Here is a 56,986-nt window from a genome sequence, read left to right as displayed (position 1 = left end):
TAGGTCTGTAGTTTAATGGTAGAACAAGGATCTCCAAAGTCCTTGGTGGGAGTTCGATTCTCTCCAGACCTGGAGTTTTTTCCTCGAGTTCTAAGAGGATTGGGAAGGATTTATTAGTGAAGTTTGGCGCATTTATACAAGAGTGTAGAGAAGAACTTAAAAAAGTTCAATGGCCGAATAGACAAGAGGTGATGCAGTCCACCATCGTCGTTCTAGTCACGGTGTTATTTTTCTCTGCTTTCCTATTCTTTTCGGATACTGCGTTTGTGAAGCTTCTTACCGGATTCTGGAATCTGTAAGAACCTAGGATTAAGTGTGATTAAGATGGCTGATTTGAAATGGTATGCGTTACAGACTTATTCCGGTCACGAGAATAAGGTCCAGAAGAATCTGGAAAAGCTGATCCAACAGCGTAAGCTGGAAGAGAAGATTTCTCAAGTGCGCATTCCTACCATGGAAGTCGCCGAGATGAAGAACGGCAAAAAGAAGGTTACTAAGAAAAAACTTATGCCGGGCTATGTTCTTGTTGAGATGGATATGGACGAGGACCTTCGTTTTATGATCCAAAGTCTTCCTTCCGTTTCCACTTTTGTGGGATCGAAAGACGGAGGACCTGAGCCTCTTTCCGTAGACGAGGTGAAAAATCTTTTCGCGGAAACGGGAGAGTTCCAATCAGAGGAGCCGGTGACTCCTCGATTGTTGTTTAAAGTGGGAGATAGCCTGAAGATTATCGACGGGCCTTTCGCTAATTTTACCGGAGTCGTAGATGAGATCTTCCCGGACAAAGGAAGACTCAGAGTGAAGGTGGAGATTTTCGGTCGCTCTACCCCTGTGGAATTAGATTATCTACAGGTCAAAACCGAACCCTGACCGGTGGGAGAACCGGGAGAAACAAATAAGGTGTTTCGCCAATGGCAGCAAAAAAAGTAGTAAAGCAGATTAAGCTCCAGGTTGAAGCCGGTAAGGCCAACCCTGCTCCTCCAGTCGGACCGGCTCTCGGTCAGGCAGGATTGAACATCATGGAGTTCTGCAAGCAGTTCAACGAGAGATCTAAAAACCAAATGGGTTATAAGCTCCCCGTTGTAATTACGGTATTCTCCGACAGGAGTTTTACATTCATTACCAAGTCCCCTCCGGCAGCTCTTCTTGTGAAAAAAGCGATCGGATTAGAGACCGGTTCCGCAACTCCTCATACCGTTAAGGTAGGGAAGATCACTCGTAAGCAATTGGAAGAAATTGCTAAAACCAAAATGGAAGACTTAAACGCGAACGATCTGGACGCAGCTGTTCAAATTATCGCCGGAACTTGTCGTTCCATGGGCGTTACGGTAGAGGGTTAATTCATGAAACGCGGAAAAAAATATCGCGCGGCTAAAGAGAAAGTCGACGCAACAAAAGTTTATCCGATCGAGAAAGCTGTAGAATTAGCGAAAGCCTCTTCTTACACTAAGTTCGACGGAACGATAGAAATTGCTACGAAAGTAAATTATAAATCTCTTCAAAACGTGAGAGGAACTATTTCTCTTCCTCACGGAACCGGTAAACTGGTTCGAGTTCTCGTTTTCTGTAAAGGAGACAAACAAAACGACGCGAAAAACGCAGGTGCGGAATTCGTGGGCGATATGGACTTGATCGAAAAAGTGGCCGGTGGTTGGACCGACTTCGACGCTTGCGTTGCTACTCCTGATATGATGAAGGAAGTAGGTAAACTAGGACCGATCTTAGGACGTAAAGGTTTAATGCCTAAACCTAAGGCAGGAACGGTTACAAACGACGTTGCGAAAGCGGTTGGCGAGCTAAAGTCAGGACGTATCGAATATCGTCCGGACAAAGGTGGAGTCGTTCACTTAGGAGTTGGCAAGGTCAGCTTTGATCAAAGTAAACTTGTAGAAAACATTCGCACAGTAGTTCAAACTCTTCTCCGGGATAAACCTTCGGATGCAAAGGGTGATTATCTGAAAACTTTCTCCGTATCCCCAACCATGGGTGCCGGTGTGAAAGTAGACGTTAAGGAACTGGTCAACACATCCATTTAAGGATGTAGTAGACGGGAGTAGGAACAATGCCCAGCCAGGAAAAAATTGAAGCAGTAGCCGAATTAAAAGGCAGATTAGAAAAACGTAGCGACTTTATCCTAGCCAGCTACAGCGGACTCACAGTAGAAGAGATCACAAATCTTCGCGCGAAACTTCGTAAAGAAGGTTCCGAGATGAAAGTGATCAAGAATAATCTCTTTCTGCTCGCACTGAAAGAATCCGAGAAGCATAAGGATAAGAACATCGCCTTTGGATCCGAATACCAAGGACCTCTAGCGGCGATATTTGCGGATGCAAATCTTCCGAGCGCAGCCAAAATTCTAAAAGAGTACGCAAAGACGAATAAAAATCTTATTCTGAAAGCGGGATATCTAGACGGATCCGTTCTGAATGCAGAAGATGTGGAAGCAATCGCAGGTCTTCCGTCAAGAGAACAACTCTTGGCTCAGATCGCAGGCGGTATCAACGGTCCGGCAAGAAGTATCGCTTCTGGTCTGAACCAAATTATCGCAGGACTTGCAAGAGCTATCCAAGCAGTCGCAGAGAAGAACAATCAGTAAGAACAAATTTTAGTAAGTAGTTTAAAGGACCAAACGGAATCAAAGGAGCACAAAATGTCTACCACTGAAGCGTTATTAGAGCAACTCGGCAAACTTACCCTTGTGGAAGCAGCCGATCTAGTTAAAAAAATGGAGGAGAAGTTCGGAATTTCCGCAGCGGCTCCAGTAGCAGTAGCTGCAGCGGCACCAGCAGGTGGCGGAGCAGCAGCAGGAGCAGATGAGCCTGCTTCTTTCAACGTTGTATTGAAAGGTTTCGGCGATAAAAAAATCGAAGTTATCAAGGTTGTTCGCGAGATTACCGGTCTGGGCTTGAAAGAAGCAAAAGACTTGGTAGAAGCTGGCGGAAAGTCTGTTAAAGACGGCGTTGCAAAAGCGGAAGCTGACGACATTAAAAAGAAATTAGAAGCTGTCGGAGCTCAAATCGAACTTAAGGCTGTCTAATCAGGAAGCCGAGGCTTTGTCTCCTCGATATCTGATTACAATCCTTTCACTCAGGCAAGGAGGCCAGCGGACGTCCTTGCCTTATTGTATTTTTTCGCGCAGTTATAATTTTCCATCACCCCAGGGAGCACACGAATGTACGGTCAAGTAGAGAGAAAACGGGTAAACTTCGGTAAGATCACCAATTTGGATTACCTTCCTAACTTGATTCAGATTCAGAAGAAGTCCTTCGATTGGTTTCTTCAATCGGAAGTTAAGGACCCCACAAAAAGAAAAAACCAGGGATTAGAAGCGGTTTTTAGAGAAACCTTCCCTATCGAAAGTCCGAACAACGACATGGTGATGGAATACAGTCACTATGTATTAGGAGAGGCTAAAAAATCTCCTCAAGAATGTAAGGACACAGATGCCACTTTCGCTCTTCCCTTAAAAGCGGTTATTCGACTCATAATCAAAGAAACCGGAGAGATCCGCGAGCAGGTCGTTTACATGGGCGATCTTCCGGTAATGACCGAACAGGGGACTTTTATCATTAATGGAGCTGAACGTGTTGTAGTTTCTCAGCTTCACCGTTCTCCAGGTATCTTCTTCTCTTATGATGAAGAAAGAGATACATATTCGGCCAGAGTGATCCCGTATCGCGGATCCTGGTTGGAATTCGAAATGGACAATAAGGGAATCTTAGTCGCAAAGATCGACCGTAAGAAAAAATTCCCTGCAACTCTTCTTGTTAAGTCTTTAGGACACGGGACCAACGAAGAGATATTACGTTTATTTTATAAATCCTCCAAAGCGAAAATAGGAGGAGCTTCCACGAAGGAACTCAAACGTCTGATCGGACGCAGGGTAATCGCGGATGTAATCAACATGGAAACCGGAGAGGTAATGCTCGATGCCGGTTCCAAGATCAATGAGGACAATATCTCCATCTTGAAAGAGATGAAGGTAAAAGAAGTGGATCTGGTGGAATATCCTAAAGACAAGGATAATCCGGTTCTAGTCAATTGTTTGGAAAAGGACGGAGTCAACGATTACGAAGACGCAGTTCTGAAATTCCATAGCATTATGAGACAAGGTGAACCTTCCACGATCGAGAACGCGGAAGCGGAATTAAACCGTCTATTCTTCTCTCCTAAAACTTTCGATCTGGGCGATGTAGGTCGTTACAAGATCAATAGCAAATTCGAATTCAATAACCCGAAAGAATTTTCAAGTGCGGTAGAAAGAGTTCTTAGACCCGCGGATATTATCGAGACTGTACGTTACCTTCTCAACTTGATCTCCGAAACCGAGAACTATTATCCGGACGATATCGACCACTTAGGAAACCGCCGTATCCGTTCCGTTGGTGAGCTGATCGCAAACCAATTGAAAGTCGGTTTTACTCGTGTGGAAAGAGTGATCAAAGAAAGAATGACTGTTCAGGAAGTTGGAACTCAAACACCTCAACTTCTGATCTCCATTAAACCGATCACTGCGGTTATCAATGAGTTCTTCGGATCCAGCCAATTGTCCCAGTTTATGGACCAGACAAACCCTCTGGCAGAGCTCACTCACAAACGTCGTTTGAACGCTTTAGGACCTGGAGGTCTTTCCAGAGATAGAGCCGGATTCGAGGTGCGTGACGTTCACTATAGCCACTATGGCCGTATGTGTCCGATCGAAACTCCTGAAGGTCCAAACATCGGACTCATTCTCTCCATGTCTTCTTATGCGAGAGTGAACGATTACGGATTCTTGGAAACTCCTTACAGAGTGGTAAAAAACAGCAAAGTATCCAATAACATAGAATACTTAACCGCGGATAAGGAAGAATATCATTCTATCGCGGTTTCTTCTTCACCTGTGGATGAGAAGGGAGAGTTTAAGAATAAACTGATCTCTACTCGTCACAGATCGGATTACCCTTTCCGCAACCCGAACGAGATCCAGTACATGGACTTAGCTCCAATGCAGGTGGTATCCGTTTCTACTGCGCTCATCCCGTTCTTAGAGCATGATGACGCGAACCGTGCGCTTATGGGTTCTAACATGCAACGTCAGGCGGTACCTCTTCTTAGACAAGAGGCTCCTTTCGTGGGAACCGGAATGGAAACCCGTGCGGCTTACGATTCTCGTATTTGTATCATCTCCAGACACGACGGTGTGGTAACATACGTTGACGCGGAGAAGGTGGTAATCGAGCGCAAGGGCGGAAAAGAATCCGACACTTACGATCTTACCAAATTTAAGAAGACCAACCAAGGAACTTGTTTCAACCAAACACCGGTCGTTGGAGTGGTTCACTCGGAGATCGACGGTAAAGTTACGAAAGTCAGCAAAGAAAAAATCGAAGTGACTGCGGATAACGGCAACGTTCGCGAATACAATCTTATTTCCGGAAACAAACAATACCAACCGATTGTTTCCAACGGCGAAGAAGTCCGCAGAGGAACTACTATCGCAGGACAGATCGTGTCCGGTGAAAGAATGGATGAGAACGGAAACATTCTACAAAAGGGAACCGTTCTTGCTGACGGTCCTGCTGTGGACAATGGAACTCTCGCACTAGGGCGTAACGTTCTTGTGGCGTTCATGCCTTGGGAAGGTTACAACTTCGAGGATGCGATCCTTATCTCCGAAAAAGTCGTAAAAGACGATATTTTCTCTTCTATCCACATCGAAGAGTTCGAGATCCAAGCAAGAGAGACCAAGCTTGGACAAGAGCAGATCACAAGAGATATTCCGAATCTTTCGGACAAAGCATTCCGCGATCTGGATGAAACCGGTGTGATCCGTATCGGTGCAGAAGTAAAACCGGGAGATATCCTGGTCGGGATGGTGACTCCGAAGGGAGAGACTGATCTTACTCCTGAATACAAACTTCTTCACTCTATTTTCGGAGAGAAGGCAAAAGAAGTAAGAGATTCTTCTCTTCGTATGCCGAACGGTTTCGAAGGAACTGTGATCGATATCAAACGTTTCTCACGCGAGAAGGGAGATGAACTTCCTGCCGGTGTAGAAGAAATGGTGAAAGTTTTCGTAGCTCGTAAACGTAAACTTCTGGTCGGAGATAAAATGGCAGGACGCCACGGTAACAAGGGTGTCGTTGCACGTATCATGGCGGAAGAAGACATGCCTTATATGGAAGACGGTACTCCGATGGATATCGTTCTGAACCCGTTAGGTGTTCCTTCTCGTATGAACTTGGGACAGATTTTCGAAACTCAGCTCGGACTTGCTGCAAGCAAACTGGGAATCAATTTCGAAACTCCTGTGTTCGACGGAGCAACGGAAGCGGACGTAGAGAAGTATTGCAAAGAAGCAAATCTTCCTCTCAGCTCTAAATTCAAATTATACGACGGACGTACCGGTTTACCTTTTATGAATGAGGTATTCTGCGGTTACATCTACATGTTGAAACTCGCTCACTTGGTGGACGACAAGATCCACGCTCGTTCTACCGGACCTTACTCCTTGGTTACTCAACAACCACTCGGAGGAAAGGCTCAATTCGGTGGTCAGCGTTTGGGAGAGATGGAGGTCTGGGCTCTCGAAGCTTACGGCGCTTCTCATACTCTTCAGGAACTTCTCACTATCAAATCCGACGATATGCTCGGAAGAGCGAGAATCTACGAAGCGATCGTTAAAGGGATCCACTCCATTAAACCTGGAATTCCGGAATCCTTCAACGTGTTGGTGCAGGAACTCAGGGGTCTTGCATTGGATATCGTCATCACAGACTCGGAAGGTAACAGTGTTGATATCTCCGACTACGAAGACGAATATTCCAAGAGCAAGAAGAAGATTAAGTTCGAAACGATCGAGAACGCCTAAGGGAAGAAAGGTAGCATGAGATCCAATAACGATTTTGAATCAATAACAATCAGATTAGCGTCTCCGGAAAGGATCAAAGAATGGTCTTACGGAGAAGTCAAAAAACCTGAGACAATCAACTACCGTACTTTAAAGCCCGAGAGAGACGGTCTTTTCTGTGAGAAAATTTTCGGAACCACAAAGGACTGGGAATGTTACTGCGGAAAATTCAAGTCCATCCGTTACAAGGGCGTGGTTTGCGACAAATGTGGTGTTGAGGTAACTCACTCCAAAGTTCGTCGCGAGCGTATGGGTCATATCGAGCTTGCTGCTCCTGTTTCTCATATCTGGTACTATCGTTCCGTTCCTTCCAGAATGGGACTTCTCTTGGACATGACCATCAATCAGCTCAAGAGCGTTCTTTATTTCGAAAAATATGTGATCATCGATCCGGCTGATACCGGAAGAAATCGCGGCGAATTAATCGATGAGGAAGAATATCACGCATACCTAGACGAATACGGCGACAAGTTCGTTGCAGGTATCGGCGCGGACGCGATCAAAGAACTTCTTTCTCGTATCGACGTTGACGCGGAAGCTCGTATCATCCGCCAAAAGATCCAAGAAAAAGAAAAGATCTCCGATAAAAGAATTCTAAAACGTTTGGAAGTATTAGAAGCTTTCCGCGATTCAGGAAACCGTCCTGAGTGGATGGTTCTGGATGTGGTTCCGGTCATTCCTCCTGAACTTCGTCCAATGGTTCAGTTAGAAGGTGGACGTTTTGCTACCTCCGACTTGAACGATTTATATCGTCGTGTTATCAACAGAAACAACCGTCTAAAACGCCTTCTCGCGTTAAAAGCTCCTGAGATCATCGTTCGTAACGAAAAACGTATGCTCCAAGAAGCGGTTGACGCGTTATTCGATAATAGCCGCCGCAAACGTACCGTAAAAGGTAAGGGGAACAGACCTCTTAAATCCATTTCCGATATGTTAAAAGGAAAGCAGGGACGTTTCCGCCAAAACCTACTGGGTAAGCGTGTGGATTATTCCGGTCGTTCCGTTATCGTAGTCGGTCCTGAGTTGAAATACCACGAGATGGGTCTTCCTAAGAAGATGGCTCTCGAGCTATTTAAACCTTTCATCATGAAACGTTTGGTGGATCTGGACCTGGCTCCTAACATCAAATCCGCTAAGAAAAAAGTAGAAGCGGAAGAAAAAGAAGTTTTCGACGTTCTGGAAACCGTAGTGAAAGAGCACCCGGTTATGTTGAACCGTGCTCCTACTCTTCACCGTTTAGGGATCCAAGCATTCCTTCCTGTGTTGGTTGAAGGAAAAGCGATCAAACTTCACCCTCTTGTATGTCACGCGTTCAACGCTGACTTCGACGGGGACCAGATGGCGATCCACGTTCCGCTGACTCCAAAGGCGCAGTTGGAAGTATGGATGCTCATGCTTTCTCCTCACAATATCCTGAACCCTGCAAACGGACACCCGATCTGCGGACCTACTCAGGATATCGTACTCGGAATTTATTATCTAACTTCCGAACTTCCAACCGAAGCGGGAGTTCCTCTTAAATCGTTCGCGAACCTGGATGAGGTTACTTACGCGATCGACCGAGGAGTGATAGAATATAGAACTAAAATTTCCGTTCTTCACCAAGGAAAGATCCTGGAGACAACTGCAGGTCGTTTGATCTTCAATACCGTCCTTCCGGAAGGATATCCTTATGTGAACCGTGCTCTCTCCGATAAAGAGACGAACAGGATCATTGCGGAAGTTTACGAGAAATACGGACCGGCTCAAACCGTTCTGATGCTGGACGATATTAAAAAATTAGGATATCGTTATGCTACTATCTTCAGTCCGACTATTTCTATCGAAGACATCCGAGTATCTCCGGGTAAAGTTACTTTAGTTGGCGACGCTAACAAAGAAGTAGAAAGAGCCGACGGAGAATATCGTAAAGGTATTATCACTAACGAAGAACGTAAGAAAAAAGTGATCGAGATCTGGACTAAAACCAACGATCTCATCACGGACTCCATGTTCAAAGAACTAGAGAAGGATAAAGGCGGCTACAATCCTGTCTTCATCATGGCGGCTTCCGGCGCTCGTGGATCTAAACAACAGATCCGTCAGTTGGCAGGTATGCGTGGTCTGATGGCGAAACCTTCCGGAGAGATCATCGAATTGGCGATCCGTTCCAACTTCCGCGAGGGATTGAGCGTTCTTGAATTTTTCATCTCCACTCACGGCGCTCGTAAAGGTCTTGCGGATACGGCGTTAAAAACCGCTGACGCAGGTTACCTGACTCGTCGTTTAGTGGATATTTCACAAGACGTGATCGTAGCGGAAGAAGATTGCGGAACCGAAGAGTGTATTACTCTCGGAACCGTCAAAGAAGGAGAGAACGTTATCGTTTCTCTGAGCGACCGTGTATTCGGACGTTACACTTCCGAGGATATCGTCGACCCAGTTACCGAAAGTGTGGTTTATCCGAAAGGATCTTTGATCACAAGAGAAGTTGGGCAAAAATTGGAGAACCTTGGTTACGAAAAAATCAAAGTTCGTTCTCCACTTACCTGCGAAGCTCGTTGGGGAATTTGTATTAAATGTTACGGAATGGATATGGCTCGTCTGACTCCTGCGGAGATCGGAGAAGCGGTCGGAACCATCGCGGCTCAGTCCATCGGACAACCTGGAACTCAGCTTACAATGAGAACATTCCACATCGGTGGTGCCGCTTCCGCAAAAGTACAAGAGAAAGAACACAAAGTGGGTTACCGCGCGGTAGTTAACGCGATTAACGGTAGAACATTACAAACTCCTGATAGAGGTTTGATCTTCTCTCGTCGTGGTTCCATCGTAGTACAAAGATTGATCCAACAGTTCAATTCCTCCGACCTAACCAACTTAAGGGTTGAGAACGGACAAAAAGTGGATAAAGGAGAGTTGGTTGCAACTCTTGCGTCCGGAGAGAATGTCACTTCCGATGCTCCGGGAACGGTAAAAATTGCGGACGGTCTCTTCCGAATTCTGGGAGAGGAAGCGGTTGTTCCTGTAAAAACTTCCACCACTCTGAACGTAAAAGTCGGACAGATCACAGAAGCGAATCAGGCATTAGGAGAATTCGACCCGTTCAACGAGATCGGCGTTACCGAGATTGAAGGAATCGCCTCTTGGGTGGATCTGGAAGTCGGTAAGAACGTTCGTAGGGACGAGGACGTTAAAACATCTAACGTTATTTACAAAGTAATCGAGCAACGTAGGGAAAAATTGATCCCAAGGATCGTGGTAACTTCCGGCGGAAGCAAGGAAGAATATCTGGTTCCTGTGGATGCGATCATCTCCATTCAAAACGGAGACAAGGTGAAAGCAGGAGATATTCTCTTCAAGATCCCAACTGTTGCCGAAAAAACCCGGGATATTACCGGTGGTCTTCCTAGGGTAGACGAACTTTTCGAAGCTCGTCGTCCTAAAGACGCCACAACTCTTGCTGAAATAGACGGAAAGATCGAAGACAACGGAGAGATCGTAAAAGAAAAACGAGTTCTCTATATCGTTCCGGATAACGAAGAGTTGGATAAAGTAAAAGTAACCATTCCGATCGGAAAACAATTACGTGTTCGTCACGGGGACTTCGTAAAACGAGGAGACCAGTTAGACGATGGAAACTTGGATCCACACGATATCTTGAGAGTAAAAGGTGTAACCGCACTCCAAGTGTATCTGGTCCAAGAGGTCCAAGAGGTTTACAGATTACAAGGGGTGCATATCAACGATAAGCACATCGAAGTGGTCGTTCGCCAGATGATGCGTAAGGTTTTAATCACCGATTCCGGAGACACATCTTTCGTAAACCAACAACAAGTGGATCGTTTCGCTTTCTTGGAAGAAAACAAGAGAGTGATCGCTGAAGGGGGATCTCCTGCTCAGTGTGTTCCGATTCTTTTAGGTTTAACGAAAGCATCTTTGAATACTGAGTCGTTCTTCTCGGCTGCTTCCTTCCAGGAAACAACTAAGGTGTTAACTGACGCAGCAATCAAAGGAAAGACCGATAACTTGATGGGACTTAAAGAGAACGTTATTATCGGTCACATGATCCCAGCCGGAACCGGAATGAGAAAATATCGCGATGTCGCGGTGTTCAAAGAAACTTACGGGGATCTAGATCGTCCTCTGGAAGTGGAAGAGGAAGAAATTCCGATGGCCATTCCGGAAGACAACGAGAATTAAAGGAAAGCTTTACAATAGAGCAGGGTCGGTAGAACTGGTAAAATAGGTCACCGGCCTGCTAAAAAGAAGAAACTCATGCCTACAATTAGCCAACTTATACGTCACGGCAGGAAAAAACAGATTAACAAGTCTAAATCTCCTGCATTAAAAAGTAGCCCCCAACGCCGGGGAGTTTGCACGAAGGTGACTACCTTCACTCCGAAAAAACCGAACTCGGCTTTAAGAAAAGTCGCAAGGGTTCGTTTAACAACCGGTATTGAAGTGACCGCTTATATTCCCGGTGAGGGACATAACCTGCAAGAGCACAACGTTGTTCTGATCCGCGGGGGAAGGGTAAAAGACCTTCCAGGGGTTCGTTATCATATTATCCGTGGTACCTTGGATACTCTTGGTATCGATAAACGTCGTAAGGGTCGTTCTAAATATGGAACGAAAAAACCTAAGGCGTAAGGGAGTTATTAGGAATGTCTAGAAGAAGAGGAAAAGTAGAACCACGCAAGATCCAGCCGGATTCGGTTTATGGAGATGCAAACATCGCGAAGTTTATCAACTGCCTGATGTTGGACGGAAAAAAATCCGTAGCAGAATCTTTATTTTATGATGCTCTGGATCTGGTCCAAAAAAAGACCGGAAACGATCCTTACGTTACTTTTAAAGAAGCATTAGAAAACGTTAAACCGCAAGTGGAAGTAAAATCCCGTCGTGTGGGTGGTGTGACTTACCAAGTTCCTATCGAAGTTCGTCCTGAAAGACGTTTAGCTCTTGGGATCAGATGGTTGATCCGTTATTCCAGAGAAAGAAACGAAAAAGGTATGGCCAACAAGCTTGCTGCAGAATTTATCGAGGCTCAAAAAGGCACCGGAGCAGCAATCAAGAAGAAGGAAGATATCCGAAAAATGGCAGATGCGAACAAAGCATTCAGCCACTATCGCTGGTAAAAATCTTTTATTCACAAACGTCCGCGGTTGCATGAGACCGCGAACAGGTTTTATGAAGGGACTCCGAAAGAGTCCCTTTTTTATTTTTGTCTTTTTCGACCGATTTTTAGCGGAGTAGATTTTTATTTTTTTTGGGCGGGATAGCCATTAACCGTAACACATTTCCAACTGAACAGCAGGACACTGTAATCAGTATGATACATTTCTACATCGCTAAGCCCTTGTGTTCCTTTAGGGGATAGTAGTAACGCTTCTTTAAATGCATCTTGTAATGTTCCCTTGCCAAAGACGAAGATTGGAAAAAAAGGTCCATAATATGTACAACTTTTCCCTTCCACCCGCTCTTCCTTTAGGTTTTTGTAATCCTTGAAACCTTCGGCTGCAATAAAAGTCCCGGAAGATTCCCACGGGATTGAAATACATCCATAATAACTTAAGAGTATAAATATTAAGATTAGGATTCTTTGCTTCATTCTTTTTCGCCTATTACGGAAACACAACTTACAAGTTGGCCCTCTGTAGATTCGTGAAAGATTCCCGCTCGAAAATTTTTCAGCCCTTTCAGTTTCGCGTCCTGTAGAACTTGACCGATCTCTGAATACATATTATCCGGACCGATTATAGTCGCACAACGCCCCTTGAATTTTAAAGCTCCATTTGCTGGATCTATTTTTGTGGGGCTCATTTCTACGTAGGAGAGCTTTCCGTATCGGACAGTTGAACAACCTAAGATCAAAAGGCTGAGAAGTACATTTAATCCAATTAGAAGGTATTTGTTTTTCATTATTTTACTCAGATTTTTTTGGAAGAAACATTAATGAGCTATTCCCCATAAGTTAATGATAATTCTAATTTTCTGCCACACAGCGAACTTTTATTCCAGAGGAAGTAGACTTTGCCGTAAAGGGAACTTCATCGATTGAAGAGGTTGTAAGGGCATTTGAGGGAATATTAGGAAACGTTGTGGAGGTCCAAAGGATTTGTTTTTCGACCGTTCCAGGAAATAAGGAATCAGGCAGACCATAAGTATGTATGCTGGACATAAGGAAATAGATCTCTTTGACAGAGGGTACACGCCAATTCGTTTTTCCGGCAAAGTCCAATGTTTCACAAGAATCCAATGCTTGCTGCCAAGTCATATTGTTTGGGGTTCCGGTACAAACTAAATCATCTGATTCGCCCTGGGCGCATTTTTTAATGATAAGTCCAGAATATTGCTCCGATATTGTTCCATCTCCCAGATCCGCAAATTCGGCAAATGGTATCTGAGGTCCTGATACACACCGGATCCCGGCAGTACTTATACTCACATCCCAGTCTATTGTTCCTCGATCTTGCGCATAAACATATTCACCTTGTAAATGACGAACTGGAGTATCCGTCCAAAATGATCCTCCGCCAATCGGTAGGTTTGGAAAGTAGGTGGAAGGCAAAGTTTGGCCTGAAGTAATATTGTAATCAAAAATGAGAATCGCTTCTCGAACGGAAGGTAGTCTCCAAGATCGTCCTGCGATTGTTAATTGAGAGCAGAAGGAATTCGCATATTCCCATGTTACGGATGCATAATTTGTTCCTAAACAATTGGTCCCGTCCCATACCTGTGAGGCCTCACATCTCGTCCAAACAAGTCCGGAGCTAGTTTCCGTAACCGTTTCTCCGCCATCTGTAATGGTTAGATTGTAAGGGGCCGGTGTATCTATATATTCTCCATCCTCTCCGGTCCCAGCACAAGAGCGTACGGTCCCGGAGGTATCGTAACAGATCGATTGGTTCGTATCTGGTAACTGAAAAGAGGAAGAAGTGGGGACCGCGGAGGCGGAATCCATTAAACTAAGCAAAAGTCCTGATTCCGCTTTGTTCGGGTCCTTACTACAATGAAAAAATCCTGCTAATGTTGTGAAGATTAAAGACATATAGAGAGATTTTCTATAAAAGTTTCTCAATCTATATGTTTGGTTTTCAGTTTCGCACATACGTATTTCCAAAATGTATATTTTACCATTCTCGAATATAGGAAAAAAGAGAACTCGCAAGCATCTATTTAGGTTTCGTATCGAAGCTTCTGTCCGTATGGATCGCTATGGACAGTTTTTTTATACATATCGAAAATTTCGATTATCCTACGTCTTTTTAATAAACGAACGTATGTTTATGCGAGTTTGTAGTTGCTTCCCTAAACGTAAGATAATCGTTTTTTTTCGATCAAACTTCATATTGTTAAGGGTTAGCTACACATCGTGCGCGTATTGTAGTCCCTTTATCCGCAGTCGTTATATTCGAGACACTGATATAATATGCGTTTGAAGTTTGTCCTGCTTGTCCGACGGATGTACCTGTCCAAAAATTGCTCGAAAGGAATCCATTCGGGAATATACCGATTGGTAGATTTTGAGAGAAACCGGCCGCCCAAGTGGCATCAATAAGATGGTATCCTTCTCGAACAGAAGGTAAACGCCAGTTTGTTCTACTTGCAAAATTCAATCCTTCACATGCATCGATTGCTTGTTGCCATGTTAAGGCAGTCGGGGTACCGGTACAAGATGCATCGTCGGTTTGTCCGATCGCACATTTTTTGATGATCAGTCCCGATCCGGATTCTACCACTGTGCCATCTCCCTGGTCTGTAAAGTCAGGAGAAGGAGGGATCGGATCCGAAACGCAGCGTACACCTAAAGTTGTCGTTTCTGCAAGAATGCTTGTGCTGCCGTTCGTCGAGTACGCATAATAATTGTCGGCATTTACGCCGGGTGTGCTAGTCCAGAACTGAATCGTCGGGGCTGTCGGAAAGAAAACAGTAGAGAGTAACGGGAGACTTGTAAGATTATAATCCGGAAGTAAGTTGGCTTCTCTTGTGGATGGAAGTCTCCAACGACGATTAGCTGTTGTAAGCTGAGTACAGTATGCCATCGCAGAAGGCCATTGTAGTGTCAGATTGGAACCACCCACGCAGGTACTTCCGTCCCAAACTCGTCCTGCGATACATCTTGTCCAAATAAGGCCTGAGCTGGTTTCCGTAATCGTTTCTCCAGCATCCGTTATCGTAAGATTATAAGGAGCCGGTGTGTTTAAATACGATCCATCTTCACCGCTTCCAGTACAAGATCTGGTTCCTCCGGCAGCATCATAACAAGTCGTTTGATTGGAGTCCGGAAGTTGGAAGGAGGTGTTTACCGTAAAAGTTGGACTCACTAACGCCAATAAGATCGCGGGAGATGGTTCATTAACGCTGGGAACGCAGTAGGATAAGAGATGGATGAAAAGTAAGAATAGAATTGGTTTTTTTGCTGAATATTTCAAATTACATTGTTTCATATTTATAGAATGCTTCCTCTTTATACTTTGAGACAATATTTTATCATAGAATTCAGATTTAGTGTGTTATCCTCTGTCCGTATGGACCCGGAGAAACACAAATTCCCCGATTGAATTTGGTTTAAGAAAGTTTCGATAGGTTTCTTTTTCTGAACTCGTCCGGAGTTATACCGAATTTCTTTTTAAATTCCTTGTACAAGGTCGAGCGGGAGGAAAAACCTAAACTATCCGAAATGGAAATGATACTTCGATCCGGTTCCTCCAATAGAACTTTACTTGCTTCTTGGATGCGTATTCCCGTGATATATGTGTAAAAATTCTGCTCATAAATGGAATTCAAAAATTCCGAAAGTTGGTGCCTAGATAAGCCGACCATGGAAGAAAGCCGTTCTAATCCGAGATCTTCGTCACAAAAGATCCTTTCCTTCACCATTAACTCCGATAGTTTATCGCTGATTTCTTGTATATCAATTCCCTTTAGTCTTCCCGTATCTCGAACATTGGTAAAAGAACGTTTGCTCTTTTTACTTTCTGCAGCGATCTTTGTGATCCCTAGGAAGAACAGAATGTATTCCGAAATATAACCGATATAGGGAGCATTTCGTGTAAAATCATTTGCCGGGATCCCGTACATTCCGGAAAGTTCGAAGATATTAATACAAAGCGCGGAAATAATTATACCGGAAGTAGAAAACAACGCCGGGCGAAATCCTTTCCTGAGAAGAAATAAACCCGATCCAATAATCAGCAGAGTAGTGGACATTAAATTTATTTTCCCGCCATTTTCCAAAGGAAAAGCAGGGAATTCCGGAATCCAAACGCAGATTAAAGGGATACAATTAAATACTAACAAAACTTTGGAAATATTTTCGCCTAACGGAAGTTTTTCGCTTAAATTCAAAAATTTACGGATAAAATGCAGCAACAGAATTATATAAAGGAAGGCAAATGAGAACATAAGTTTACTATTATATTCGTTTTTAGGTAAAAAATATTGCGCGTATCCTTCCGTAAATGCTGAATAAAGGGTTATACAAACTACAAGTGTTGAGTAGAATAATACCAATTTGTTTTTGGTTCGGTACCAATATACTCCGCATACGAGGAGGATTAAGGAGGCAATCTGTAAATAGGCAGGAAATAGAGTGAACGGAAATTTATCTCGTTCCAGGAAACCTTTTTCGGTATCCAAATGAAAGGAAAGGAACTTATCCGCCCAGGATTCGATTCTCACAAGTAATTTATATTCTTTACCCGTCGGTATACTGACTTTCATTGCATGGATTCGGTCCTTGATCTGTCTAGGAGAATCATTCTCCTTCCATCCGATGGACCCGAGCTTGACCGGATTACCTTTACTTGCGTCGAAAAGATCTATTCTATCTAACCAAGGGTATTCGGATACGAAGATCCATTCTTCCTGTTTGGACTGATTGTATATTTTGATTTCAATCCAGGCTTCCTCAGGCCCGGTCCCGAGACTGATTTGTTTCGCATGGATTTGATTCGATTTCGATCTACCGAGGAAGTTTGCTGCGTTGTCGGGGGATTGGGGAGGAACAAAAATCAAATATTTGGCGGTCGGTAGAATTCCGAATGAGTTTTTCGAATCATCTAAAATTAAATTTTCATTTATATTATTCTCGGAAGATTTACAGAAAGTAAAACTTATCATCAGGATCGATATGATAACGAGCAAAAAAGGGCGCATATTGAATATATACTCCTCAAAGATAGGAAATGGACATTAATTATTCTAAATTTGGCCTCCCAAGAGAACGATCGTCAAACAATGGATTGTTTTCGTCTGCTCTAAAGAACAATTCAAGATTTTTCCGGACCCTGAGATGTGAAAAATTGCGATCTAAACGTTAGATTTTTTTCTACTATTAGACACAAAACACTTTGTCAGGGGTATGTTACAAGCTGCGATTACCTTTAATACAGTACTCTATACGCTCCCTGCGTTCCGGCAGGTACGTCTTTGATCGGCTCGAATTTTAAACCTGTATCCTGTGCATTATCAAAAACGGTTTGTGTGACGAGTATCTCTCCTGCTTCCGCTGTATCCTCCCCTAGTTTGCTAGCGGTATTAACTTCGGAACCGAAAACGTCCGAATCTCCAATTTTCAAAACCTTTCCGTAACCGAGTCCGACACAAAGTAGTATTTTCTCTTCTGGGATCTTGTCTTTGTTGTATTCTAATAATTCCTTTTGCATTCGGATTGCCGCCTGAAGTCCCTTGGCTACGTTCCTGAAGATGACTAAAAAGCTATCCCCTTCCGATTTTAGAAGTATCCCATCATGATCCTCTATGATAGGCACTAAAACCCTTTCGGACTCGTGTATGGTTTGCAGAAAATGAATGATTCCGAATTTTTCAACACCTCTGGAAAATCCGGAAAGGTCGGTAAACATGATACACCAAACTTCTCCGAATAGATCCCAGATCCGGGCATCAATTTTTTCCTTATCGGCGCCGGGTTTTAATCTTTCTAAAACTAGGTTTTCCAATCTGTCTTCGGATGCGCTTGCGAATATACTTCTTTTGAATGCCATTAGAATCGATTAGTGGAACGTTTTGTACCGGATTCGTCGACTTATTTTTTGAAAGACTAAATCTTTAAAATCGGTTATTCTTAAGAGGGAAGGTTGGAATGAGATTCGTTTGTGAACTAAGTTGGGAATACTGTGTATCCGGTTTTGCTCTTCACCAATTAAAAATGAATTTCCTGCGCTATTATCCTATCGCCGGTCTTGCATTTCTGGTCTTCTGGGTTTGGAAAAAGGACTTTTTTCAGAAGTTCAGGATCCAAAAAGATTTTCCAAATAAAGAAAGGATCATTTTCGAACTAAAGCAGTCTGCGATCACTTTGATCATGTTCAGTGCTATCGCTGTTTCGGTCTATATCCTCGGAAAATTAAAGATCCTTCATCTCAAAACGTATAAGGATTTCGCAGAGTACGGATTACCTTACGCTATATTCAGTTTTATTTTACTCACGATCTGGCATGAGACATGGTTTTATTGGGCTCATCGGATCATGCATCATCGAAAAATTTATCCTTACGTCCATTCTATCCATCATAGATCGGTGAATCCTTCCCCCATGGCAGCTTATAATTTTCATTGGGTAGAGGCTTTTCTTGAAGGTGTGTATGTAGTTCCCGCTCTTTGTATTCTACCTCTTCATTTTTACGTTTTTCTAATCCACACTTTTTATGCTATGATCATGAATATATGGTGGCACCTAGGGTATGAATTCTTTCCTAAAGGATGGACGACACATCCGATCTTGAAATGGATCAACACATCTACCCACCATAATCTTCATCACCAGAAGTTCCATGGGAATTACAGTCTCTATTTTAATTTCTGGGACAGGATCTTAGGGACAAATTTTAAGGATTATTCCGAAATTTTCGAGAATAGTGTAGGTCCGGATAAAAAGGAGGAGATCTCCGTTACCCCCTCCACCTACTTGCAAAAATCTTAATTTATTCTTTGATTCTGACTTTTAGGAATCTTCGTCTAAGGCGTATTTCTTCTTCCAGTGATTTCGATAAGGCCGCGAATTTTTTATTTCGGAGATCCACATTTTTCACTAATGTTTGGTACATCGGATTGATCTTTCCGTCCGGGACTAAGAAGCTCGGCTTTATTTCTCCTTCCGTATATACTTTAAAAGAGGCAACATTGGCGTCTTCGTCTATGAAAAGTACCGCTCCTCCGTGAGAGGACATCGGTTGGACGGTATCTACCACCCAACCTCCCGTATTGAAAACTTCTTTGCCTGAAATTGTTAACCCTAAGTCCTGGGTTTCCACGGCGAACGGTTTATGTGTATGACCGAAAATGAACGTATAATCTTTTGGGAATTCTCTTTTACTTTTTTTAGTCTCCGCTTTCCATTGCGCTGGAAGAGTGTCTCCAAGGTAAGAGTCCATGTTGTGGATTACTTCTTCGCTTAGTACGGAATTGGACATCCCTCTTTCTGCCTGCCCTACCTTTACAACGACCTTGGTAAGAATGTAAGAAAAACCTTTGTATAGAAGCCATTTGATCCCTAATATTCGAAGTAAAAAAGGAAGATTCAAATTTCTTAATAGATATGCCGATACGTTTTGCGCTAATTTACCTACTGCTTTAGCATCCTGAAGCATATCGTAAATCAATCCGATCCCGGTTCCCACTTTTCCGGATCTTCCTAATGTAGACCAGAAGAAGTCGATCCATGCAAAATTTTCCCGTTCAAGAACGTAAATGGATTTTGGAGAGGTGATTTCTTTAGCCCTTTTAAATGGGTTATAGTCGTTCATTTTGCTCCAGACGGAACGGCTACGTTTTGGCGCTTCGGGATCCTCATCAATATCCGGGAGCAAGATCCTCTGCATTGTACTCATCAAAGAATAGATGTTTTCCAAAAAATGTCCGTGAGTTAAGAATACGGAACGTTTTCCGTTTTTAGCAGGGATCTCTAAATTCGGATAAGCGATCACCGCTTCGGCTTTTTTTAACTTTTTATTTCTTCTTAAAATTCCCGTAAGTAGATCAGATTGGATGAAGTCCGGATTTACCATCTTTGTGGTGTGCCAAGTCTGATTGATATACTGATTCGGCTTTAAATTTGCAATATATTCCATGTACTGCTTTTCTCTCGCAGTTTCCCAAAGATGGTGATCATGGTTTCCCGGAATATAGAGAATACTCTCCGAAAAATGGCGCTTTGTTTCCTTATATGCGACCTCTAAAAATCTTTCGAAGGTCATAGAGGCTTCGTTGATATCGCCTAATGCTAATTCAAGAACGTCGCCTAATAAAATGAATTGTGGAGGTTTAGCGGAACCGTTAACCGAATGAACGATATGTTTTAAACAGTTTATGAGTTCTGCAAGCGCCGGAGAAGTTTTCTGCGGATTTACTTTGAATTTATCCGAATCTTTTACGGGGTCAGGGAACTCTTCAATGTATGTAAGTAAACTGTTATATGCTCCCAGATGAATGTCGGAGATGACGATGTATTTAATTTTACTATTAGGCATTTAGGATGTGAATCATTCAAAAAACGTTAATAAAATCAATTAATTATTGCTATTTTTGGGTAAATGCGGCAAATAAGTAGATTTTTCGACGTTAGGAGGCCTACTTGAAATTTTACGAGGCTATAATAATCGGAACCGGATTCGGCGGTTCGATCAATGCCTGTCGTTTGTCTAAAAAATGGCCAGGCAAAGTTTTAGTACTCGAACGAGGGAAAGAATATCCTAAAGGGTCTTTTCCTAGGTCTCCGGAAGGAATGTCCAAAAACTTCTGGAACATCCCGGAAGAAGGTCCTATACCTAGATCTTCCAAGTTCAAAAGAGCAGGCAGGCAAACCGGATTATTCGATATTCGTAATTATCCAAAACTAGATGTAGTTCTTTCCGCAGGTTTAGGAGGAGGTTCCTTGATCTATGCGAACGTGTTTTTGGAGCCTCCCGATCATATTTTTGATCATCGCTGGCCGGAAACTGTTAAAAAGAAACATTTAAAACCTTATTATAAAATAGTAAAAGATGTCTTAGGTTCCAGACCAATCCCGGACAATGGAGAAGATAGGCGTAAAGTAGTCCGTACGGAATTATACGAACATTTTGCAAAGCAAGAATCCAGGATTTCCAAAAGAGCGGACATTAACGTATTCTTCGGTAACGATTTTAAAAAACCGACTCCAATAGGGGTCCAGGAAAAAAACCGTTTCGGAGCGATCCAAACTTCCTGTACATACTGCGCAGAATGTGATGTAGGATGTAATACCCATTCTAAAAACACTTTGGATCTGAATTATCTTTTTGTAGCTAGGAACTCCAACAAGGCAGAGATCAAGACGGAACACCTTGCTACTAAGATTGTTCCTTTGAATAGCAGAGGGGAGGAAGACCCTTCCCAATCGGGTGAGCATGGTTATAGAGTTCATTATCTAAATCTACAGAATGGAAACACCATCGAGTCTTTTGCGGATACAAAACGTATCGTGGTTTCTGCGGGAACTTTAGGGTCTACGGAACTTCTACTAAAATGTAAAACAAAGTTTAAGACCTTGCCTAAGATCTCGGACAAATTAGGGACTCAATTCTCAGGGAATGGGGATTTCCTTTCTTTTGCGGCTAAGGGAAAGAAGCCGGCTGATCCGAATTACGGTCCGGTTATTACTCAGTATACGGATTATAATTTATTCTCAGGTTTCGATCCCAAAAAAGCGTTCTTATTGGAAGATGCAAGTTATCCGGTATTTGCTTCCTATTTCGTCTCGGGTGCTATTCCTATTATATTCAAATTGAAGTATATTCTTCATTTTATAGGGGAACTTTTCAAGAGTATCATAAACGGGAAAATTTTCGGTAGAGTGGGATTTCTGATGAGCGAAGCTTTAAAAGGAGATCTTTCCTACACATCTGCGGTACTTCTTTGTATGGGTATAGATACTTCCGATGGAAAGATGTATTTGGATAAAAAGGGAAATTTGCAGATCCATTGGCCTCAGAAGGAGAACATAACACTTTATAACTCTATAATGGATGTGAACAAGAGGTTCGCTAAATTTACGGATGCAAAGACCAGATTCCCTATGCCGACTTATTCCTGGCCGGTCCGTAATAACGTTACCGTTCATCCGCTTGGCGGTTGTATCATAGGGTCATCTGCCGGCACGGGAGTCTGTTCTTCGGAGCCGAAAACTTTCGGTAAGGTTTTCGGATACGAAGGTTTATATGTTGCGGATGGAAGTTTATTGCCAACCGCAGTTGGCGCCAACCCTTCTATGACCATCTCCGCTCTTTCGGAAATGGTGGCCGAAGGAATTACAGGCAAGAAGCCGAATGCAAATTTAAGGTAGGATATTCGATTGGCTACAGCGACTAAAAAAAAATCAAAAAAAAGCGCCGGCAAATCTAAGCCCGGCAAAACAGGAGTCAATTCTCATCCGGTAAGTTTGGAATTCACGGAGGAAATGAAAGGTTTCGTTTCCATGCCGGGATCTTTTAATTATCAAGAAGATTATGCTGCCGGGAAAAAGGCAGGCAATTATCTGATGTTTCACTTAACGATCCGAGTGAACGATACTCAGTTTTTTGTGTATGATCCGGACGAAACCGGTGAAGCCATCGGTTGGGTGGAATGTCAGCCTCTAGGCGGAAGATTCGAAGTGGAAAAAGGGGTTTTCAATTGTTTCGTGGATTACGGAAAACCTTCGGCTAACGAAAAACATATGAAATACCGTTTGTTCTTAAAGAACAAAGCCGGGAAAAAAATAACTTTAAACGGATTTAAGAAGGTAGTAGACGACGGTATCTTGAATATCTGGAGAGACACTTCTACACTTTATACCACGGTGTTTGATGGATACGTGGATGAAAAAGCGGAACCTAAAGCAAAGGTTTTGGCGAAAGGTATCCTGCATATATTAGAAAAAGATTTTATTAAGCAGATGACTACTTTCAAATCCAATGGTCGTACTTTTTCCGAGAGAAAAGACGCTCTGTTCAGATTCGGTGAGTTATTTTTAGGAAATTTATGGGAAATTTACGGGGCCCAGTTCAGAAAAGCGGAACCGGAGTTATGGAGAGAAAGAGATATTCCGGTATTTACCCTGGAAGGAGTCAAAAATTCCAAAATCACTTTTCATCCATTCACTACCGAGGATAAGATCGCTCTCAATTTAGTTCGTTTTCAGAAGAAAGAAAGTAAGGACGTCGTAGTGCTGATGCACGGACTCACTACTTCTACGGATATGTTCGTTATGCCCGAACATAAAAATTTGGTGACATATCTGCATGAAAACGGATTTACCGATGTTTGGAGTTTCGACTGGAGGGGAAGTTTACGTTTTAATTATAATCTTTTTCCTCATAGATATACTCTAGATGATATCGCTCTATATGATGTACCGGCGGCTTTAAAAGTAGTTAAAGACGCGGTTGGTGAGGGGAAAAGGATCCATTTTGTTGTACATTGTGTGGGTTCCATTTCATTTTTCATGAGTTTGTTCGGAGGAAAAATAGACGGAGTCACTAGCGTCGTCTCGAATAGTGTGTCTCTGACACCTAATGTACCGACTTGGTCTAAGATCAAATTGGCATTCTCTCCTTTTTTGATGGAGTCTATTTTCAGATTTCCGAATGTGAATCCTCGTTGGTATTATCTTCCCGGCTTGGCTTCAGGAAAACTATTGTCCAGATTCGTGAGCCTTTTTCATCACGAATGCGACGAGCCTGCTTGTCATATGCTGAGTCTGATGTGGGGAACCGGCTGGCCTGCCTGTTATGAACACGCAAATCTTCCGGATATCACTCATAGAAGGGTAGGGGATCTATTCGGAGCGACTTCTATGAACTATTATCGGCATATCAGAAAGGCTGTGGGTCGTAAGTCCATGATCAAATACAGGCCTACTGATATTCGATACGATTCTTTGCCGAATAATTATCTGGATAAGGCTTCCGAGGTCAAAACGCCTGTATTATTCATGACCGGCGACCAGAACAAAGTATTCAAAGATTCTAATATTATAGCTTATGAAACATTAAATCGTTTGAATCCGGGAAATAAAAACGAACTGTTTATCGCCGAGGGTTATGGCCATCAAGACACTTTGATGGGGAAAAAGAGCGATACGGACGTATTCCCTAGAATAGTGGAGTTCCTACGTAAGAATTCCAACGGAGTGAAAAAAGGGTAAGTATGTCGAAGGGAAACCGGCCAGTCGTTTTTCTAACGGGAGCAGCAGGGGGGATCGGCAGGGAAACCGCGGCCCTTCTTTCCGAAAAAGGGTACCTTCTTTTTTTGACGGATTTGCAGAAACAATCTTCCGAACTGAAGAAGTTTGCAGAAACATTAGGAAAAGATCATATTGTTTTCGCTTGTGATATTTCTAAGGCAGCGGATTCGGAAAAGGCGATCAAAGAATGTGTAAAACAATTCGGAAAGATCGACGTGCTTGTGAATAATGCGGGGATCATGAGACCTTCTAAATTCGAAAATCTTACCCAAGACGAAATAGACGAACAGATAGAGATCAATATCATAGGCACAATTCGATTGACTAAATTAGGGTTGCCTCATCTTAAAAAGTCGAAAGGTAAGTTAGTAATCCTATCTTCTTTAGCTGGAATAGTTCCCGCGCCTCATCATTCTATTTATAGTGCGACCAAATTTGCGCTTAGAGGTTTTGCTTTAAGTTTGTATCTAGAATGGAAAGAGATCGGAATACGAGTTAGTTCCATTCTTCCCGGCACAATACAATCTCCAATGACCAAATATATGGCATCTAGGGATAGTTCTCCGATGGCTTATATAAACCCGCCTTTACCACCTTCGGCTGTTGCAAAAGGAATTTGGAAGGCAATCCAAACGGATAAGGCAGAGATCTACATTCCTTATTCTCAAGGGCTACTGGCTAGAGTTGCGTTATTATTCCCTTCCTTATTGTCTTTGATCTATCCGATCATGGCTAAAAAAGGAATCCGAAATTTCGAATCATGGAAAAGAAAAGGAGTTTTTGACTGATAGCGAATCAGAAATTATCTTCGCTTAACTCTTTTAATTTTTGATTCATTTTTATATGTGAATTACGTACTGCGGTTTGGATATGCGAACTAAATAAAGAAGGCATGATCCCGGTTAAGATCGCAGTATGACTGAATTTGGTGCGGCCGGGAGTTATCTTTTCGAAAGTGAATCGATGATCTCCGGCAAACATATATTTGAAAAAGAGAGGAAAGGCTCCTTTCCAGGATATGGATTTAGAGTCGGTGAGTTCGTATATCAACGCTTTGGTTGGTAGATACACTCCCGTAAAATAATAATCGAAAACAATAATCGTTCCGCCTTTCACTGGTTTGCCGAGGATCCTTTTTAAGAAAGGATTCCAGGAAGGAAATTTAGGGAAATCGGTAAAAATGCTCCAAATTTTTTCAGGGGATGCCTGGATTTCTATCGAGGTGACGATTGTTTGAGGATTCATTCGTCACATATCTGATGTTCTATCTGAAAAATGTCCATCTAATAAATGTTTAAAATTTGGTAAATTATGAATTGTAAAAGTTTTATTCTCTATATCGTTTTCACCGCGTTATTGGTGGGTTCTTCTTTATCAGCAGATGATAAAATACGCGTTAGCAAAGATATTGAACGACTACCTTTGGGTAAGGCAGTTTATTATCTGGAAGACCCGGAAAGGAAATTAACTTTCGAAGATATTACCAAGCCCGATGTGGGATCAAAATTTATCAAATCCGATAAGGATTCTTTGGATTTCGGCCAATTGAATTATAATTACTGGTTTCGATTAAGTTTTGAAAACGATACTCCTGAATCCGTTTCCAAATTGATCGAGATAAATTACAGTAATATTGATATAGTACAATTTTATAAACCTAATCTGGATGGAACTTATTCTAAAGAAGAAAGCGGGATGCTTTTTCCTTTTTCTGCCAGAAGTTTCAAAAATCGCAATTTCGTTTATCAGATCGATCTACAACCCGGGCAACAAAAAACTTATTATTTGATGACATGGACCAGCGGAGGTTTGAATATTCCTCTTACACTTTGGGATAAGGAGACCTTCTCGCAATACAACGCCGATGTGCAGCATGGTTTAGGTTTATATTATGGAGTGATGATCGTAATGATCCTCTATAATATTTTTATCTTTTTCTCCGTAAGAGATGTAAGTTATTTTTACTACGTATGTTATATCCTCGGTTTTTTAGGGATACAGATGGTGCTCACGGGGCATGGTTTCCAATACCTATGGCCAACATTTCCGTTTTTACAAAGGAATTTTTACGTAGTATTTACGGGGATCTGTATGGCCTCCGTTCTCCTATTTACAAAAAGGTTTTTGAATACAAAGGAAAATGTTCCGAAATGGTTGGATAAATCCATGAAGGCCCTGATTGTCGCCCATGGATTGATCGTTCTGACTCCTTTGGTTTTACCTCCGGAGATTACGGTAAAATTAGCGTTGGTCCTGACCCTTCCGGTTCTGATCTTTATTCCTACCGCTACCGTGATCAGCTTCTTGAAAAAGTTCCGTCCGGCACGTTATTTTCTTTTGGCTTTCACTGTTCTTACCATTTCAGGAACGGTAGTGGTCCTTCGTTTTATCAATGTTTTGGGTTCTACCTTCTTGACCGAATACGGATTGTATCTGGGTTCTACTATGGAGGTTATTCTTCTTTCCATCGCTTTGGCGGACCGTATCAATATTATGAAAAAGGAAAAGGAAGAAGCCCAGGCAAGGACTTTGGAAATGCAAAAGATACTCACTGAGTCTTACGCTAGATTCGTTCCGAAAGACTTTTTAGCCAATTTAGGAAAAGACTCCATTTTGGATGTAAGACTTGGGGATCAGATCCAGAAAGAGATGGCTGTTCTATTCAGCGATATCCGTTCTTTTACCACTTTGTCCGAACAAATGACTCCGGCAGAAAATTTTAATTTTATTAATTCTTATTTAAGTAGGATGAGTCCTATCATCCAAAGACATAACGGATTTATAGATAAATTTATCGGCGATGCGATCATGGCCTTATTTCAAAGAAACGTAATAGATGCCGTTTCCGCCGGTGTGGAAATGCAGAGATACCTAAAGGAATATAATGAACATAGACATCGCCAAGGTTATATTCCTATCCAGATAGGTGTCGGTATTCATTCAGGCTCCTTAATGTTAGGAACAATAGGCGCGGAAGAAAGGTTGGAAGGTACGGTAATTTCCGACACGGTCAATCTTGCCTCTAGGATAGAAAGTCTTACTAAAGTATACGGTTCCAGAATTGCTGTCAGTGAAAGTACGATAGAAGAAGTAAAAAAAGACGGCAAATTCCATTTCCGCTTTTTGGATAGAGTTAAAGTAAAGGGTAAACAAAGGCCTGTTTCCGTTTATGAAGTGTTCGACGGAGACGAACCTCAACACCAGGATCTGAAATTAAAGACCAAAGAATCGTACGAAAAGGGTGTAAAGGCATTTTATTCCAACTCATTCGAAGAAGCAAAACAACAGTTTGAGAACGTAATCTCGATCTTCCCGGATGACAAGGCCACTCAACTTTACTTAAAACGTTTATATCCGGTTACTCACGATCGGAAATTGGAAGAAGTCGAAGAATAACCGGCTCCGAACCGACATCATGTACTGAGAAATCATCCGCTATTGGGAACTTGAAAGGACTATTTTATTCTTTCCTAAAGAAGGGAGGAGTAAAATATTCCTACAAAAGTATTCCCATGGATCTTTACCGGGCTTTCGTTCTAATTTTATGTTTTTCGGCCTCGTCTTTATTATCGCAGGAGGCCATTCCATTATCTTCCCAGATAGAACGTAAAAGAATTAGTACTGAGGTCTATTTTTTAGAAGATCCTAATAAGGGTTTAGGGATTGAAAGGGTCTCTTCCGCGGAATATTCGGCTAAATTCAAAAAATCGGATATGGATCCGCTGAACTTCGGACAAACTAACTTCGATTATTGGATCAGGATTACCCTTAAAAACCCAGAAAAGACACAGATCCGAAAAATTTTAGAAGTTGATTATACGAATATAGATCGGGTGGACTTTTATGCGGAAGATTCTTCCGGTAAACAAGAGTTAGTCAATTCGAGTGGGATGGCCTTTCCTTATCCTGTCCGAAAAGTCAATCATAGGAATTTTATTTATACTTTGGAATTCCAACCGGAACAGACCCGCACTTTTTATCTGAAGTTGAACACAAGCGGGGGGTTGGTGTTTCCATTGATCCTTTGGGATCCCGAGACTTTCTATCATCAAAACGCGGATGTACATTTGGGTCTTGGGTTATATTACGGGATCATGTGCGTGATGATCCTTTATCATTTATTGATATTCTTATCTACTCGCGATATCAGCTATCTGTTTTTCGTGACTAATATTTTCGGTTTTTTTGGGATACAATTAGTTCTTACCGGTCACGGGTTCCAATACCTTTGGTCGGAATATCCGGATCTACAGAGGAATTTGTACGTGGTCTTTACCGGGATATGTATGTCTTCTTTGGTTTTGTTCGCCCAAAAGTTTTTGAATACCGCGGAAAATATAAATCGTTATTTGAATTATTCTTTGCATTTCACTTGGGTGATCCATGCTCTTCTGACTTTCTCTCCACTATTTTTACCTCCGGAGTTTACCGTAAAAGTAAGTCTTGCTCTGAGTATTCTTGCTCCTTCTTTGGTCTTGATTGCCGCCTCAATTTGTTTTTTTAAAAATTATAGACCCGCAAGATATTTTTTATTGGCATTCAGTTTCTTATGTATATCGGGAATGTTTGTTGTTTTAAAATTCGCGAATTTGGTCGGAGTTTCCAATTGGGCGGATGACGGATTATATATAGGCTCTTCCATGTCCGCTTTGATATTCTCTTTTGCATTGGCTGATAAGATCAATATTCTGAAAAAAGAGAAAGAAGACGCACAACGTAAGATTTTCGAAGCCCAGAAAGAAAATCTGGAAATGCAAAAAACTCTCAACGATTCATTGGAAACCTTAGTGATAGAAAGGACCAAAACTATAGAAGAGCAAAAGTTAGATATAGAAGCTAAGGCGAAATTGATCGAGAAGGACCTTGCAATCGCCGGAAAGATACAATTTTCACTTTTACCTTCCGTTCTTCCTAAGGCGCATAATGTAAGAATTGCATATAGATGTATTCCGATGCTTCATGTGGGAGGGGATTTTGTCGATCTGATCTCCGATCGAACAGGCAGAGCTATAGGGATCTTTATCTGCGATGTTACCGGACACGGAACTGGTGCAGCAATGGTGGCGGCTATGGTCAAGATGGCTCTTGCAGATTGGTCCGACTATTTAAGTGATCCGGGGTACATGCTCGCAAAGATGAGAGCCCAGCTGATGGGGAAACTGAACGGAAATTTTGTGACTGCTACCATGATCACATTCTATCCTGAGTCTGGACGGATCCTAATCGCAAATGCCGGACATCCGGAAGCGATCTTGATCCGTAAATCCAGTGGAAAACATGAGACCTATCGTCCTGCCGGGATTGCGATCAATGAATTCCTATCCACTCCGAATTATCAGACTTTGAAAACCGAATTAAGTAAAGGTGATAAACTTATACTATACACTGACGGCCTTCCGGAAGCAAGATCGAGGGAAGGCGACTTTTATGGAGATGATAGATTTTTAGATCTGCTCAAAAGCTTTTCCGAATTAGAGCCTGAAGTATTTTGTAATTCGGTGATAGGAAAAATCCAACATTTCACTCAAGAGGAACAAAGTTCTCACGACGATATGGCTATGGTCGTTTTGGAATATTTAGGTTAACCTACTTTCTTTTTCATACGCGGCCCTGCCGAAAGGCCTTTACTCGATCCGATATATAAATCAGTTCTTTCGGTAAAATATATGATAAGCTCGAATAATCGTGTTAGAGTATATTGGGATATACTCGTATTCGTTTGAATATTTTGGGCATCCTTGGAGTCTCCTCTCCGGATCGTTATTTCTTACGATCAGAATATACTTCTTACGACTGTTTATTTTTTTATAGATTCAGTCTTTGCGTTGGATATCATTTGGAATTGTTTCACTCCCGAATATAAAGAAGGTAAATGGGTCGTCTTGCGATCACAAGTGATCCGCAATTATCAGACCGGTCAGTCCGAATATATCAGAGCATTGTTACTACTATCGCCACGGTGGGATACGGTGATATCACACCCTCTACGGACATACAAAGAATATATACGATATTTGTTATTATGTTAGGCGCAGGCGTGTATGCAACCGTTATCGGTAATATAGCAAGTATATTAGAAAATATTGATCTAGCTAAAGCGTCCCAAATGAAAAAAATGACCCAAGTGGACTCTTTTCTGAAAGCAAGGATAAAACGGTTTTACTGAATTTGCAAGAAGGTCGGTTTTTCGGTGAGTTGGCCTGGGTAACGGACGAGCATAGACCTGCGACAGTTCGAGCTACGAGCGCCTGTGAAATTTATACTTTAAGTAAGTCGGACTTCGATCATTCTCTGGAGAAATTTTTCGGAATTCAGATCCGCAATAGAAGAATCGGTTGCCAATTTGAAAAAATAACAACTCTAATTTCTCTTTCTTACATCGGTTTCGAAATTACTTGACCGAATCATGGATTCTGCTAAAAAGCACCGGCTGAAATAGGAGATTTTATGCTACCGGTAATACCGCTAAATTATTTGGCAATTTTGGTCGGAGTTCTTGCAAACATAGTGATTGGATTCCTTTGGTTCGGCCCGATCTTCGGGAAGGTTTGGGCAAAAGAGATGGGTTATGAAAATTTACAACCCGATAATAAGCAGATGATCAAATCGATGGTCATCATGATCATAGGTTCTTTTCTGACCGCGTATGTTTTAGCTCATAGTTTATTTGTTTGGAAACCTTCTTCTTGGAATCTTCCTGGAGACGGACCTGCTTGGATGTACGGAGCCTATGCCGCATTCTATACTTGGCTAGGTTTTTATGTACCGATGCTTTTGAGTTCCGTAGCTTGGGAATCTAGATCCTGGAAATTGTTTTTTATCAATGCGGCGTATAATTTGGTTTCTTTAGCGGCTATAGGGCTAATTCTTGCGGTTTGGCCGGCTTAAAATTCCGGAAAGAAATTCAATCAACCTAGTATATTTAAAAAAAGGGATTCCAAATCGGGATCTCTTTTTATATCTTAATCTAAGATCCGAAATTTATTTCCGATGGGCCCCCGGAAGTTCCTCTTGAAAAGTAAGCATAACGTATTCATTTTTATTCCTTCTTTGATAGGACTTTTGGTCCTTCTCGGTTGGCTATTGGATATCGAGATCCTGAAACGACCCAGGGCTTCCATGGTCGCAATGAATCCAATGTCTGCATTTTCTTTCGTTCTGATCGGACTTGCACTTTATCTCAATTTAAATCTGCCTGATCTAAAAACGTCGCGCAACATTATACGTTTTATAGCGTTATTTGTCATTTTTGTCGGCGTTTCTAAATTGTATTCGATCGCAAGCGGATTCGATTTGGGAATGGATAACATTCTTTTTTCGGATAAGATAGCAAAGGATATCGTAAAAGGTGTTCCGAACCGAATGGCGCCGAATACCGCTTTCGATTTTGTTGTGCTTGGATCCGCCGTTTTTTTAAGTTCTTATCGTAAGGACCTATTAAACTCAATTTCCAATTATCTATGTATTTTGGTCCTTCTGGTCGGACTTTTCTCCTTCATCGGTTACTTGTATCAGGTTCAGGAATTTTACGGAATTCTTTCGTATATTCCTATGGCTATTCATACAGCCGTTAGTTTTATTCTACTCGCCTTCTCCCTTCTATTGATCAACGGACAGTTCGGATTTATGAAGGTTTTTACTAGCAAAACTTCAGGGGGGATTTTAGCGCGGGTTTTAATTCCGTTCCTGATCGTTATTCCGGTTCTATTCGGTTATTTCCGCATCTATTTGAATAAATTGAATCCTGTCAGTTTGGAACTGGGAGTAGGCTTCTTGATGACCGGGATCATACTCACTTTTTTCGTTTTGGTTTGGTTCGTCGCCAATCAATTGGAAAAATCGGATAAAGCAAGGACGGAAGCTGAGAGAAAATTATCGGAATTGAATCATGAATTAGAGAAGTTGGTGAATTCCAGGACCATGGATCTATTCAAAAGTGAGAATAGGTTTAGGACCATTATAGAACAATTCCCTTATCCTGTTTTGACATATAATCCGGAAGGGATTTGCACTGGAGCAAATTACGCCTGGGAAGAAATGTGGAATACCAGGCGAGATGTATTAGTAGATTATAATATATTAAAAGATCCACTGATAAAGGAAGCCGGATTTTTTCCTTTTGTTGAGAAGGCATTCGGAGGAATGCCGGCGATCTCCGAACCTTTTTCTTATGATCCTAAGTTAATCGGGAGTTCCGGAAGGCACCGTTGGTTGCAAATGCTCCTTTATCCCGTTAAAAACTCTGCAGGAAATATCTTAGAAGTGATTGTGGTCCATCAAGACATTACCGCTAGCAAAGAGGCGGAGAATGAGATCCGTTTATTGAATAACGAACTGGAAGAGAGAGTTAAAATTCGGACGGAACAATTGGTTTTGGCCAATCAAGAATTGGAGTCCTTTTCTTATTCCATCTCTCACGATTTAAGAGCGCCAATCCGAGGGATCAGCGGATTTACTCAGATCCTGATGGAAGATTACGGAGTGAATTTTGATGCGGAAGGGAAAAGAATTATCGGCAAAATTCTAGAAAATGCCAAGCAGATGGGGCAGTTAGTGGATGACCTGCTGGAGTTTTCCAGGTTGGGGAGAACGGAGCTTGCCGAAAGGGAAATTCCCATGAAGGACCTGGCTGTCGCAGTATATAATGAATTAATAAACTTAGAATCGAATAGAGAGATCCGATTCGAAATAGAAGATATTCCGAATATAAGGGCGGATCAACCTGCCGTTCGCCAACTTTGGGTGAACCTTATCTCGAATGCGATCAAGTATACTAAAAAAATCGAATTGCCCATTATCCGGGTAGGCTCATTGGGATCGAATGGAGAAACCGTTTTTTACGTTAAGGATAATGGTGCAGGCTTTAATATGCAATATTATCATAAACTTTTTGGGGTCTTTCAAAGATTACATTCCAATGCGGATTTTGAAGGCACAGGAGTAGGTCTTGCAATAGTAAAAAGGATCGCTTCTCGTCATGGTGGAAGGGTCTGGGCAGAATCAAAAGAAGGAGAAGGCGCTACCTTTTATTTCACTTTGCCCGGGCAGGTTCCAAAATTGAAGTGATTCCGGGATATGAACTAGTCGGTCTCTTTGAGAGGAATTACCTTCTAAAAACCCGATTTTTATATCGTAAAATGTTCGGCCTAGTTTTTAGGATCTTTTTTCTTCCAAGTAACCGCATCTATCCTCTTCTGAGATTTGGAATCGGAAATAAGAATATCCAACCGTTTAAGTCTAGTTTCTTCCTTTTTGGGGCTGATCACCCACCAAATGGAGGTTCGCCGGTAATAGGGGGCTTGCGTATTAAAATACTCCCACGCCTTCATATCTTTTTGGAATTGTTTTTTATATACTAAAGGAAATTCTATTTTCTTCTGTTCGAAAGAATATTGTGCGGTTTTTTTCTTTTCGGAATGGAATGCTTGGAGGCCGGACTCTTGAACTAAACCTTCTTGTATCAGCGCTTGTATACGTTTTACGTTAACCTGACTCCAAATACTTCCTATCTTTCGGGGAGTAAATCGGACAGAATAACTTTCTTCATCTATATTCTTTCTAATCCCGTCTATCCAGCCGAAACATAATGCTTGGTCTACCGCTTCTCCATAAGAAATTCCTTTTTTAGAGGATTTTGTTTTATAAAATCCTAGAAGAAGTTCGGTCTCTTTTTTATGATTTTTGGAAAGCCAGGAGCGGAATTCCTTTCCGGTCTTAAAGAACTTTGTTATCATTCGGAAATTTCTACTTGGCAGAAGTTTAAAGTATATATAACTTTATGAAAGTTATTTTCGGCAGGTATTATGAACAAAAGAGGTTCCAGGTCCGGTTTTTTTAGTCTTTTGACTGCGGTCGTATTATTGCAAAACTGTCTGACTGCTTCAGCGAATATCCAGGACTATAAGGAACATTTTATAGGCAATGATCCAAAGGATCTTTCTTCCGAGATCCCTAAGGGAAAAGTAAGAGCGGTGTTCTTAGGGACCAGCTCCATCCTATTGGACGATGGAGAGACGCAGATCTTAACGGACGGATTTTTTTCTAGGCCTTCTCTTTTTCGTACGATGTTCTCTAAAATTTCGTCCGACGAACAAGAGATCAAATACGTTATGCTTCTTGCAGGTATAAACCGGTTAAAAGGGATCTTGGTATGTCACTCTCACTACGATCATTCTATGGATTCTCCTTTTATCGCGAAAGAGACCGGAGCAAAATTATACGGTTCTATTTCCACCATTCAAATCGGAAAAGGAGGAGGAGTCCCGGACGAACAGTTGGCTTTATTTCAACCGGGTAAAAAGATCCAGATCGGTAAGTTTAAGATCACCGTACTAAATTCGAAACATACTCCTCCTTTCAAAATTTTAGGAAAGACGAATGCTGCGGATCCGAACAGGCCGGATTTAACGGAAGTATTGTCTCAACCGGCTAAGGCGGAAGATTATATAGAAGGCGGGACTTACGATTTTTTAGTGGAACATGGAAAACATTCCATCTTGATCAAAGGGAGCACGAATTATATAGAGAATGCCTGGGAAGGACTGAAAGCCGATGTAGTATTTTTAGGGATCGCGATGTTAGGAAAGCAAGAAGAAGGATTTAGGACCAAATATTACGAAGAAACAGTTGTTAAAACTTCTCCCAAGATGGTGATTCCCGTACATTGGGATAACTTTTTTAAACCCTTAAGTCAACCTTTGGAGCCTAACCTTAGTTTAGGAGATGATGTAAAAACCGGAATGGAATTCATAATACGGAAAACGTCTCAGGACGGGATCCAATTTAAGATCCTAAGAGGTTTCGAAAGTATTCTGTTATTTTAATATACTGGTTTGCAAGTATCAAGGCGGTTATAATGGATGATGAGGAAACCCTGGAAAAAGTTTTGGTATTTTTGGAACCTTTCGGTCCCGATCTGAAAAACGGATTAAGTAATCATGCTCCCATGGCCTGTGAGGCATTACTCACCATGGGGAAAAAAGACAGTATCTTTCCTTGGTTGGAAAGATATGGAAATCAGTTCATTGAGAAAAAGAAACCTAGGAACAAAATTTACGGCGGAGACTGGAAAACATTTTTAGGGATTCCTGATACTTATCCGGAATGGGAAATATTTTTTAATACTGAGTTAGAGGGAGGTTCTTGGCAGAATACTCTCTCCGAATGGGCAGTCAAACTTGCTCCGGGGATCTGTGCCGATGCTACTCATGGGGTGATCCGTACCGGACATGCGGTCCGAAGTCTTTCTAGAAAGGAAACTAAACGTAAAAAGAGGGAACTCGCTTCCGGCTTGGCAGTTTGGGCTTCTGCTTATTTGGAATTGCCTACTTCTTTCGATTCTTTACTGGGTTTACAACCGGAAGACGCCATCCAAAAGGTGGATTTTATTCCCGAGGAATCCAAAAATTTTTCAGGTACGATCGTTTCTTCCCTACAAGTATTGGGAGAATACGAAAATTTTGCACCGGTGATCGGATATTTGAATGTGTCGGACGAACCGGAAGAAATTATCTCCGGTTTGTCGGAAGTTTTTTCTAGAGTAGTCTTGAATAATGTAGAGGATACACTTTCAGCGATCGTTTTTATCCATTCAGTCACAAGTGTGTCGGCTCTTAGAAGTATATTACCGTTTTTGAATGAATACGAAAAGAAATCGGTTTTAAGATATTCCTGGCAATCCGGGGCGGCGTTGTTTTCTACATTCGGTAAAAGATCGGATCTGAAACTGCCTGAAAAATCGGAGAATGAATCCAGGCAAGAGATGATAGAAAGAGCTATAGAACATGGAGACGAACATGCGATCAAATTTACGGAAGTATGTCTGAAAGAATACGAATATAATCCTTCTCCCGCATACTATGCCGCTGCCCGTTTGGTTCGAAAATATCTGGAACCGTTACCTCAATAGAGCATTGTTCTAAATGTCAAATTGATCCTAGGTTGTTGGATCGATTTGGTTTTAGGCAAACTGTGTAGCCAAAATTCCTGGGTTTCCCCTTTCATGATCAATAAACTTCCATGTTCCAATAGTAAGGAAATTTGTTCTTTCGTGGACTTATGTTTAAAGTAAAATTTCCTTTCCGCTCCGAACGACAAGGAAGCGATTGTGGAATTTTTTCCTAATGCTTTTTCGTCGTCGCTATGCCATGCCATTCCTTCTTGTCCATTATTGTATAGATTGAGTAAGCAGGAATTAAATTTGGTCCCGGTGATCTCTTCCGTTAAAGTTTTAAGATCCGAAAGCCATTTTGTCCAAGGGAGTGCCTTCTTAGTCGTATTGGAATAAGTATATTGATAATCCGCGTCCCCATACCAAGCTACCATTCTTTTGGTGATAATATGTTTTCCGAATATAATAGCTTCGTCATTTTTCCAAGGTATGTCCTTTAGAAGTACATCCAAGTAACTGTCCGCCGAAGATTTAGCAAGAACTGGACCGAAATACCGTACAAACCCTTCATAAGGTAAAAGATTTCTATCCGCTTCTTCTCGGAATAAATTCATAGATCGTTCCTGTTGATCATATCCGTCTTGGCTGCTTCCCAACCGATCATTGCTACTTTACGGGAATCTCCCCAATGGTATTCTCCGAACTCCCCGGAAGAACGGATCACTCTATGGCAAGGAATAAGGAAAGCAACCGGGTTGTTTCCGATTGCGGTGCCTATCGCCCTTGTCGCTTTAGGATTTCCAATTTGTTCTCCTAATTGTCCGTAGGTGGAAAGTTTTCCCATCGGGATTTTCAAAAGTGTTTCCCATACTTTGAGTTGAAAGTCCGTACCTTTTAGATGTAATTTGATCTTACCTAATTGACTCCAATCATGAGTGAATATGAATAAAGCATTTTGTTGGATCATATCAACGGTTTGGTGATACGTTGCATTCGGAAAAAGGGACTTTAGCTCTTGGAAAACCCTCTTTTCATTTTCGAAAAATGAAATATAGCAAATTCCTTTTGGAGTGGAGGCCACCAATATTTTGCCAAAGGGGCATTCCGCGTAACTGTAATTAATCGAAAGATCCTTTCCTCCGTTCTTATATTCTCCCGGGGTCATTCCTTCGATATTGATAAACAGATCGTGTAATCTTCCTGTTCCGGAAAGTCCCGAGTCCAAGGCGGCATCCAATAGGGAGGAACCGTTCTTCTTCAATAATCCTTTCGCGTATTCCAAAGTAGTATATTGTAAAAACTTTTTCGGACTTACTCCGGCCCAGTCGGTGAACATTCTTTGGAAATGATGAGGGCTAAGCCTTAGTTTGTTTGCCACATCTTCCAGGCTCGGTTGTATTTTAAAATTCTTACGTAGATAAAAGATCGCTTCCGAGATCCTGTCGAAGTCAGTGTTTTGTTGTCCTTTCATGTTTCCAAAGTATAAACAGGACGGATAAAACTCGAAACCCGATACTTGCTGTTTTTACGGGGGAAAAGTCTCGATCCTGATCTTAAGGGCATAAAAATAAAGGTATGTCCATTTTTCTCGAGATCCTGAATGCGGAATTCATTAGTCCGACATGACTGTATGCTTGGGGAAAATTTCCCCATTGGGATCCGTTTACCGGATCCACGTCTTCTGAGAATAGACCAAGATGATTTGTATACGATAGAAGATTTAGAAAATATTCTTTTGCTTCTTCTAATCTTCCCACACAGGCTAATGCGTCCACGTACCAGAACGCACAAACAAGAAAGGCCGTTTCTGGAGGGCCGAAATCGTCATTATGTTTATAACGGAAAAATAATCCTTCCTTCGTTTTTAATTCCGATTCCAGGACCGTTAAATGTCGTTTCGCTTTATCCGGTTCGTCTTTCAGATATCCAAGGCTGATCAATTGTAATAGACTGGCATCCAGATGTTCAGTACCTTCCGCTTGCGTATAAACGCCCCTTCTACTATCATAACATGCCTCGATACGTAGCGTGGATCTTTCCTTAAGGGAAGCTGCTAAGTCGCAAATATCCTTATCATTCAATTTAAGTCCGATTTTTTCAGCCGCTGCGCTACCCGCCCAATGGAATAAAAAAGTATAACAGTGTTTCTGTTGAAGATTCCTGAATTCCCATAAACCGGCATCCGGTTCGTCCATTGTCCGTTCTATATGTTTAAGAAGATTTAATATGGATTGTCCAGAGGAAGATTTACTTTTTTTATGAAACCTTGCATCCAAATATAAAGGCATGATAGAAAGTAGGATTTGTCCATAAACGTCGTTTTGGATATGTGTAAACGCCTGATTGCCGATCCTAACCGGTTTATTCCCTAGATAACCTTCCAGATCTAAGATCTTCTCCTCCAAAATTTCCTCGCCTAAAATGGAAAATAAAGGCTGTATTCTCTCTCTTTTGGTCGAAGCTATATTTTCTAAAAAATGGGAATAATGCTCCATCTCCTCGAAATGGCCTATGCCGTTCAACGCGCTAAGAGTATAGTAAGCGTCCCTGATCCAGCAGTAACGATAATCCCAATTTCTCCCGCTGGAAGGAGATTCGGGAAGGCTTGTAGTTCCTGCAGCGATGATCGCTCCCGTATCCTGGAATTGGTGGAGTTTCAGAGCTAAAGCAGATCTAATGACTGCTTCTTGCTGGAATTCGCCTATGGAGCAGTGTTTTACCCAATTTCTCCAATATTCTCTGGTTCGATCCAGCAAATCCTGGATCTTCCTTTCGGAAGGGTTTTCCGGATGATCGCCGTAACTTAATACCATGTATTTGGTTTCGTTCAAAACGAAGGATGTATTTTTAAGAATATAGTGAAGTGATATATTTGTAGTTAGTCGGAGTTCCGATGTTAGACCGGTAAATAGTATATGGTTGCTGGCCAAACTGGCTTTCGGTAGGAAATTCCCGTACGAATCCCTAGGATCACAGATTATTTTGATCTTCGGAGAACCTTCTATAGGTTCAATCTTTCTGATAAGCATTAAAGGTTTATAATGTATTTCAGCCTCGAAAAAACGTGGCGCGAAATCTGTTACCCAAAAAATCCCGTCCGGACAAGTAACCTTTGTTCGAATGATATTTGTATTTTCTTCGTATTTTTGTTCGAAATTTGCACTTTGATCCTCGGGCACGATACGGAAGGACCCTCCTTTGTCCCGATCTAAGAGAGAGCCGAAAATAAAAGAGGAATCGAACTTAGGCCAACATAACCATTCTACTTCCGTATTTTTGGAGATATACGCTAGGAAGGAACAATTTCCGATGATCCCGGAGGAATATATATGTTTATCCAAAATTGTCTTCTCCCGGTAGAGGTCTTGCCAATAATTCGATTAAGTTTAATACTTGTTCGGGGGATCTGAGATAGTAGCGGGCATCTGTTGGGCCGATTCCAACTTTTATGGAATATGTGTATTTTGGAAGTTCACGAAACATATCCTCATCAGTCCAATCATCTCCCACCGCCAAAATAAAATCAGCGGAAATTTCCGAAGCGATTTGCTTAGAAGAAATTCCCTTATTGACTCCGGAACATTTTACTTCAATAACCTTATTACCTTTTAAGACCTGAACATCCAAATTTCCGGTATAATTGACTAAATCGTTCAGAAGTTCCCGAGTCATAGAGTCAGCAGCATCTTTTTCCGCTCCGCGGTAATGCCAAGCCAAAGAGAATTCTTTTTCTTCGATAAAAGTACCCGGAAGGCGTCTACAGTATTCTTCCAATATCGGATAGAGATCCGATTTCCAGCCTGAGGAAAGCTCCCTAAATAATTTCCAGTCTCCGTTAACCTTGTACCAGACTCCGTGTTCCGCGATAAAACATAAACCTAACCCGGAAAGAGTTTTGTCCAGCCAATGCCTATCTCTTCCACTTACGATGCAGACGGTATTTTTTGGATCGGAGGAAAGGCGTAACAAAAGATGTCTTAGTTTGAATTCCGGAGTCGCTTCCGCAGGATTGTTTACGAAAGGGACCAGAGTACCGTCATAATCAAAGAACAGGACCCTCTTCGATGAATTCAAGAATCTAGTCAGGATCTCACCTTGGATCTTTCCTTCTATAATTTTAGCGGATAGATCTCTGGTATTCTTTTTGGTCTCGTCTAGTCGGGTCAAAAAGTCCGAGGCCCATTTGATTACATCGTATTTACGGATACGTTCGATCATAGGAAGGTTTCTTACTATTTGTTCTTCAATCGGACTGGTAAGAGCCTCAAGGATCGCGCTACTTACATCTTGGGGATTGTTCGGGTTGATAAGGATCGCTTCCCCTAATTCTTTTGCGGCCCCGGTCATTTCGGATAAAACTAACATTCCAGAATCGTCCGGCCTCGAAGCCAGAAACTCCTTAGCGACCAAGTTCATACCGTCCCGAAGAGGAGTGACTAAAGCGACATCCGAAATGCCGTAAAAAGCGACTAATTCTTCGAAAGAAAAATACTTGTAACGGTAAATGATCGGGGACCATTCCATCGTGGTATAAAGACCGTTGATCCTGCCCACCATCTTCTCTATTGATTCCCTCATTTTGCCGTATTCTTCCACTTCCGAGCGGGAAGGAACGATAATCATCAAGAGAACGACTTTCTCTTTCCATTCGGGATGTTCTTCCAAAAATAATTGGAATGCCTCCAATCGTTTCGCTATTCCCTTGGAATAATCCAGCCTATCTACCGTTAGCAGCAATTTTTTATCCTTGATACCGCGTCCTAATTCTTGTCTTAAAACTTCGCATGAATCGGTAAGTGAGAATTGCCGGAACTTTTCGAAATCTATTCCCATCGGGAAAGTTTCCACCTTTATGAATCTATCGCCGTGATTAATAAGCCCGAAATGATTATCTAATCCTAATATTCTAAGTACAGATCTTAAAAAATATTGAGTGTAATCGTGAGTATGGAATCCTATTAGATCGCTTCCTAGGATCCCCAAAAGTATTTCCTTTCTCCACGACATAGGCAAAAGTCTGTAAATTTCGAAATGAGGAAAGGGAATATGCAGAAAAAAGCCGGTCTTTATATCAGGAACCGCCTCCCTAAGTAATGAAGGTAAAAGAAAGAGATGATAATCGTGTATCCACACGGTATCACCGGGTTCGTACACACGAAGTACTTTTTCCGCAAATCTTAAATTGATCTCCTTATAAGATTGCCATTCTTCTTGGGAATAATTCGTATAACTCGGGAAATAATGGAATAAAGGCCAGATAGTACTGTTGCAAAAACCGAAATAAAATTGTTTTAACTCACTTTCGGAAAGATATACGGGAAAATATCCGAATCCTTCTTCAAGAGTTTTGCTTACTTCCTCTCTTTTTACTTCCGGGACGAAAAGACCCGGCCAACCGACCCACACAAATTTAGTATCAGGACCGAGTTTTTCCAAAAAAGAAGAAACTCCCGTCGCGAGACCGCCTGCACTTTTACGAGAATAGTATTTACCTTTGCGAACAGTAAGATTTACGGGGAGTCGGTTCGAGACGATGATCAATTTGTTCTTTTGAAGGTTCATGGCTTCAATATGGAACTAATCCCACCTACAAGCATGAAGAATGAATTAATATTTCATAATATACTTTAGGTGGGCCTATTCGATTTGGGATATTTTACACGATAAGTATTTGGACGGAGCTTAACAGTACTTTTTTATGTGCCAGGAAAATGCCGTATGTAACTAGCTAGTGCAATAAATAGAAATCTGAAAATCTTTTGTGGGATTTGGATTGATGAAAAATTACACAAATCGCTTGACTCTTTTCGATTAAGACTATAGAAAAATGTCACATATTGTGACATTTTGAGAAGAGGGGAAAGTGGGAGTAAAAGAACAAACCCGAGAACTCGTTCTAGAAGCCGCAGAATCCCTCTTTTTGACCAAAGGACTCCTGGAAGTTTCTATGGAAGAGATTGCGGCCCTGGCGAATTGTACTAGGCGCAATTTGTATCGTTATTTCGAGACAAAAGAATCTCTCGTGATTGCGGTACTCCGTAAACTTTTGGCTCCCTGGAATGAATTCCAGCAGGAAACATTCAGGTTACTCCGAGGTTCCGGTTTAACGGGAAGACAGGAGCTTTCTTACTTTTTGGAAACCTTAGCCCGCCATCTGGAGATACATAAAGACCTGGTCCGTTTTGCCGCAGAGTTCGACTTCGTGTTTCGGGAGAGACCGAATTTTCAATTGGATCTTTCTTCCGAAAAATCCATGTATGCGGAGTTCCAAGTCACAGAAGGTTTAATCTCTCAAATTTTAGAGAAAGGAGAAAAAGACGGAAGTTTGAAACTTCCTGCTCCGCCATCTATCTTAGTACCTACGATTACCACTGTTCTCTGGGCATTAGGACAAAGGGTCGCACTTCGCGAGAATCTTATACATAGGGAATTCGGAGTGGAAGGTATGACCCTTATACAAACTCAAATCGATCTGATCGTTATCGCACTTATTCCGGAAAAAGAACCGAGAGCAAAAAAGGAGAAACCAAATGAGCAATAATTTCGAACTTCCAAAAGATTTTTTATTAGGTTGTGCAACTGCGGCAACGCAGATAGAAGGAGGTGATATCAATAATAATTGGTATGCATGGTCTCTCATCGGAAAAGTTGGAGACGGAGAATCTTCCATCACGGGAGCGGATCATTATCGTAAGTATGTAGAGGATATAGAACTTCTTTCTCAACTTCACCAAGAATGTTATAGAATGAGTATCGAGTGGAGTCGAATAGAGCCCAAACAAGGAGAATGGTCTAAGGAAGGGGTAGAACATTATAGAGACGAGTTTCGGAGACTCATCCAAGCAGGGATCAAACCGCTTGTAACTCTCCATCATTTTTCTTGTCCTCAGTGGTTCCAAGAAAAAGGAGGATGGCTCTCCGAAAATGCGGTCGAGGATTTTATTCGCTTCGTGGACTTCTCCGCTAAAAGTTTTGGGGATTTGGTTTCGGAATGGTGCACCATCAACGAACCGAACGTATTCGCAAACGATAGTTACATGGACGGAAAATATCCACCGGGAAGTCACGGCGATATTGCCGCTTATATGAAAGTCACTAAACGTTTAGTGATCGCACATCTCAAATCCTACAAGCTCATTCATAAGATCCGAAAAGAAAAAGGTTTTAAAGGAGAAACAAAAGTGGGTTTCGCCCACCACCTTGCCATATTCGAACCTTTTAATTCTCATCCGCTGGCTAAACTAGGCCGCTTTCTAAGCGATTATCTATTTCACGAGATCCAAATGAAAGGTTTTGTGGAAGGCAAACTTTGTTTTCCTTTAGGATTCGGTTATCCGGAGGGGGAGGGGATTTTTTGCGATTTTATAGGGATCAATTATTATTCCAGACATCTGTTCAAAGCTAGCTATAATCCCGGGAATCTATTCGCCACTCCTATGGTGGATCCTAGTATTTCCGATTCGGAAAAGAATGATCTGGGTTGGGAAATTTATCCGGAAGGCCTCTATAAAGTTTGCCGTCGTACTTGGGACAGATACAAACTTCCTATCTATATCACGGAGAATGGAATTCCGGACGCAAAAGACGAGAAGAGAGAAAAATATATCGTGGACCATCTCTATCAGATTAAACGTCTTCTGGATGAGGGAGTAGGGGTTGAGCGTTATTACCATTGGTCCTTTCTGGATAATTTAGAATGGAACGACGGATACGGTCCTCGTTTCGGTTTGGTAGAAGTGGATTATACTACAATGAAAAGAAAACCGCGCTTAAGTGCGCTTCGTTACGCGGAGATCTGTCGAACCAAAAAGATCCAACTTAGAGGATAGTTTCGCACGGAGGCCACTGAGAAAAACCTCTGTGTTCTCCGTGATCTCTGTGCGAACTATGCAGCTCTCTTCGAATTGACTTAGAGTCTCGCAAAAGAGCGAATGGATTTCGCAAGCAGTCTTTCCTCATGTCAGTACCATTCTTAAATCCAGGAATATTCGCACATATTGATGCGGGCAAAACCACACTCTTAGAGAGGATCTTATTCGAGACCGGCAAAATTTCCGCTCCGGGCAGAATAGAAGAAGGTACCACCGAGTCGGACTATCTTCCCGAGGAGATAGAAAGAGGAATTTCTATCCAATCCACTGTGGCCAGGATCCCGTATCCGGATGCGGAAAATTCTCGGGTCATTCTACAGTTCGTGGATAATCCGGGGCATTTGGATTTTCAGTCCCAGGCAAATGCTTCACTACTGGTTTCCGATTTCGGCCTCGTTCTCATCGATTCGTTCGAAGGATTAAAATCCCAAACCTTCCAGAATGTGGAGGCTCTTCGAAAATCACAAAAACCAATATTATTTTTTTTAAATAAACTGGATCGCCACGGAGCCGATATTCTTTCCCCTCTAGTGGATCTGGAAGTTGCCTTGGGAAAAGAACCAATCCTTTTATTCAAAGAAGACGGTAGTATTCCTGTTTTAAAAGGAGAAGGTCAGGAGTCGGAGCTCCTACCTATGATAGAATGGGATCATGATTTATCGGAAGAATATCTAAAAAACCATGACCTTCTTCCTAAACTGGCGCTGGAGGGTTTGGTAAAAGGTTTTTGGGAAGGGAAAATTTTTCCCATCCTCGGAGGTTCCGCTCTACAAGGTCTTGGCGTACGGGAATTACTTTCGTTCTTGGAGGTTCTCGCTCTAGGCAAACCTTCTCACTCTTCTCCCAAAGAACAAATCGGGATTGCCTTCAAAAGAGAGATCCATCCGGAACTTGGAAAACTTCTTCATTTCCAAACATTGGCCCCCATTAAGATCGGGGACTTCTTCTTTCACGGAGAAACGAAACATAAGATAGAGAACTTATACCAAATTTCCGCAAGAGACTACGACGAAGTCAGCAAAGGAGAAGTAGGAGAACTTCTCGCAACCACTTCCCTCCTTGATTGGACTCCGGGAGAAATTCTTTCGAGACATAATACAAAAAATGGAACCAAAACGTTACTTTCTCCGATCAGAAAACAATTCCAGATCTTGGTTGAACCGGAAAAAGAAGAAGATCGACAGGAGCTTTGGGATCGCCTCCAGGATCTGGCCTGGCTAGACGAAGCGGTAAGCGTGGATATTCTCATGGAAACGGGACAATTTCGCTTATCAGGGACAGGCGAGTTGCATTTAGAGATCTCTCTTTCCCGTTTGAAGGAATCTTTTTCGAAAAGTTTTCAAACAAGTGGAATCAAAGTTGCAAGATTTGCTCTATGGAAAAATTTGGTTCAAAAGGTCGCATTTCAGCATACCGCGTTCGATCAAAAGATCTCGAGCGGTCAGGTGCTCGCGTCCTTGGAAAGTTCTCACAACTTTTCCAAGGGAGTGCGGTTTAATGTTCAGCTAGCTGATCCAATCAAAGAGGCGATTTCATCCGCATTTACGGAAGTCACCGCCCGGGGAATAGACGGAGAGGAAGTTCTCGGTCTACAAATGATCATCGAAGGTTACGAGCCTCCAAGTGAGACAAAGTCTTTCGATGTTTCTTCCCTGATCAAAGTAGCTGTCATCAAAGGTTTAAAGGACATAATTCCGAATCATTCGGATTTCATTGGTCCCCTTTCCGAGTTAGAGATTCTTACACCGAATCAATATCTCGGAGATATATTGGCCAGTTTGGCTAAGAGGGACGCGAAGATTCGTAAGGTCACTGAGTTGACCGAAGGGCGTCATTTGATCCAGGCAAGCGCTTCTACGCAAAACTTGCTTGGCTTTAGCGGTGTCCTTAGAAATATGGCACAGGGAAGGGGCGTCCTGTCTTTGGACACCCTTTTTGACTTTGATAACCATTCTGTATTGTTTTAACAAACAAGTCCGTATTCGGATTTGTTAATAAAGTAAGGAGTTTAAAACGCTATGGCTAAGGAGAAATTCGACAGGTCCAAACCACACTTAAACGTTGGTACAATCGGACACGTTGACCATGGAAAAACCACGCTAACGGCAGCAATCACCACTACGCTTGCAAAAGTATTGGGTGGAAAAAACAAAGCCGTAGCTTACGACCAAATCGATAACGCACCTGAGGAAAAAGCTCGTGGGATCACCATCGCTACTTCTCACCAAGAGTATGAGACAGCGAATCGCCACTATGCTCACGTTGACTGCCCAGGTCACGCTGACTATGTTAAAAACATGATCACCGGTGCTGCTCAGATGGACGCTGCGATCCTAGTTGTTTCCGCAACTGACGGACCAATGCCTCAAACGAAAGAGCATATCCTGCTCGCTCGTCAGGTAGGTGTTCCTTATATCATCGTATTCATCAACAAAGCGGACATGCTTGCTGCGGACGAACGCGAAGAGATGATCCAAATGGTTGAGATGGACGTTCGCGACCTTCTTAACAAATACAGCTTCCCTGGCGACGATACCCCTATCGTTTACGGATCCGCTCTGAAAGCTCTCGAAGGAGAAGATTCAGAACTCGGAACCCAAGCGATCGTTAAGTTGATGGAAGCTCTGGACACTTACGTTCCAAATCCAAAACGTATTACCGACAAACCTTTCCTAATGCCAGTAGAGGACGTATTCTCTATCACTGGTCGTGGAACTGTGGCAACCGGAAGAGTAGAGCAAGGAACTTTGAAAATCAACGACGAAGTTGAAATCGTTGGTATTCGTCCTACTACTAAAACCGTTGTTACCGGTATCGAAATGTTCCGTAAACTTTTAGATTCCGCAGAAGCTGGAGACAATATCGGTGCTCTTCTTCGTGGAACCAAAAAAGAGGACATCGAGAGAGGACAGGTCCTTGCTAAGCCGGGATCAATCACTCCTCACAAAAAATTCAACGCGGAAGTTTACGTTCTTACTAAGGACGAAGGTGGACGTCACACTCCATTCTTCAATAACTACCGTCCACAGTTCTATTTCAGAACTACCGACATCACCGGCGTTTGTAACCTGCCTAACGGTATGGAAATGGTAATGCCTGGTGACAACGTTACAATGAGCATCGAGTTGATCCACCCGATCGCTATGGACAAAGGTCTTAAATTCGCGATCCGCGAAGGTGGAAAGACTATCGGTTCCGGCGTAGTGGCTGAGATCACCGAGTAAGAGAAAGGGAATGGCTGGCCAAAAGATCAGAGTAAAGCTTAAAGCTTTCGATCATAAGTTGATCGACCAATCAACTTACGAGATCGTTGCGACTGCCAAAAGGACCGGAGCTACTGTCTCCGGTCCGATTCCTCTTCCAACGAAGAAGGAAATATACACAGTCCTCCGTTCTCCACACGTAAATAAAAAATCAAGAGAGCAGTTTGAGATGAAAACTCACAAAAGGCTCATCGACATTCTGGACACCAACGAAGACACAGTTGAAGCTTTGATGAAGCTACAGCTCCCTGCAGGTGTTTCAGTGGATATTAAATCCTAAGGGAAGAAAAAATGGCAAAGGGATTAATCGGTAAAAAGATAGGGATGTCCCAAATCTTCGACGAGCAAGGAAACATTATTCCTGTGACCGTCTTAGAAGTAGGTCCCTGCGCAGTTTCCCAAGTCAAGTCCGCAGCTACGGACGGTTACGACGCGATTCAGTTGGCTTTTCAGGATGATAAAGAAAAACACCTGACCAAAGGACAAAAGGGTCATTTGGTTAAAGCAGGCCTTGCTCCTAAGAGAGTGTTGAAGGAATTCCGGAATTTCGGCGAAGAGCCGGCTGCCGGAGCTGAGATAAAAGCACAAGACGTGTTTGCGGTTTCGGATACTGTAAAAGTTACAGGAACTAGCAAAGGTAAAGGTTTCCAAGGTGTTATCAAAAGATACGGACACCATGGTGGACCAGGCGCTCACGGTTCTCGTTTTCATAGACACCCTGGATCCATGGGATCCAACACCACTCCTGGAAGAGTATTCAAAGGTCGTAAATTACCGGGCCGCATGGGTTTTGATACAAAGACTGTATTGAACCTGAAAGTGGTTCGTATTCACGAAGCAGAAAATTTGGTTTTTGTAAGCGGATCCGTTCCGGGACCTGCAAACTCCATCATCACTATTGAGAAGATATAAAGACCGCGGTTAGTCATGAAAGCACAGAAGTACTCAAAAGAAGGAAAACTGCTCTCGGAAATCGAACTTCCATCAGCGTTGTTCGAATCCAAATATAGCAGTGGCGCGATTTACGACGCCATCAAAGCGGAGAATGCTAACCTCCGTTCCGGGAATCATCATACCAAAACCCGCTCGGAAGTTTCCGGGGGTGGTAAAAAGCCTTGGTCCCAAAAAGGAACCGGTAGAGCTCGTCAGGGTTCTATCCGTGCACCTCAGTGGGTGGGCGGTGGTACTGTTCACGGGCCTCGCAAGAGAGATTATTCTTATAATGTTTCTCCAAAAGTGAAACGCAGAGCGGTACTTTCCGTTTTGAATAAGAAGGCTCAAGACGCGGTCATTAAAGTAGTAGAAGATCTGGATCCGAAAGAATTCAGCACGAAAGCTTTCTCTACTTTATTTAATAATATCGGATTAAAGAACACCGGAGTGATCGGATTCTTAGTAGGTGGAGAGAACGACTTCCTTAAAAAGTCCGTTCGCAATATCCCTACCGTAAAATACATCAACTCCAAACGTATCGCGGTTCGAGACATTCTGTATAACAGAAATCTTGTAATCACTGAAGGCGCTTTGGGAGAAATTCTCAAACATTACGGAGAAGGAAAATGAATCTTAACGAAGTGATCTTATCTCCGATTATTACCGAGAAGTCCCAAGACCTGGAAACGATCGGTGAAAAAGCCGGTAAAAGAACCGTAAAATACACCGTGGAAATTCACCCTAGAGCAAACAAAACTCTAGTGAAGGAAGCTTTCCGCAAAATTTACAATGTAGTACCTTCTGCCGTAAATATCCAAGTGTATCGCGGAAAAGTAAAAAGATTCCGTCATCTACCCGCTCCTAAAGCTCATTGGAAAAAAGCAATCGTGACTTTCCAAGACGGAGCGAGCATCGACTTCGGAAAGGAAGCATAAGAAATGGGAATTAAAAAATTTAAACCCGTTACTTCCGCCAGCCGTTTCAAATCGGTATTAACTTTCGAGGAAATTACCGAGTCGGAACCGTATCGCCCTTTAACGATCAGCTTAAATTACAAGGCAGGTCGCGGAGAAGGCGGTAAAATTGCGGTTCGCAGAAAAGGCGGAAGAGTAAAACGCAAATATCGTATCATCGACTTCAAACGTCGCAAAACCGGGATTCCAGCTACCGTAAAAACGGTAGAATACGATCCATATCGTTCCGCGTTCATCTCTCTTGTCAGCTACTCTGACGGAGAATATGCATACATCCTGAACGCAGAAGGATTGAAGGTAGGGGATAAAATTTCTTCCGGAGAAGGCGTAGAGATTAAGATCGGAAACGCGCTTCCACTCGGAAAGATCCCTCCAGGCACTAACGTACATAACGTGGAATTGAAAATCGGAAGAGGCGGGCAGATCGCAAGAACTGCAGGATCCTTCGCTACTATCGCAGGTAGAGACGGAGAATATATTCTTCTGAAACTTCCAAGTTCCGAGGTTCGTAAAGTTCATGAGAACTGCTACGCTACCGTTGGAGTTTGCAGCAATAGAGATCATAACCTTGTTTCCATCGGTAAAGCCGGTAGAAACAGATGGTTGGGAAAACGTCCTAAGGTCAGAGGGGTCGTAATGAACCCGGTTGATCACCCACATGGTGGTGGTGAAGGACGTACTTCCGGAGGACGTCACCCAGTGACTCCTTGGGGTATTCCAACCAAAGGATACAAAACTCGTCGTAGGGCTAAACCTTCCGACAAGTTTATCATCCAGAAGAGAAAGGGAAATAGGAGCAGGTAATCATCATGAGATCTTCTAAAAAAGGTCCGTTCATCGACAGTCACCTCATGAGCAAGGTGATCAAGCTGAACTCTGAAAACCAAAAGAAACCGTTTAAAACCTGGTCTCGTAGAAGTACGATTTTCCCGGACATGATCGGTCACACCATCATGGTTCATAACGGAAACAAATTTATCCCTGTTTTCATCAATGACAACATGGTAGGACACAAGTTGGGAGAATTCGCTCCGACTCGTACTTATCGTGGTCATGGAAACACCGATAAAAAGGCGGCTAAGAAATAATGGAAGCCGTAGCAATCGCAAGATTTGTCAGAATGTCCCCACGTAAACTTCGCCTTGTTGCGGATGAGATCCGTGGCTACGAAGTTGCAGAAGCTCTGGATATTCTGAAATATACGAACAAAAGAGCCATCGAGCCTATTTTCAAACTTATCAAATCCGCTTCCGCAAACGCAGTTGTGAAAAGTGATAATGCTGATCCAGGCAAGATGTTCATTAAAAAGATCCTGGTGGACGAAGGCCCGATCCTAAAACGCTTCCGTCCTCGTGCTCGTGGAAGAGCTGCAAGGATCCGTAAGAGAACCAGCCACGTAACCGTGGTAATCTCGGATTAATAGGGGAAATCATGGGACAGAAAGTTAACCCAATCGGACTTCGTATCGGAATTACCCGCGGATGGGATTCCATCTGGTTCTCGCAAGCAGACTATAAGAAGAACCTGCACGAAGATATTAGAATTCGTAGATTTATCCAAGGCCGTTTCAAAGAAGCAGGCGTTGTAAAAGTTGTAGTGGAGCGTTTTCCTGAGAAGATCAATGTAAACCTTCACACTGCTAAACCCGGTGTGGTAATCGGTAAAAACGGTGCGAATATCGAAGCCGTTAAAAAAGTCCTTAAGACTATGACCGAAAAACCTCTTAACCTCAACATTATCGAAGTTAAGAAGCCGGAGACGATCGCACAATGTATCGCCGAGTCTATCGCGATCCAAATCCAAGAGCGCCAACCGTTCCGCCGCGTGATGAAACAAGAACTTCGTCGTGCGATGAGAGGTGGAGTAGAAGGAATTAAGATCCTTATCTCTGGTCGTTTGAACGGAGCGGACATGGCTCGTCGCGAAGGTTATCGTGAAGGAAGAATTCCTCTTCATACACTTAGAGCGAAAATCGATCTAGGATTCCGTGAAGCCAGCACCACTTTCGGACAAATCGGAGTGAAGGTTTGGACTTATACCGGGGACTTCATTAGCAATAAAGAAGAGTCCGAAGAAGATAAATACGCCGTTAAGAGAAGGACCAACTGATCGTCTTTGATGATCCAAAGGTAAAAAACGATGTTATCACCTAAAAGAGTTAAGTTCAGAAAAAGACAAAGGGGCCGCTTGAAAGGAAACGACGAGCGTGGTTCCAAAGTGTCCTTCGGAGAGTTCGGTTTGAAAGCCGTTACTTCCGGACGTTTGACTGCAAGACAGATAGAAGCGGCAAGGATCACTATCAACCGTCAGGTTAAAAGAGGCGGGAAACTTTGGATTCGGATCTTCCCTCATCTACCTATTACCAAAAAACCAGCGGAAACTCGTATGGGTAAAGGTAAAGGTAACCCTGAGTTCTGGATCGCAGAGATCAGACCTGGTAGAGTTTTATTCGAAATGAGCGGGATCGATGAAGCGACCGCTAAAAAAGCTTTGGATCTGGCTGCTTATAAACTGCCGGTTCAAACCGAATTTGTGAAGAGGTCTACGCTGTGAAAAAGATCAAACTCGCAGAATTGAAAGACGCAGAAATTTTAGCACAATTGGAAGATGCTCGTAAGATCATTCGTACGGCACGTTTCCAATACGGAGTGGCTCGTTCTTTGGAAAACCCGAAGGTGATTGCTAACGCGAAAAAGAAAATCGCGCGTCTTCTAACTATCCAAAAGAACAGAGAGTTGGCTGCGAAGCCTGGTTCCACTAAAGCCAGACGTTATTCAAGAGCGACTCGTAAGAGACAAGCTCTGGCAAAGGCGAATGCTTCTGTTAAAAAAGCAGCTAAAGGAACGAACTGATTATGGAAACTGCAAAGAAGCATATAAAAAAATCACTTCTGAGCGAAGGTAAAGTCGTGAGCACCGCTATGGATAAAACCCTCGTGATGCTCGTGGAAGCTCGTAAGACTCACCCTAAGTTTAAGAAGATCGTTCGTAGAACCATTAAAATGAAGGTTCATGACGAAAGAAATGAATGCCAAGTAGGAGATAGAATTCTGGCGATCGAAACCAGACCTCTATCCCGTGAAAAGCGTCACCGTCTATTTAAGATCGTAGAAAAGGCAAAGTAAGATGATCCAACAGGAAACCATCCTCCAAGTCGCCGATAACTCCGGAATCAAAAGAGTTATGTGTATTAAAGTTCTAGGAGGCTCTAAAAAACGTTACGCCTCCGTAGGAGACGAGATCATCGTCGCCGTTAAGGACGCACAACCAGCTTATGGTTTAAAGGATTCCACGGGGAAGAAGGTCCATAACAAGGCCGTTCAACGCGCAGTTGTTGTTAGAACTAAAAAAGAAATCCGTCGTCCGGACGGTTCTTATATCCGTTTCGATGATAACGCAGTTGCAATTATCGACGACAAAGGAAACCCGAAAGGGACCCGTATTTTCGGGCCAGTAGCTCGCGAACTTCGCGATAAAAAATACGCTAAGATCATCTCCCTAGCGCCGGAGGTTTTATAATGTCTAAGCTGACGTATCGGGGATCCGAATATACAAAATTCAAGTCCGTTCGCCTGCATAAAGATGACGAAGTAGTAGTCATTGCAGGAAAAGAGAAAGGTAAAAAAGGCAAGATCCTGGTTATCGATAAGAAAAGGGATCGTGTAGTAGTAGAAGGACTGAACAAACGTAAACGTTTCTTAAGACCTACCCAAGAAAACCCGCAAGGTGGTATCGTAGAAGTGGAAGCTCCAATGCACATTTCCAACGTAATGTTCTACGATTCCAAAAAGAAGAAGGGAGTTCGTCTGGGCTACCAAGAGAATAAAGGTAAAAAAGTCCGTGTTTCAAAAGCGGACGGGAAAGAGATCTAAGTCATGGCAGCAGCTAGATTGAGAGAAAAATACGGGAAAGAAATCGTTCCCGCTCTTCAGAAACAATATAACTTCAAGTCCATCATGCAAGTTCCTCGTTTGGAAAAAATCGTTCTAAACGTGGGAATGGGCGAGGCTCATACCAACCCGAAAGCATTGGAAGCAGCCGTGGAAGAACTCGCATTGATTACCGGACAACGCCCGGTTAAAACCAAGGCTAAAAAATCCATCGCGGGATTTAAACTCCGTGAAGGTATGAGTCTCGGTACCACTGTTACCTTACGTGGAAACTATATGTATGAGTTTCTGGATCGTTTGGTGAACGTGGCTCTACCAAGGGTGCGTGACTTTAAGGGAGTTTCCGAGAAAGGTTTCGACGGACGCGGAAACTATAACTTTAGCATCAAAGAACAAATCATCTTCCCCGAGATCAAAGTGGATAAGATCAACACTCTCTACGGGATGAACCTGACCTTCGTAACGAACACCAAGGTGGACGCAGAGGCTTATAGCCTTCTCGCCGCTTTCGGTATGCCGTTCCGGAACCTGAGATAAGGAGCCCGCAATCATGGCTAAGACCTCTTTAATCGAAAGACATAAGAAAAAAAAGAAATTCAAAGTACGGGTTCACAACCGTTGCCCTCTCTGCGGACGCCCTCGCGGTTACCTAAGAAGATTTGACATGTGCAGAATTTGCTTCCGGAAGCTTGCTAGCCAAGCGCAGATCCCGGGAGTAGTTAAGGCATCTTGGTAAGGGAGGAGGATATATAATATGAGTTTATCTGATCCAATCGGTGATATGCTGACCCGCATTCGTAACGCTGGTCGTGCGAAACATGAGAGTTGTGTAATTCCGGGAAGCAAGATCAAACGTTCTATCTTGGAATTATTGAAAGAAGAAGGATTTATCAACGGCTATGAGCCGGTGACTAACGGAAGTTTCGAAGATTTCAAAGTTGCTTTGAAATACGATGTAACCAAAAAGCCAGTGATCCGCGAGTTAGTTCGCGTATCCAAACCTGGTCGTAGGGTTTACATGAAAAGTGAAGAGATCCGCCCGTATAAGAACAATATGGGAACTATGATTCTCTCCACTTCCAAAGGAGTTATGACCGGTAAAAAAGCCCGGAAATTACGCGTAGGAGGAGAGGTTATCTGTAAACTCTCTTAAGAGTGAAGGAAACTTATAAAGACCTATGTCCAGGATTGGAAAAGCAGAAATCAAACTTCCGGATAAAGTGGAAGTAAAACAGGACAGCACCGTAATTAAAGTAAAAGGTCCTTTAGGCGAGTTACAAACTCCTATTTTTGCGGGAATCTCTCTGAAAAACGAGGGTGGAACCGTAAAATTAGAAAGATCCAGCGAAGAGCAAAACGTAGTGGCTCTTCACGGATTGACCCGCGCTCTTCTTATGAATAGCGTGAAAGGTGTGACCGCTGGTTGGGAAAAAAACCTGGAGATCACAGGGGTTGGTTATCGTGCTGCGAAGCGCGGTGAAGATCTGGTGATGAACCTCGGTTATTCCCATGAGGTTGTTTACAAGGCTCCTAAAGGAATTAAGATCGAAGTCATTGAACAAGTGAAGATCAAAATTTCCGGGATCGACAAACAACTAGTCGGACAAGTTGCGGCAGATATCCGTTCTAAGAGACCTCCTGAGCCTTACAAAGGTAAAGGGATCAAGTACAACGACGAATTTATCAAGAGAAAGGCCGGAAAAACCGGTAAGAAGTAAGGCCATGATTAATAAACTGAAAAAAATCGCAGCCAAACGCAGAAGAGCAGAGCGTTCCAGATTCAAACTGAGACAATTCAGTTCTCGCCCTAGATTGGTATTCAATAAATCCAATCGTTATCTTTCCTGCCAGATCATAGACGATGTGCAAGGAACAACTTTGGTGGCTGCTTCTACTTTAGAAGCTGGTTTTGCGGGAAAAAGTCGCAAAGATAAAGAAGCTGCTAAGGCTTTGGGAAAGGCGATCGGAGAGAAAGCCGCTTCTAAAGGTGTGAAGGTAGTGATGCTGGATCGTTCCGGGATGATCTATCACGGAAGAATCGCGGCTTTCGCGGATGCGGCTAGAGAAGCCGGGTTGGAGTTCTAATAATGGCGTACGAACAAGATCAAGAACAGAAAGAATTTAACGAGAAGGTCGTAAAGATCGATCGTGTTGCTAAAGTTGTAAAAGGTGGACGTCGTTTCTCTTTTAACGCTCTGACGGTAGTCGGAGACGCAAAGGGTAAAGTAGGGATCGGATTCGGTAAAGCGAACGAGGTTCCGGACGCGATCCGTAAATCCATCGAATCCGCTAAGAAAAATTTGGTGAAGATCCAATTCAGAGGGCATACAATTCCCCACGAAGTGATCGGAAAATTCAAATCGGCAAGAGTGATCCTAAAACCGTCTACTGCCGGAACCGGGATTATCGCTGGTGGATCCGTTCGTTCCGTAGTGGAGAAAGTTGGGATCCAAGATATCCTCAGCAAGTCCTGGGGTTCTTCGAATCCGGTAAACATCGTAAAGGCGACTCTGGACGCTCTTCAACAATTGGAGACTCCAGTGCTAGCAGCTCGTAAAAGAGGGATCACCCTGGCTCGTCTTTTCGGAAACGACGTAGGATAAGTAATATGGAAACCGTAATCGTTACTCAGATCAAAAGTAATATCGGGATTAAGAAAGGCCAGAAGCTAACTCTGGCCGCTTTGGGACTCCGTAAAACCGGACAACAAAGAAAACATACTCTAACTCCGCAGGTGAAAGGAATGATCAACGACGTTCAACACCTGGTCCGAGTCGAAAAGGCGTAATTAGGTAAGGGAAATGAGTAAAGAAAGAATAAGGGCGGCCCTCGCGTTCGGAAAAGAGCGCACGGAAAAGGGAGATAAGCCGGCGGGGAACACCATTCCTGTTCCAGCAGGTTCTACTAAAAACAAAAAACGTCTAGGTCGTGGTATCGGTTCCAAAACCGGTAAGACGGGAGGACGTGGTTCTAAAGGACAGTATGCTCGTAACACGGTTCGCAGAGGATTCGAAGGTGGGCAGATGCCTATCCACAGAAGACTTCCTAAGCGTGGGTTTACTTCCATATTTCATAAGGACTTCTTCCCAATCAACTTGAGAGACATAGAGAAAAGCGGGTTGACCGGCAACATAGATGCCAAAATTATGGTTGAATCGAAGATTCTTGATAATGAGGGCACTCTTTTCAAGATTTTGGGAACCGGTGAGATCACAAAAGCGGTTCATATAGTGGCGGATGGATTTTCTGCTTCTGCCAAAGCAAAGATAGAGAAAGCAGGCGGTTCCGTAAAACTTCGCTCCGACAGCTCTAAAGAAGCTTGATCCGAGTCGGTTTTCGACTGTTTGTCTAAAACGAATCTTTAATGTTAAGAAGGGACTCGGGGAAACCTTGGGTCCCTTTTGCCCGAAATGGTAATGACCAGGAAATAAGGAAAGAGAACAAAGTAATATGCTGACTTCGATCGCAAATATCTTCAAAATTCCGGAGTTGAGAAACAAGGTTTTCTTTACTCTCGGCATGCTTTTACTCTTTCGTCTTGGAACTCATATTACTATTCCCGGTATCGATCCTAAAGTAGTTTCCGCAATCGCTTTGGATGCAAATGCAGCCGAAGGACTTGTTGGAATGTTCGATATGTTCGCGGGAGGAGCTCTGCTGAATTTCTCCATTTTCGCATTGGGGATCATGCCTTATATTTCTTCCTCCATCATTATGCAGTTAGTGATGGTCCTTGTTCCTTCTTTACAAAAACTCCAAAAAGAAGGAGAAGAAGGTCGTAAGAAGATCGGACAATACACCAAATACGGAACTATTCTGCTTTGCGGAGTTCAATCTTTGGCAGTGATCCGTTTAGCACAACGCTGGTCTTATGGTGCGGATAATGCACCCGCTCTTCACCCGGGTTTAATCCATTCTTCCGTCGAATCTTGGTTCTTCTTTATCGCATTATTATCCATCACCACCGGAACCGTTCTATTGATCTGGCTCGGTGAACAAATTACGGAGCGAGGGATCGGCAACGGAATTTCTCTTTTGATCTTTGCCGGTATCGTGGGACGTCTTCCCGTTTCCGTGGCGCAGTTA

Annotated in this window: 61 protein-coding genes and 1 tRNA gene (1 of these 62 cut by a window edge); 49 read left to right on the top strand and 13 right to left on the bottom strand. The window is 42.6% G+C overall.

Annotated features, from left to right (window positions below; all coding sequences use genetic code 11):
* Position 1 precedes the first annotated feature (1 nt).
* The 11 genes from AB3N61_RS14005 to rpsG all read left to right on the top strand — a co-directional run bounded on the left by AB3N61_RS14005 (position 2) and on the right by rpsG (position 12,012).
* Positions 2-72, top strand: a tRNA-Trp gene (locus tag AB3N61_RS14005).
* A 44-nt stretch (positions 73-116) separates the two neighbouring features.
* On the top strand, positions 117-299 hold the full coding sequence (gene secE, locus AB3N61_RS14000; RefSeq protein WP_008595351.1) for a preprotein translocase subunit SecE: 183 nt from the start codon (positions 117-119) through the stop codon (positions 297-299).
* 25 nt (positions 300-324) lie between these two features.
* Entirely contained in the window at positions 325-870 is a 546-nt protein-coding gene (gene nusG / locus AB3N61_RS13995; RefSeq protein ID WP_020770487.1) for a transcription termination/antitermination protein NusG, read from the top strand.
* 41 nt (positions 871-911) lie between these two features.
* A complete protein-coding gene (rplK, locus tag AB3N61_RS13990) occupies positions 912-1,340 on the top strand; it encodes a 50S ribosomal protein L11 (protein ID WP_020770515.1) in 429 nt (142 codons plus the stop codon).
* Positions 1,341-1,343: 3 nt separating this feature from the next.
* Positions 1,344-2,036, top strand: coding sequence for a 50S ribosomal protein L1 (rplA, locus tag AB3N61_RS13985; protein ID WP_020770318.1), 693 nt, complete (start codon positions 1,344-1,346; stop codon positions 2,034-2,036).
* A gap of 26 nt (positions 2,037-2,062) precedes the next feature.
* Complete coding sequence (gene rplJ, locus AB3N61_RS13980) at positions 2,063-2,596, top strand: 50S ribosomal protein L10 (RefSeq protein WP_020770520.1); 534 nt, start codon at positions 2,063-2,065, stop codon at positions 2,594-2,596.
* A 54-nt stretch (positions 2,597-2,650) separates the two neighbouring features.
* On the top strand, positions 2,651-3,037 hold the full coding sequence (rplL, locus tag AB3N61_RS13975; protein WP_008595726.1) for a 50S ribosomal protein L7/L12: 387 nt from the start codon (positions 2,651-2,653) through the stop codon (positions 3,035-3,037).
* A gap of 135 nt (positions 3,038-3,172) precedes the next feature.
* Complete coding sequence (rpoB, locus tag AB3N61_RS13970) at positions 3,173-6,853, top strand: DNA-directed RNA polymerase subunit beta (RefSeq protein ID WP_020770355.1); 3,681 nt, start codon at positions 3,173-3,175, stop codon at positions 6,851-6,853.
* A 15-nt stretch (positions 6,854-6,868) separates the two neighbouring features.
* Positions 6,869-11,074: a DNA-directed RNA polymerase subunit beta' gene (rpoC, locus tag AB3N61_RS13965; protein WP_020770297.1), complete on the top strand. Its 4,206-nt coding sequence runs from the start codon at positions 6,869-6,871 to the stop codon at positions 11,072-11,074.
* Positions 11,075-11,149: 75 nt separating this feature from the next.
* Positions 11,150-11,524, top strand: coding sequence for a 30S ribosomal protein S12 (rpsL, locus tag AB3N61_RS13960; RefSeq protein ID WP_036090070.1), 375 nt, complete (start codon positions 11,150-11,152; stop codon positions 11,522-11,524).
* Between the two features lie 14 nt (positions 11,525-11,538).
* A complete protein-coding gene (gene rpsG, locus AB3N61_RS13955; protein ID WP_020770512.1) occupies positions 11,539-12,012 on the top strand; it encodes a 30S ribosomal protein S7 in 474 nt (157 codons plus the stop codon).
* A 122-nt stretch (positions 12,013-12,134) separates the two neighbouring features.
* Here the strand turns inward: rpsG and AB3N61_RS13950 are convergent, their stop codons facing one another.
* The 6 genes from AB3N61_RS13950 to AB3N61_RS13925 all read right to left on the bottom strand — a co-directional run bounded on the left by AB3N61_RS13950 (position 12,135) and on the right by AB3N61_RS13925 (position 17,883).
* Positions 12,135-12,485: a hypothetical protein gene (locus AB3N61_RS13950; RefSeq protein ID WP_367897873.1), complete on the bottom strand. Its 351-nt coding sequence runs from the start codon at positions 12,483-12,485 to the stop codon at positions 12,135-12,137.
* The gene (locus AB3N61_RS13945; protein WP_020770298.1) at positions 12,482-12,796 is read right to left on the bottom strand and encodes a hypothetical protein; all 315 of its coding nucleotides are present in this window, start codon (positions 12,794-12,796) and stop codon (positions 12,482-12,484) included. The genes AB3N61_RS13950 and AB3N61_RS13945 overlap by 4 nt, the downstream gene beginning before the upstream one ends.
* A 64-nt stretch (positions 12,797-12,860) precedes the next feature.
* Positions 12,861-13,985 carry a DUF1566 domain-containing protein gene (locus AB3N61_RS13940; RefSeq protein ID WP_367897872.1) on the bottom strand — a complete coding sequence of 375 codons (1,125 nt, stop codon included), beginning with the start codon at positions 13,983-13,985 and terminating at the stop codon, positions 12,861-12,863.
* 244 nt (positions 13,986-14,229) lie between these two features.
* Positions 14,230-15,324, bottom strand: coding sequence for a DUF1566 domain-containing protein (locus tag AB3N61_RS13935; RefSeq protein WP_367897871.1), 1,095 nt, complete (start codon positions 15,322-15,324; stop codon positions 14,230-14,232).
* A gap of 121 nt (positions 15,325-15,445) precedes the next feature.
* Complete coding sequence (locus tag AB3N61_RS13930; protein ID WP_367897870.1) at positions 15,446-17,035, bottom strand: 7TM diverse intracellular signaling domain-containing protein; 1,590 nt, start codon at positions 17,033-17,035, stop codon at positions 15,446-15,448.
* A gap of 227 nt (positions 17,036-17,262) precedes the next feature.
* Positions 17,263-17,883: an adenylate/guanylate cyclase domain-containing protein gene (locus AB3N61_RS13925; protein ID WP_020770473.1), complete on the bottom strand. Its 621-nt coding sequence runs from the start codon at positions 17,881-17,883 to the stop codon at positions 17,263-17,265.
* A 98-nt stretch (positions 17,884-17,981) separates the two neighbouring features.
* Here AB3N61_RS13925 and AB3N61_RS13920 point away from each other — a divergent pair, with 98 nt between their 5' ends.
* The gene (locus AB3N61_RS13920; RefSeq protein ID WP_367897869.1) at positions 17,982-18,821 is read left to right on the top strand and encodes a sterol desaturase family protein; all 840 of its coding nucleotides are present in this window, start codon (positions 17,982-17,984) and stop codon (positions 18,819-18,821) included.
* 1 nt (position 18,822) lies between these two features.
* Here AB3N61_RS13920 and AB3N61_RS13915 read toward each other — a convergent pair whose 3' ends face one another.
* Positions 18,823-20,367, bottom strand: coding sequence for a metallophosphoesterase (locus AB3N61_RS13915; RefSeq protein WP_020770310.1), 1,545 nt, complete (start codon positions 20,365-20,367; stop codon positions 18,823-18,825).
* 104 nt (positions 20,368-20,471) lie between these two features.
* Between AB3N61_RS13915 and AB3N61_RS13910 the strand changes: the two genes are divergently transcribed.
* Genes AB3N61_RS13910 through AB3N61_RS13900 form a run of 3 tightly spaced genes read left to right on the top strand, consistent with a single transcriptional unit; the run spans position 20,472 to position 24,868 of the window.
* Entirely contained in the window at positions 20,472-22,199 is a 1,728-nt protein-coding gene (locus tag AB3N61_RS13910; RefSeq protein ID WP_367897868.1) for a GMC oxidoreductase, read from the top strand.
* A 9-nt stretch (positions 22,200-22,208) separates the two neighbouring features.
* Positions 22,209-24,041, top strand: a complete 1,833-nt coding sequence (locus AB3N61_RS13905) for an alpha/beta hydrolase (protein ID WP_367897867.1) — start codon at positions 22,209-22,211, stop codon at positions 24,039-24,041.
* A gap of 2 nt (positions 24,042-24,043) precedes the next feature.
* Positions 24,044-24,868 carry an SDR family NAD(P)-dependent oxidoreductase gene (locus tag AB3N61_RS13900; RefSeq protein WP_020770446.1) on the top strand — a complete coding sequence of 275 codons (825 nt, stop codon included), beginning with the start codon at positions 24,044-24,046 and terminating at the stop codon, positions 24,866-24,868.
* Between the two features lie 7 nt (positions 24,869-24,875).
* Here AB3N61_RS13900 and AB3N61_RS13895 read toward each other — a convergent pair whose 3' ends face one another.
* Positions 24,876-25,325: an SRPBCC family protein gene (locus AB3N61_RS13895; protein WP_367897866.1), complete on the bottom strand. Its 450-nt coding sequence runs from the start codon at positions 25,323-25,325 to the stop codon at positions 24,876-24,878.
* A gap of 66 nt (positions 25,326-25,391) precedes the next feature.
* Here AB3N61_RS13895 and AB3N61_RS13890 point away from each other — a divergent pair, with 66 nt between their 5' ends.
* From AB3N61_RS13890 to AB3N61_RS13865, 6 genes are all read left to right on the top strand, one after another.
* Positions 25,392-27,476: a 7TM diverse intracellular signaling domain-containing protein gene (locus AB3N61_RS13890; RefSeq protein ID WP_367897865.1), complete on the top strand. Its 2,085-nt coding sequence runs from the start codon at positions 25,392-25,394 to the stop codon at positions 27,474-27,476.
* 50 nt (positions 27,477-27,526) lie between these two features.
* Positions 27,527-29,665 carry a 7TM diverse intracellular signaling domain-containing protein gene (locus AB3N61_RS13885; protein ID WP_367897864.1) on the top strand — a complete coding sequence of 713 codons (2,139 nt, stop codon included), beginning with the start codon at positions 27,527-27,529 and terminating at the stop codon, positions 29,663-29,665.
* A gap of 287 nt (positions 29,666-29,952) precedes the next feature.
* Positions 29,953-30,246 carry an ion channel gene (locus AB3N61_RS13880; RefSeq protein ID WP_052005230.1) on the top strand — a complete coding sequence of 98 codons (294 nt, stop codon included), beginning with the start codon at positions 29,953-29,955 and terminating at the stop codon, positions 30,244-30,246.
* Positions 30,247-30,248: 2 nt separating this feature from the next.
* On the top strand, positions 30,249-30,479 hold the full coding sequence (locus AB3N61_RS13875) for a cyclic nucleotide-binding domain-containing protein (RefSeq protein WP_367897863.1): 231 nt from the start codon (positions 30,249-30,251) through the stop codon (positions 30,477-30,479).
* Positions 30,480-30,527: 48 nt separating this feature from the next.
* Complete coding sequence (locus AB3N61_RS13870; RefSeq protein ID WP_367897862.1) at positions 30,528-30,968, top strand: DUF1761 domain-containing protein; 441 nt, start codon at positions 30,528-30,530, stop codon at positions 30,966-30,968.
* A 123-nt stretch (positions 30,969-31,091) separates the two neighbouring features.
* Positions 31,092-33,146, top strand: a complete 2,055-nt coding sequence (locus AB3N61_RS13865) for a sensor histidine kinase (protein WP_367897861.1) — start codon at positions 31,092-31,094, stop codon at positions 33,144-33,146.
* An 80-nt stretch (positions 33,147-33,226) separates the two neighbouring features.
* Here the strand turns inward: AB3N61_RS13865 and AB3N61_RS13860 are convergent, their stop codons facing one another.
* Complete coding sequence (locus AB3N61_RS13860; RefSeq protein WP_367897860.1) at positions 33,227-33,814, bottom strand: YdeI/OmpD-associated family protein; 588 nt, start codon at positions 33,812-33,814, stop codon at positions 33,227-33,229.
* 69 nt (positions 33,815-33,883) lie between these two features.
* Here AB3N61_RS13860 and AB3N61_RS13855 point away from each other — a divergent pair, with 69 nt between their 5' ends.
* Together AB3N61_RS13855 and AB3N61_RS13850 are read left to right on the top strand one after the other, a co-directional pair.
* A complete protein-coding gene (locus tag AB3N61_RS13855) occupies positions 33,884-34,903 on the top strand; it encodes an MBL fold metallo-hydrolase (RefSeq protein WP_367897859.1) in 1,020 nt (339 codons plus the stop codon).
* A 32-nt stretch (positions 34,904-34,935) separates the two neighbouring features.
* Entirely contained in the window at positions 34,936-35,988 is a 1,053-nt protein-coding gene (locus tag AB3N61_RS13850; protein ID WP_367897858.1) for a questin oxidase family protein, read from the top strand.
* Here the strand turns inward: AB3N61_RS13850 and AB3N61_RS13845 are convergent.
* The 4 genes from AB3N61_RS13845 to AB3N61_RS13830 form a co-directional block, all read right to left on the bottom strand.
* Positions 35,982-36,584 carry an alpha-ketoglutarate-dependent dioxygenase AlkB family protein gene (locus AB3N61_RS13845; RefSeq protein ID WP_367897857.1) on the bottom strand — a complete coding sequence of 201 codons (603 nt, stop codon included), beginning with the start codon at positions 36,582-36,584 and terminating at the stop codon, positions 35,982-35,984. The two genes, AB3N61_RS13850 and AB3N61_RS13845, sit on opposite strands and share 7 nt — an antisense overlap.
* Positions 36,581-37,441 (bottom strand): methylated-DNA--[protein]-cysteine S-methyltransferase, encoded by an 861-nt coding sequence (locus tag AB3N61_RS13840; protein ID WP_367897856.1) that lies wholly within the window; start codon positions 37,439-37,441, stop codon positions 36,581-36,583. The genes AB3N61_RS13845 and AB3N61_RS13840 overlap by 4 nt, the downstream gene beginning before the upstream one ends.
* An 82-nt stretch (positions 37,442-37,523) precedes the next feature.
* Complete coding sequence (locus AB3N61_RS13835; protein WP_367897855.1) at positions 37,524-39,311, bottom strand: glycoside hydrolase family 15 protein; 1,788 nt, start codon at positions 39,309-39,311, stop codon at positions 37,524-37,526.
* A complete protein-coding gene (locus tag AB3N61_RS13830) occupies positions 39,304-41,532 on the bottom strand; it encodes a bifunctional alpha,alpha-trehalose-phosphate synthase (UDP-forming)/trehalose-phosphatase (RefSeq protein ID WP_367897854.1) in 2,229 nt (742 codons plus the stop codon). The genes AB3N61_RS13835 and AB3N61_RS13830 overlap by 8 nt, the downstream gene beginning before the upstream one ends.
* A 301-nt stretch (positions 41,533-41,833) precedes the next feature.
* On the opposite strand from AB3N61_RS13830, the gene AB3N61_RS13825 reads away from it, so the two are divergent.
* From AB3N61_RS13825 to secY, 26 genes are all read left to right on the top strand, one after another.
* Positions 41,834-42,511, top strand: a complete 678-nt coding sequence (locus AB3N61_RS13825; protein WP_036090135.1) for a TetR/AcrR family transcriptional regulator — start codon at positions 41,834-41,836, stop codon at positions 42,509-42,511.
* A complete protein-coding gene (locus AB3N61_RS13820; RefSeq protein WP_367897853.1) occupies positions 42,501-43,799 on the top strand; it encodes a glycoside hydrolase family 1 protein in 1,299 nt (432 codons plus the stop codon). Before AB3N61_RS13825 ends, AB3N61_RS13820 begins: the two co-directional genes overlap by 11 nt.
* 128 nt (positions 43,800-43,927) lie before the next feature.
* The gene (locus AB3N61_RS13815) at positions 43,928-45,808 is read left to right on the top strand and encodes an elongation factor G-like protein (protein ID WP_367897852.1); all 1,881 of its coding nucleotides are present in this window, start codon (positions 43,928-43,930) and stop codon (positions 45,806-45,808) included.
* Between the two features lie 51 nt (positions 45,809-45,859).
* A complete protein-coding gene (tuf, locus tag AB3N61_RS13810) occupies positions 45,860-47,065 on the top strand; it encodes an elongation factor Tu (protein ID WP_020770357.1) in 1,206 nt (401 codons plus the stop codon).
* 10 nt (positions 47,066-47,075) lie between these two features.
* Positions 47,076-47,384, top strand: a complete 309-nt coding sequence (gene rpsJ / locus AB3N61_RS13805) for a 30S ribosomal protein S10 (protein ID WP_008593919.1) — start codon at positions 47,076-47,078, stop codon at positions 47,382-47,384.
* 11 nt (positions 47,385-47,395) lie between these two features.
* Positions 47,396-48,016, top strand: coding sequence for a 50S ribosomal protein L3 (gene rplC, locus AB3N61_RS13800; RefSeq protein WP_367897851.1), 621 nt, complete (start codon positions 47,396-47,398; stop codon positions 48,014-48,016).
* Between the two features lie 15 nt (positions 48,017-48,031).
* Complete coding sequence (gene rplD, locus AB3N61_RS13795) at positions 48,032-48,667, top strand: 50S ribosomal protein L4 (protein ID WP_020770349.1); 636 nt, start codon at positions 48,032-48,034, stop codon at positions 48,665-48,667.
* On the top strand, positions 48,664-48,972 hold the full coding sequence (locus tag AB3N61_RS13790) for a 50S ribosomal protein L23 (RefSeq protein WP_020770424.1): 309 nt from the start codon (positions 48,664-48,666) through the stop codon (positions 48,970-48,972). The genes rplD and AB3N61_RS13790 overlap by 4 nt, the downstream gene beginning before the upstream one ends.
* Positions 48,973-48,975: 3 nt before the next feature.
* Positions 48,976-49,815 (top strand): 50S ribosomal protein L2, encoded by an 840-nt coding sequence (gene rplB / locus AB3N61_RS13785; protein ID WP_367897850.1) that lies wholly within the window; start codon positions 48,976-48,978, stop codon positions 49,813-49,815.
* Positions 49,816-49,817: 2 nt separating this feature from the next.
* Positions 49,818-50,099, top strand: a complete 282-nt coding sequence (gene rpsS, locus AB3N61_RS13780) for a 30S ribosomal protein S19 (protein ID WP_024863921.1) — start codon at positions 49,818-49,820, stop codon at positions 50,097-50,099.
* The gene (rplV, locus tag AB3N61_RS13775) at positions 50,099-50,431 is read left to right on the top strand and encodes a 50S ribosomal protein L22 (RefSeq protein ID WP_008593579.1); all 333 of its coding nucleotides are present in this window, start codon (positions 50,099-50,101) and stop codon (positions 50,429-50,431) included. Before rpsS ends, rplV begins: the two co-directional genes overlap by 1 nt.
* An 11-nt stretch (positions 50,432-50,442) precedes the next feature.
* Entirely contained in the window at positions 50,443-51,120 is a 678-nt protein-coding gene (rpsC, locus tag AB3N61_RS13770) for a 30S ribosomal protein S3 (protein ID WP_020770479.1), read from the top strand.
* Between the two features lie 30 nt (positions 51,121-51,150).
* A complete protein-coding gene (gene rplP / locus AB3N61_RS13765; RefSeq protein ID WP_008593851.1) occupies positions 51,151-51,564 on the top strand; it encodes a 50S ribosomal protein L16 in 414 nt (137 codons plus the stop codon).
* Positions 51,561-51,863: a 50S ribosomal protein L29 gene (gene rpmC / locus AB3N61_RS13760; RefSeq protein ID WP_020770488.1), complete on the top strand. Its 303-nt coding sequence runs from the start codon at positions 51,561-51,563 to the stop codon at positions 51,861-51,863. Before rplP ends, rpmC begins: the two co-directional genes overlap by 4 nt.
* Before the next feature lie 2 nt (positions 51,864-51,865).
* Positions 51,866-52,135, top strand: coding sequence for a 30S ribosomal protein S17 (gene rpsQ, locus AB3N61_RS13755; RefSeq protein ID WP_020770423.1), 270 nt, complete (start codon positions 51,866-51,868; stop codon positions 52,133-52,135).
* Between the two features lies 1 nt (position 52,136).
* The gene (gene rplN, locus AB3N61_RS13750; RefSeq protein ID WP_008596038.1) at positions 52,137-52,529 is read left to right on the top strand and encodes a 50S ribosomal protein L14; all 393 of its coding nucleotides are present in this window, start codon (positions 52,137-52,139) and stop codon (positions 52,527-52,529) included.
* Entirely contained in the window at positions 52,529-52,882 is a 354-nt protein-coding gene (rplX, locus tag AB3N61_RS13745; RefSeq protein WP_020770308.1) for a 50S ribosomal protein L24, read from the top strand. Before rplN ends, rplX begins: the two co-directional genes overlap by 1 nt.
* Before the next feature lie 3 nt (positions 52,883-52,885).
* Positions 52,886-53,437 carry a 50S ribosomal protein L5 gene (gene rplE / locus AB3N61_RS13740; protein WP_020770483.1) on the top strand — a complete coding sequence of 184 codons (552 nt, stop codon included), beginning with the start codon at positions 52,886-52,888 and terminating at the stop codon, positions 53,435-53,437.
* A 13-nt stretch (positions 53,438-53,450) separates the two neighbouring features.
* Positions 53,451-53,636 (top strand): type Z 30S ribosomal protein S14, encoded by a 186-nt coding sequence (locus tag AB3N61_RS13735; protein ID WP_010513640.1) that lies wholly within the window; start codon positions 53,451-53,453, stop codon positions 53,634-53,636.
* 18 nt (positions 53,637-53,654) lie between these two features.
* Positions 53,655-54,053: a 30S ribosomal protein S8 gene (rpsH, locus tag AB3N61_RS13730; RefSeq protein ID WP_020770500.1), complete on the top strand. Its 399-nt coding sequence runs from the start codon at positions 53,655-53,657 to the stop codon at positions 54,051-54,053.
* Positions 54,054-54,078: 25 nt separating this feature from the next.
* Positions 54,079-54,618, top strand: coding sequence for a 50S ribosomal protein L6 (rplF, locus tag AB3N61_RS13725; protein ID WP_020770319.1), 540 nt, complete (start codon positions 54,079-54,081; stop codon positions 54,616-54,618).
* Between the two features lie 4 nt (positions 54,619-54,622).
* On the top strand, positions 54,623-54,985 hold the full coding sequence (gene rplR / locus AB3N61_RS13720; RefSeq protein ID WP_020770360.1) for a 50S ribosomal protein L18: 363 nt from the start codon (positions 54,623-54,625) through the stop codon (positions 54,983-54,985).
* A 2-nt stretch (positions 54,986-54,987) separates the two neighbouring features.
* Entirely contained in the window at positions 54,988-55,503 is a 516-nt protein-coding gene (gene rpsE / locus AB3N61_RS13715) for a 30S ribosomal protein S5 (protein WP_020770439.1), read from the top strand.
* A gap of 5 nt (positions 55,504-55,508) precedes the next feature.
* Positions 55,509-55,688 (top strand): 50S ribosomal protein L30, encoded by a 180-nt coding sequence (rpmD, locus tag AB3N61_RS13710; RefSeq protein ID WP_008594182.1) that lies wholly within the window; start codon positions 55,509-55,511, stop codon positions 55,686-55,688.
* Positions 55,689-55,701: 13 nt separating this feature from the next.
* Positions 55,702-56,223, top strand: coding sequence for a 50S ribosomal protein L15 (gene rplO, locus AB3N61_RS13705; RefSeq protein ID WP_020770425.1), 522 nt, complete (start codon positions 55,702-55,704; stop codon positions 56,221-56,223).
* Positions 56,224-56,350: 127 nt separating this feature from the next.
* Positions 56,351-56,986: the beginning of a preprotein translocase subunit SecY gene (gene secY, locus AB3N61_RS13700; RefSeq protein ID WP_020770525.1), read on the top strand. It continues 747 nt past the right edge of the window; only the first 636 of its 1,383 coding nucleotides appear in the window; its start codon is at positions 56,351-56,353; the stop codon falls past the right edge of the window.

Source organism: Leptospira sp. WS58.C1 (assembly GCF_040833995.1).
GTDB lineage: Bacteria > Spirochaetota > Leptospiria > Leptospirales > Leptospiraceae > Leptospira_B > Leptospira_B cinconiae.
The sequence above is the reverse complement of the archived record's forward strand: the minus strand, read 5'-3'. Positions and strand labels throughout refer to the sequence as shown.

Excerpts from the sequence above, each read along its gene's own strand:
- rpsE (WP_020770439.1), top strand. The coding sequence starts at position 54,988 with ATGGCGTACGAACAAGATCAAGAACAGAAAGAATTTAACGAGAAGGTC.
- rplX (WP_020770308.1), top strand. The coding sequence starts at position 52,529 with ATGTCTAAGCTGACGTATCGGGGATCCGAATATACAAAATTCAAGTCC.
- rplV (WP_008593579.1), top strand. The coding sequence starts at position 50,099 with ATGGAAGCCGTAGCAATCGCAAGATTTGTCAGAATGTCCCCACGTAAA.
- rpsL (WP_036090070.1), top strand. The coding sequence starts at position 11,150 with ATGCCTACAATTAGCCAACTTATACGTCACGGCAGGAAAAAACAGATT.
- rpmD (WP_008594182.1), top strand. The coding sequence starts at position 55,509 with ATGGAAACCGTAATCGTTACTCAGATCAAAAGTAATATCGGGATTAAG.
- tuf (WP_020770357.1), top strand. The coding sequence starts at position 45,860 with ATGGCTAAGGAGAAATTCGACAGGTCCAAACCACACTTAAACGTTGGT.
- AB3N61_RS13820 (WP_367897853.1), top strand. The coding sequence starts at position 42,501 with ATGAGCAATAATTTCGAACTTCCAAAAGATTTTTTATTAGGTTGTGCA.
- rplA (WP_020770318.1), top strand. The coding sequence starts at position 1,344 with ATGAAACGCGGAAAAAAATATCGCGCGGCTAAAGAGAAAGTCGACGCA.
- rplL (WP_008595726.1), top strand. The coding sequence starts at position 2,651 with ATGTCTACCACTGAAGCGTTATTAGAGCAACTCGGCAAACTTACCCTT.
- rplR (WP_020770360.1), top strand. The coding sequence starts at position 54,623 with ATGATTAATAAACTGAAAAAAATCGCAGCCAAACGCAGAAGAGCAGAG.
- AB3N61_RS13950 (WP_367897873.1), bottom strand. The coding sequence starts at position 12,485 with ATGAAGCAAAGAATCCTAATCTTAATATTTATACTCTTAAGTTATTAT.
- AB3N61_RS13860 (WP_367897860.1), bottom strand. The coding sequence starts at position 33,814 with ATGATAACAAAGTTCTTTAAGACCGGAAAGGAATTCCGCTCCTGGCTT.
- rpoB (WP_020770355.1), top strand. The coding sequence starts at position 3,173 with ATGTACGGTCAAGTAGAGAGAAAACGGGTAAACTTCGGTAAGATCACC.
- rplP (WP_008593851.1), top strand. The coding sequence starts at position 51,151 with ATGTTATCACCTAAAAGAGTTAAGTTCAGAAAAAGACAAAGGGGCCGC.
- AB3N61_RS13840 (WP_367897856.1), bottom strand. The coding sequence starts at position 37,441 with ATGAAAGGACAACAAAACACTGACTTCGACAGGATCTCGGAAGCGATC.
- AB3N61_RS13940 (WP_367897872.1), bottom strand. The coding sequence starts at position 13,985 with ATGTGCGAAACTGAAAACCAAACATATAGATTGAGAAACTTTTATAGA.
- rpsG (WP_020770512.1), top strand. The coding sequence starts at position 11,539 with ATGTCTAGAAGAAGAGGAAAAGTAGAACCACGCAAGATCCAGCCGGAT.
- rplN (WP_008596038.1), top strand. The coding sequence starts at position 52,137 with ATGATCCAACAGGAAACCATCCTCCAAGTCGCCGATAACTCCGGAATC.
- AB3N61_RS13880 (WP_052005230.1), top strand. The coding sequence starts at position 29,953 with ATGGGTCGTCTTGCGATCACAAGTGATCCGCAATTATCAGACCGGTCA.
- AB3N61_RS13945 (WP_020770298.1), bottom strand. The coding sequence starts at position 12,796 with ATGAAAAACAAATACCTTCTAATTGGATTAAATGTACTTCTCAGCCTT.
- AB3N61_RS13900 (WP_020770446.1), top strand. The coding sequence starts at position 24,044 with ATGTCGAAGGGAAACCGGCCAGTCGTTTTTCTAACGGGAGCAGCAGGG.
- AB3N61_RS13870 (WP_367897862.1), top strand. The coding sequence starts at position 30,528 with ATGCTACCGGTAATACCGCTAAATTATTTGGCAATTTTGGTCGGAGTT.
- rpsH (WP_020770500.1), top strand. The coding sequence starts at position 53,655 with ATGAGTTTATCTGATCCAATCGGTGATATGCTGACCCGCATTCGTAAC.
- AB3N61_RS13890 (WP_367897865.1), top strand. The coding sequence starts at position 25,392 with ATGAATTGTAAAAGTTTTATTCTCTATATCGTTTTCACCGCGTTATTG.
- AB3N61_RS13895 (WP_367897866.1), bottom strand. The coding sequence starts at position 25,325 with ATGAATCCTCAAACAATCGTCACCTCGATAGAAATCCAGGCATCCCCT.
- nusG (WP_020770487.1), top strand. The coding sequence starts at position 325 with ATGGCTGATTTGAAATGGTATGCGTTACAGACTTATTCCGGTCACGAG.
- rplF (WP_020770319.1), top strand. The coding sequence starts at position 54,079 with ATGTCCAGGATTGGAAAAGCAGAAATCAAACTTCCGGATAAAGTGGAA.
- rpsC (WP_020770479.1), top strand. The coding sequence starts at position 50,443 with ATGGGACAGAAAGTTAACCCAATCGGACTTCGTATCGGAATTACCCGC.
- AB3N61_RS13830 (WP_367897854.1), bottom strand. The coding sequence starts at position 41,532 with ATGAACCTTCAAAAGAACAAATTGATCATCGTCTCGAACCGACTCCCC.
- AB3N61_RS13930 (WP_367897870.1), bottom strand. The coding sequence starts at position 17,035 with ATGCGCCCTTTTTTGCTCGTTATCATATCGATCCTGATGATAAGTTTT.
- AB3N61_RS13790 (WP_020770424.1), top strand. The coding sequence starts at position 48,664 with ATGAATCTTAACGAAGTGATCTTATCTCCGATTATTACCGAGAAGTCC.
- rplE (WP_020770483.1), top strand. The coding sequence starts at position 52,886 with ATGGCAGCAGCTAGATTGAGAGAAAAATACGGGAAAGAAATCGTTCCC.
- AB3N61_RS13935 (WP_367897871.1), bottom strand. The coding sequence starts at position 15,324 with ATGAAACAATGTAATTTGAAATATTCAGCAAAAAAACCAATTCTATTC.
- AB3N61_RS13815 (WP_367897852.1), top strand. The coding sequence starts at position 43,928 with ATGTCAGTACCATTCTTAAATCCAGGAATATTCGCACATATTGATGCG.
- AB3N61_RS13845 (WP_367897857.1), bottom strand. The coding sequence starts at position 36,584 with ATGAATTTATTCCGAGAAGAAGCGGATAGAAATCTTTTACCTTATGAA.
- rplK (WP_020770515.1), top strand. The coding sequence starts at position 912 with ATGGCAGCAAAAAAAGTAGTAAAGCAGATTAAGCTCCAGGTTGAAGCC.
- AB3N61_RS13855 (WP_367897859.1), top strand. The coding sequence starts at position 33,884 with ATGAACAAAAGAGGTTCCAGGTCCGGTTTTTTTAGTCTTTTGACTGCG.
- AB3N61_RS13920 (WP_367897869.1), top strand. The coding sequence starts at position 17,982 with ATGAGATTCGTTTGTGAACTAAGTTGGGAATACTGTGTATCCGGTTTT.
- AB3N61_RS13915 (WP_020770310.1), bottom strand. The coding sequence starts at position 20,367 with ATGCCTAATAGTAAAATTAAATACATCGTCATCTCCGACATTCATCTG.
- rplB (WP_367897850.1), top strand. The coding sequence starts at position 48,976 with ATGGGAATTAAAAAATTTAAACCCGTTACTTCCGCCAGCCGTTTCAAA.
- rpsJ (WP_008593919.1), top strand. The coding sequence starts at position 47,076 with ATGGCTGGCCAAAAGATCAGAGTAAAGCTTAAAGCTTTCGATCATAAG.
- AB3N61_RS13850 (WP_367897858.1), top strand. The coding sequence starts at position 34,936 with ATGGATGATGAGGAAACCCTGGAAAAAGTTTTGGTATTTTTGGAACCT.
- rplO (WP_020770425.1), top strand. The coding sequence starts at position 55,702 with ATGAGTAAAGAAAGAATAAGGGCGGCCCTCGCGTTCGGAAAAGAGCGC.
- AB3N61_RS13925 (WP_020770473.1), bottom strand. The coding sequence starts at position 17,883 with ATGGCATTCAAAAGAAGTATATTCGCAAGCGCATCCGAAGACAGATTG.
- rplJ (WP_020770520.1), top strand. The coding sequence starts at position 2,063 with ATGCCCAGCCAGGAAAAAATTGAAGCAGTAGCCGAATTAAAAGGCAGA.
- rplC (WP_367897851.1), top strand. The coding sequence starts at position 47,396 with ATGGCAAAGGGATTAATCGGTAAAAAGATAGGGATGTCCCAAATCTTC.
- rpoC (WP_020770297.1), top strand. The coding sequence starts at position 6,869 with ATGAGATCCAATAACGATTTTGAATCAATAACAATCAGATTAGCGTCT.
- AB3N61_RS13735 (WP_010513640.1), top strand. The coding sequence starts at position 53,451 with ATGGCTAAGACCTCTTTAATCGAAAGACATAAGAAAAAAAAGAAATTC.
- rpsQ (WP_020770423.1), top strand. The coding sequence starts at position 51,866 with ATGGAAACTGCAAAGAAGCATATAAAAAAATCACTTCTGAGCGAAGGT.
- rplD (WP_020770349.1), top strand. The coding sequence starts at position 48,032 with ATGAAAGCACAGAAGTACTCAAAAGAAGGAAAACTGCTCTCGGAAATC.